Source organism: Seramator thermalis, assembly GCF_004138125.1.
In the GTDB taxonomy this organism is placed as follows: Bacteria; Bacteroidota; Bacteroidia; order Bacteroidales; family Dysgonomonadaceae; genus Seramator; species Seramator thermalis.
The window spans coordinates 57,672-115,342 of record NZ_RXHS01000001.1 but is presented as its reverse complement, the minus strand read 5'-3'; the positions used below and the strand labels follow the sequence as shown (position 1 = coordinate 115,342).

Annotated in this window: 55 protein-coding genes (2 of these 55 cut by a window edge); 35 read left to right on the top strand and 20 right to left on the bottom strand. The window is 42.0% G+C overall.

Translation table 11 applies throughout. From position 1 onward, the window contains the following. Positions 1-946, top strand: partial view of a nicotinate phosphoribosyltransferase gene (gene pncB / locus EJN84_RS00520; RefSeq protein ID WP_129593592.1) — the 3' portion only. It extends 230 nt beyond the left edge of the window; only the last 946 of its 1,176 coding nucleotides appear in the window; its start codon lies off the left edge, out of view; the stop codon is at positions 944-946. Between the two features lie 23 nt (positions 947-969). On the opposite strand, the gene hemW is transcribed toward pncB, so the two are convergent. Genes hemW through EJN84_RS00505 form a run of 3 tightly spaced genes read right to left on the bottom strand, consistent with a single transcriptional unit; the run spans position 970 to position 3,286 of the window. Next, positions 970-2,097: a radical SAM family heme chaperone HemW gene (gene hemW / locus EJN84_RS00515; RefSeq protein WP_129593591.1), complete on the bottom strand. Its 1,128-nt coding sequence runs from the start codon at positions 2,095-2,097 to the stop codon at positions 970-972. A gap of 29 nt (positions 2,098-2,126) precedes the next feature. Further along, positions 2,127-2,567, bottom strand: coding sequence for an HD domain-containing protein (locus EJN84_RS00510; RefSeq protein WP_129593590.1), 441 nt, complete (start codon positions 2,565-2,567; stop codon positions 2,127-2,129). After that, positions 2,564-3,286, bottom strand: a complete 723-nt coding sequence (locus EJN84_RS00505) for a glycerophosphodiester phosphodiesterase (protein ID WP_129593589.1) — start codon at positions 3,284-3,286, stop codon at positions 2,564-2,566. The genes EJN84_RS00510 and EJN84_RS00505 overlap by 4 nt, the downstream gene beginning before the upstream one ends. Before the next feature lie 1,063 nt (positions 3,287-4,349). Here EJN84_RS00505 and EJN84_RS00500 point away from each other — a divergent pair. The 5 genes from EJN84_RS00500 to aroC all read left to right on the top strand — a co-directional run bounded on the left by EJN84_RS00500 (position 4,350) and on the right by aroC (position 10,901). Beyond that, positions 4,350-7,046, top strand: coding sequence for a DNA gyrase/topoisomerase IV subunit A (locus tag EJN84_RS00500; protein ID WP_129593588.1), 2,697 nt, complete (start codon positions 4,350-4,352; stop codon positions 7,044-7,046). Positions 7,047-7,049: 3 nt separating this feature from the next. Next, entirely contained in the window at positions 7,050-7,907 is an 858-nt protein-coding gene (locus EJN84_RS00495) for a DUF3316 domain-containing protein (protein ID WP_129593587.1), read from the top strand. 21 nt (positions 7,908-7,928) lie between these two features. Continuing rightward, positions 7,929-9,101: a MalY/PatB family protein gene (locus tag EJN84_RS00490; protein ID WP_129593586.1), complete on the top strand. Its 1,173-nt coding sequence runs from the start codon at positions 7,929-7,931 to the stop codon at positions 9,099-9,101. Positions 9,102-9,170: 69 nt separating this feature from the next. Then, a complete protein-coding gene (locus tag EJN84_RS00485) occupies positions 9,171-9,746 on the top strand; it encodes an FKBP-type peptidyl-prolyl cis-trans isomerase (protein ID WP_129593585.1) in 576 nt (191 codons plus the stop codon). An 81-nt stretch (positions 9,747-9,827) separates the two neighbouring features. After that, positions 9,828-10,901: a chorismate synthase gene (gene aroC / locus EJN84_RS00480; RefSeq protein ID WP_129593584.1), complete on the top strand. Its 1,074-nt coding sequence runs from the start codon at positions 9,828-9,830 to the stop codon at positions 10,899-10,901. A gap of 12 nt (positions 10,902-10,913) precedes the next feature. On the opposite strand, the gene EJN84_RS00475 is transcribed toward aroC, so the two are convergent. Next, positions 10,914-11,741, bottom strand: coding sequence for an outer membrane protein assembly factor BamD (locus EJN84_RS00475; protein ID WP_129593583.1), 828 nt, complete (start codon positions 11,739-11,741; stop codon positions 10,914-10,916). A gap of 124 nt (positions 11,742-11,865) precedes the next feature. On the opposite strand from EJN84_RS00475, the gene EJN84_RS00470 reads away from it, so the two are divergent. The 8 genes from EJN84_RS00470 (at position 11,866) to folK (EJN84_RS00435) (ending at position 18,821) form a co-directional block, all read left to right on the top strand. Further along, positions 11,866-13,299 (top strand): CCA tRNA nucleotidyltransferase, encoded by a 1,434-nt coding sequence (locus tag EJN84_RS00470; RefSeq protein WP_129593582.1) that lies wholly within the window; start codon positions 11,866-11,868, stop codon positions 13,297-13,299. A gap of 34 nt (positions 13,300-13,333) precedes the next feature. Beyond that, complete coding sequence (locus EJN84_RS00465) at positions 13,334-14,314, top strand: TerC family protein (RefSeq protein ID WP_238943878.1); 981 nt, start codon at positions 13,334-13,336, stop codon at positions 14,312-14,314. 155 nt (positions 14,315-14,469) lie between these two features. Then, positions 14,470-15,348 (top strand): cell division protein FtsX, encoded by an 879-nt coding sequence (locus tag EJN84_RS00460; RefSeq protein ID WP_129593581.1) that lies wholly within the window; start codon positions 14,470-14,472, stop codon positions 15,346-15,348. Positions 15,349-15,390: 42 nt separating this feature from the next. After that, on the top strand, positions 15,391-15,651 hold the full coding sequence (locus EJN84_RS00455; protein ID WP_129593580.1) for a DUF3098 domain-containing protein: 261 nt from the start codon (positions 15,391-15,393) through the stop codon (positions 15,649-15,651). A gap of 22 nt (positions 15,652-15,673) precedes the next feature. Then, entirely contained in the window at positions 15,674-16,558 is an 885-nt protein-coding gene (locus EJN84_RS00450) for an undecaprenyl-diphosphate phosphatase (RefSeq protein WP_129593579.1), read from the top strand. Further along, on the top strand, positions 16,558-17,247 hold the full coding sequence (gene truB / locus EJN84_RS00445) for a tRNA pseudouridine(55) synthase TruB (RefSeq protein WP_129593578.1): 690 nt from the start codon (positions 16,558-16,560) through the stop codon (positions 17,245-17,247). Before EJN84_RS00450 ends, truB begins: the two co-directional genes overlap by 1 nt. A gap of 30 nt (positions 17,248-17,277) precedes the next feature. After that, positions 17,278-18,330: a tRNA preQ1(34) S-adenosylmethionine ribosyltransferase-isomerase QueA gene (gene queA, locus EJN84_RS00440; protein ID WP_129593577.1), complete on the top strand. Its 1,053-nt coding sequence runs from the start codon at positions 17,278-17,280 to the stop codon at positions 18,328-18,330. Positions 18,331-18,341: 11 nt separating this feature from the next. Next, positions 18,342-18,821 (top strand): 2-amino-4-hydroxy-6-hydroxymethyldihydropteridine diphosphokinase, encoded by a 480-nt coding sequence (gene folK / locus EJN84_RS00435; protein WP_129593576.1) that lies wholly within the window; start codon positions 18,342-18,344, stop codon positions 18,819-18,821. A 410-nt stretch (positions 18,822-19,231) separates the two neighbouring features. Here the strand turns inward: folK (EJN84_RS00435) and EJN84_RS00430 are convergent, their stop codons facing one another. Further along, the gene (locus EJN84_RS00430; protein WP_129593575.1) at positions 19,232-19,594 is read right to left on the bottom strand and encodes a hypothetical protein; all 363 of its coding nucleotides are present in this window, start codon (positions 19,592-19,594) and stop codon (positions 19,232-19,234) included. 998 nt (positions 19,595-20,592) lie between these two features. On the opposite strand from EJN84_RS00430, the gene EJN84_RS00425 reads away from it, so the two are divergent. From EJN84_RS00425 to EJN84_RS00415, 3 genes are all read left to right on the top strand, one after another. Further along, a complete protein-coding gene (locus EJN84_RS00425; protein ID WP_129593574.1) occupies positions 20,593-21,744 on the top strand; it encodes a COG1470 family protein in 1,152 nt (383 codons plus the stop codon). 3 nt (positions 21,745-21,747) lie between these two features. Continuing rightward, the gene (locus EJN84_RS00420) at positions 21,748-22,506 is read left to right on the top strand and encodes an ABC transporter ATP-binding protein (protein ID WP_129593573.1); all 759 of its coding nucleotides are present in this window, start codon (positions 21,748-21,750) and stop codon (positions 22,504-22,506) included. Between the two features lie 106 nt (positions 22,507-22,612). Then, the gene (locus EJN84_RS00415) at positions 22,613-23,533 is read left to right on the top strand and encodes an ABC transporter permease (protein WP_238943898.1); all 921 of its coding nucleotides are present in this window, start codon (positions 22,613-22,615) and stop codon (positions 23,531-23,533) included. 76 nt (positions 23,534-23,609) lie between these two features. Here EJN84_RS00415 and EJN84_RS12500 read toward each other — a convergent pair whose 3' ends face one another. Then, the gene (locus tag EJN84_RS12500; RefSeq protein WP_394343068.1) at positions 23,610-23,750 is read right to left on the bottom strand and encodes a DUF2905 domain-containing protein; all 141 of its coding nucleotides are present in this window, start codon (positions 23,748-23,750) and stop codon (positions 23,610-23,612) included. A gap of 6 nt (positions 23,751-23,756) precedes the next feature. On the opposite strand from EJN84_RS12500, the gene folK (EJN84_RS00405) reads away from it, so the two are divergent. The 16 genes from folK (EJN84_RS00405) to EJN84_RS00330 all read left to right on the top strand — a co-directional run bounded on the left by folK (EJN84_RS00405) (position 23,757) and on the right by EJN84_RS00330 (position 40,219). Continuing rightward, positions 23,757-24,074 carry a 2-amino-4-hydroxy-6-hydroxymethyldihydropteridine diphosphokinase gene (folK, locus tag EJN84_RS00405; RefSeq protein ID WP_129593571.1) on the top strand — a complete coding sequence of 106 codons (318 nt, stop codon included), beginning with the start codon at positions 23,757-23,759 and terminating at the stop codon, positions 24,072-24,074. A 110-nt stretch (positions 24,075-24,184) separates the two neighbouring features. Next, positions 24,185-25,045: a patatin-like phospholipase family protein gene (locus EJN84_RS00400; protein WP_129593570.1), complete on the top strand. Its 861-nt coding sequence runs from the start codon at positions 24,185-24,187 to the stop codon at positions 25,043-25,045. After that, positions 25,042-26,736 carry an alpha-amylase family protein gene (locus tag EJN84_RS00395; protein WP_129593569.1) on the top strand — a complete coding sequence of 565 codons (1,695 nt, stop codon included), beginning with the start codon at positions 25,042-25,044 and terminating at the stop codon, positions 26,734-26,736. Before EJN84_RS00400 ends, EJN84_RS00395 begins: the two co-directional genes overlap by 4 nt. A 105-nt stretch (positions 26,737-26,841) precedes the next feature. Next, positions 26,842-27,777, top strand: a complete 936-nt coding sequence (locus EJN84_RS00390) for a ribose-phosphate pyrophosphokinase (protein ID WP_129593568.1) — start codon at positions 26,842-26,844, stop codon at positions 27,775-27,777. A 21-nt stretch (positions 27,778-27,798) separates the two neighbouring features. Next, on the top strand, positions 27,799-28,797 hold the full coding sequence (locus EJN84_RS00385) for a metallophosphoesterase family protein (protein WP_129593567.1): 999 nt from the start codon (positions 27,799-27,801) through the stop codon (positions 28,795-28,797). A 544-nt stretch (positions 28,798-29,341) separates the two neighbouring features. Beyond that, positions 29,342-30,667 carry a signal recognition particle protein gene (gene ffh, locus EJN84_RS00380; RefSeq protein WP_129593566.1) on the top strand — a complete coding sequence of 442 codons (1,326 nt, stop codon included), beginning with the start codon at positions 29,342-29,344 and terminating at the stop codon, positions 30,665-30,667. 24 nt (positions 30,668-30,691) lie between these two features. Further along, the gene (gene folD, locus EJN84_RS00375; RefSeq protein ID WP_129593565.1) at positions 30,692-31,573 is read left to right on the top strand and encodes a bifunctional methylenetetrahydrofolate dehydrogenase/methenyltetrahydrofolate cyclohydrolase FolD; all 882 of its coding nucleotides are present in this window, start codon (positions 30,692-30,694) and stop codon (positions 31,571-31,573) included. 184 nt (positions 31,574-31,757) lie between these two features. Beyond that, positions 31,758-33,440, top strand: coding sequence for an energy-dependent translational throttle protein EttA (ettA, locus tag EJN84_RS00370; RefSeq protein WP_129593564.1), 1,683 nt, complete (start codon positions 31,758-31,760; stop codon positions 33,438-33,440). Positions 33,441-33,789: 349 nt separating this feature from the next. After that, entirely contained in the window at positions 33,790-34,443 is a 654-nt protein-coding gene (locus EJN84_RS00365) for a hypothetical protein (protein ID WP_129593563.1), read from the top strand. Between the two features lie 232 nt (positions 34,444-34,675). Further along, complete coding sequence (locus EJN84_RS00360; RefSeq protein WP_101486181.1) at positions 34,676-34,909, top strand: hypothetical protein; 234 nt, start codon at positions 34,676-34,678, stop codon at positions 34,907-34,909. Continuing rightward, the gene (locus tag EJN84_RS00355; RefSeq protein WP_238943877.1) at positions 34,906-35,226 is read left to right on the top strand and encodes a type II toxin-antitoxin system RelE/ParE family toxin; all 321 of its coding nucleotides are present in this window, start codon (positions 34,906-34,908) and stop codon (positions 35,224-35,226) included. Before EJN84_RS00360 ends, EJN84_RS00355 begins: the two co-directional genes overlap by 4 nt. 5 nt (positions 35,227-35,231) lie before the next feature. Further along, a complete protein-coding gene (gene tsaD / locus EJN84_RS00350; RefSeq protein WP_129593561.1) occupies positions 35,232-36,248 on the top strand; it encodes a tRNA (adenosine(37)-N6)-threonylcarbamoyltransferase complex transferase subunit TsaD in 1,017 nt (338 codons plus the stop codon). Between the two features lie 38 nt (positions 36,249-36,286). After that, the gene (locus tag EJN84_RS00345) at positions 36,287-36,589 is read left to right on the top strand and encodes a nucleotidyltransferase family protein (RefSeq protein ID WP_101486178.1); all 303 of its coding nucleotides are present in this window, start codon (positions 36,287-36,289) and stop codon (positions 36,587-36,589) included. Further along, positions 36,582-36,917: a HepT-like ribonuclease domain-containing protein gene (locus EJN84_RS00340; protein WP_129593560.1), complete on the top strand. Its 336-nt coding sequence runs from the start codon at positions 36,582-36,584 to the stop codon at positions 36,915-36,917. The genes EJN84_RS00345 and EJN84_RS00340 overlap by 8 nt, the downstream gene beginning before the upstream one ends. Positions 36,918-36,979: 62 nt before the next feature. After that, entirely contained in the window at positions 36,980-38,683 is a 1,704-nt protein-coding gene (locus tag EJN84_RS00335) for a glutamine--tRNA ligase/YqeY domain fusion protein (RefSeq protein ID WP_129593559.1), read from the top strand. A 102-nt stretch (positions 38,684-38,785) separates the two neighbouring features. Next, on the top strand, positions 38,786-40,219 hold the full coding sequence (locus EJN84_RS00330; protein ID WP_129593558.1) for a tetratricopeptide repeat protein: 1,434 nt from the start codon (positions 38,786-38,788) through the stop codon (positions 40,217-40,219). On the opposite strand, the gene hemH is transcribed toward EJN84_RS00330, so the two are convergent. Genes hemH through EJN84_RS00310 form a run of 4 tightly spaced genes read right to left on the bottom strand, consistent with a single transcriptional unit; the run spans position 40,216 to position 44,675 of the window. Next, a complete protein-coding gene (gene hemH, locus EJN84_RS00325) occupies positions 40,216-41,184 on the bottom strand; it encodes a ferrochelatase (protein ID WP_129593557.1) in 969 nt (322 codons plus the stop codon). The genes EJN84_RS00330 and hemH overlap by 4 nt on opposite strands. 11 nt (positions 41,185-41,195) lie before the next feature. Continuing rightward, complete coding sequence (locus EJN84_RS00320) at positions 41,196-42,170, bottom strand: type I phosphomannose isomerase catalytic subunit (protein WP_129593556.1); 975 nt, start codon at positions 42,168-42,170, stop codon at positions 41,196-41,198. A 24-nt stretch (positions 42,171-42,194) separates the two neighbouring features. Next, on the bottom strand, positions 42,195-44,204 hold the full coding sequence (locus EJN84_RS00315; RefSeq protein WP_129593555.1) for an alpha amylase C-terminal domain-containing protein: 2,010 nt from the start codon (positions 44,202-44,204) through the stop codon (positions 42,195-42,197). Positions 44,205-44,225: 21 nt separating this feature from the next. Then, positions 44,226-44,675, bottom strand: coding sequence for a YhcH/YjgK/YiaL family protein (locus EJN84_RS00310; RefSeq protein WP_129593554.1), 450 nt, complete (start codon positions 44,673-44,675; stop codon positions 44,226-44,228). 174 nt (positions 44,676-44,849) lie between these two features. Here EJN84_RS00310 and EJN84_RS00305 point away from each other — a divergent pair, with 174 nt between their 5' ends. Next, entirely contained in the window at positions 44,850-46,280 is a 1,431-nt protein-coding gene (locus EJN84_RS00305) for a PDZ domain-containing protein (RefSeq protein WP_129593553.1), read from the top strand. A 268-nt stretch (positions 46,281-46,548) separates the two neighbouring features. Next, positions 46,549-48,513: a membrane protein insertase YidC gene (gene yidC / locus EJN84_RS00300; protein WP_129593552.1), complete on the top strand. Its 1,965-nt coding sequence runs from the start codon at positions 46,549-46,551 to the stop codon at positions 48,511-48,513. Between the two features lie 76 nt (positions 48,514-48,589). Here yidC and EJN84_RS00295 read toward each other — a convergent pair whose 3' ends face one another. The 10 genes from EJN84_RS00295 to hisD form a co-directional block, all read right to left on the bottom strand. Continuing rightward, the gene (locus EJN84_RS00295; protein WP_129593551.1) at positions 48,590-50,245 is read right to left on the bottom strand and encodes an AMP-binding protein; all 1,656 of its coding nucleotides are present in this window, start codon (positions 50,243-50,245) and stop codon (positions 48,590-48,592) included. A gap of 105 nt (positions 50,246-50,350) precedes the next feature. After that, on the bottom strand, positions 50,351-50,911 hold the full coding sequence (locus tag EJN84_RS00290; RefSeq protein WP_129593550.1) for a helix-turn-helix domain-containing protein: 561 nt from the start codon (positions 50,909-50,911) through the stop codon (positions 50,351-50,353). A gap of 172 nt (positions 50,912-51,083) precedes the next feature. Next, positions 51,084-51,878, bottom strand: a complete 795-nt coding sequence (locus EJN84_RS00285) for an inositol monophosphatase family protein (protein WP_129593549.1) — start codon at positions 51,876-51,878, stop codon at positions 51,084-51,086. A gap of 87 nt (positions 51,879-51,965) precedes the next feature. After that, complete coding sequence (gene hisIE / locus EJN84_RS00280; protein ID WP_129593548.1) at positions 51,966-52,553, bottom strand: bifunctional phosphoribosyl-AMP cyclohydrolase/phosphoribosyl-ATP diphosphatase HisIE; 588 nt, start codon at positions 52,551-52,553, stop codon at positions 51,966-51,968. Next, a complete protein-coding gene (gene hisF, locus EJN84_RS00275; RefSeq protein WP_129593547.1) occupies positions 52,550-53,302 on the bottom strand; it encodes an imidazole glycerol phosphate synthase subunit HisF in 753 nt (250 codons plus the stop codon). The genes hisIE and hisF overlap by 4 nt, the downstream gene beginning before the upstream one ends. Positions 53,303-53,313: 11 nt before the next feature. Continuing rightward, entirely contained in the window at positions 53,314-54,048 is a 735-nt protein-coding gene (gene hisA / locus EJN84_RS00270) for a 1-(5-phosphoribosyl)-5-[(5-phosphoribosylamino)methylideneamino]imidazole-4-carboxamide isomerase (RefSeq protein WP_238943897.1), read from the bottom strand. Between the two features lie 18 nt (positions 54,049-54,066). After that, entirely contained in the window at positions 54,067-54,645 is a 579-nt protein-coding gene (gene hisH / locus EJN84_RS00265; protein ID WP_129593545.1) for an imidazole glycerol phosphate synthase subunit HisH, read from the bottom strand. 21 nt (positions 54,646-54,666) lie between these two features. Further along, positions 54,667-55,755 (bottom strand): bifunctional histidinol-phosphatase/imidazoleglycerol-phosphate dehydratase HisB, encoded by a 1,089-nt coding sequence (hisB, locus tag EJN84_RS00260; protein ID WP_129593544.1) that lies wholly within the window; start codon positions 55,753-55,755, stop codon positions 54,667-54,669. A 13-nt stretch (positions 55,756-55,768) separates the two neighbouring features. Beyond that, a complete protein-coding gene (gene hisC, locus EJN84_RS00255) occupies positions 55,769-56,788 on the bottom strand; it encodes a histidinol-phosphate transaminase (protein WP_129593543.1) in 1,020 nt (339 codons plus the stop codon). A gap of 7 nt (positions 56,789-56,795) precedes the next feature. Then, positions 56,796-57,671, bottom strand: partial view of a histidinol dehydrogenase gene (gene hisD / locus EJN84_RS00250; protein WP_129593542.1) — the 3' portion only. It continues 417 nt past the right edge of the window; only the last 876 of its 1,293 coding nucleotides appear in the window; its start codon lies beyond the right edge, outside the window; the stop codon is at positions 56,796-56,798.

The window sequence follows — 57,671 nt, the reverse complement described above, 5'->3', positions numbered from 1 at the left end:
TCCACCCACCTATATCGATTTTCTGAAAGGATATCGCTTCGATCCTTCGGAAGTGACGGTTAGGATGGAAAATCATAAGCTTCATATCAACGCTTCTGGATTACTCTATCGCGTTACACTTTGGGAAACTCCGATTTTGGCTACCGTATCGGAGCTTTATTTCCGCACAACGGGTCAGATTCCGGATTTGCGTTACATGGAACAAGCCGCTATCGAAAAAGCACACAAAATGAAAGAAAACGGCATCGTTTTTTCACTTTTCGGAATGAGACGTCGTTTCAGCTTTGATGTGGAAGACCGTGTTACGAAATTGCTCAAGCAGAATGCCGGAAACAGTTTTTTTGGGACGAGCAACGTGTATCTGGCTTTCAAACATAATGTGAATATTTCGGGAACGCATCCCCATGAATGGGTGCAGTTTCACGGGTCGCTATACGGATATAAGATGGCCAATTATATGTCGATGGAAGATTGGATCAACGTTTACGATGGCGATTTGGGAACGGTACTGACGGATACGTACACTACGGACGTGTTCTTACGAAATTTCAGTAAAAAGCATGCTGCTCTTTTCACGAGTCTTCGTCAGGACAGCGGCGACCCTTTTTTGTTTACCGATAAAGTGATCAAGCGATACGAGGAGTTGAAAGTAAATCCAAAACTGAAATATATCGTTTTTTCGGACAGTCTGAACGTTGACAAGGCAATCGAAATCAAAAACTATTGTGGCGATCGGATAGGTGCAACTTTTGGCATTGGCACAAATCTGACTAATGATGTTGGAAACGATATCAAGGGGATGAATATTGTGATGAAACTTTTTCGCTGCAAAATGACCGCCAAAGAACCATGGCAGGAGTGTATCAAATTGTCGGATGTTGATGGAAAACACACCGGCAGCGAAAAGGAAATTCTTTTGGCACAGCAAACTCTGGGATTGATTTGACAATGGTTGCGATGAATTGTATTTCATTTCACCCACATCAAATCGCTCATGATTCCGTCAGAAATGAAAATACCTTTGCGTGTGAGCTTTAAGTTCCCGTTTTCGATTTTCAACAGCTGATTTTCGAGATATTTCCGGGCATTCGTAAGACAGTAATTGTATAATTCTTCGCCAAACTTCGATTTCAACTGTTGGATATCCGCGCCCCATATGGTGCGCAATCGGGTGAGAACAAATTCGTTATATTGGGTATAAATATCGAGATGTTCGATCTCTGAGGGTAGAGTGCCATTATTTATTCCTTCGATATATCGTGTGAGCGAAGCCACGTTCCATGATCGATTTTGTCCGTCGAATGAATGGGCGGCAGGCCCTAATCCGAGATATTTTTCATCGCTCCAATAGGAGGTATTGTGACGAGAGTAAAGGCCGTCCTTTGCAAAATTTGAAATCTCGTAGTGTACAAATCCGTTTTCGGTGAGGTGTTCGATGAGTAGCGAAAACATTTGGTTGCTCAATTCTTCGTCAACAGCATGTACTTTCCCGTTACGTCGAAGTGCTTCGAGGCGGGTGTGCTCCTCGTAAATAAGATGGTAAGCCGAAATGTGCTGTATATCGAGCGTTATGGCTTGTTGAAGATTTTTCTCCCAAATTTCGATAGTTTGGGATGGAAGTCCGTACATCAAATCGATGCTGATATTATCGAATCCGTTTTTTTGGCAGGCAGCAACGGTGTCGATCGCTTGTCTTGCCGAATGTCTTCTGCCCAGAAATTTTAGTTCGCTTTCGTCGAAACTTTGCACCCCCATGCTCAATCGATTGAACGGAAAATCGTGAAGCATTTCGATATAATCGTTCGTTAAATCATCCGGATTGGCTTCCAACGTGATTTCGGCCTCAGGATCGATTGAATATTCGCGAAAAAGTGTTTCGAAAATTTGTTCGAAATGCCTTGCATTCAGCCGCGAAGGCGTACCTCCGCCGAAATAAACGGTGTGAACGGATTCGCCAATTTCTTCTCTTCTCAGTCGTGCTTCGGCGCAAACTGCTTTTACGAAATCGTCCATGCGGGCTTCATTCGTAATGGTGTAGAAATCGCAATATATGCAGCGCGTTTTGCAAAAGGGAATATGGATGTAGATGCCTGCCATTTTGACCTGAAAAGGAAATGGATTTTGATTTATTTTTCCCTTTCGGTCAATTGTTTGTAGGCTTTCAGATATTTTTGCAAACGAGCCAGTTCGTGATAGGGAACCTCGTTCCAACGACGAATATCCATATTGTCGGACAAATCGTTGATTTTTACACGAGTAGCGATGTCATTTTTTTCGACGCGTAATAAATATTCGTCATACGATTCGTTATCGCGACGGCTCATGGCGTCAATTCCTTCCACAATTTCTTCCGAAAAGCCTTCGGCACGCAGCTGTTCAAGAGTCCAGGAAGTGTCTTCGATGACGTCGTGCAATACGCCGACAATTTTTTCCTGCAAAGTCTGCCCGGCATTCATCACGCGGAATGGATGTTCGATATAGGGGCGGCCGTTGTTTGTATCGAGTTGTCCTTCGTGAGCTGAAATGGCTATTTCGATGGCATGATTGAGTTGTTCTTTCAAATTCATAATTCTGCAATTTTTTGTTTTACGGTTTCCGGTTCGTCGGTCGTGATGAAATCCACGCCCAAATCGATTACTTTTTGTATATCTTTGGGTGAATTTACGGTCCACACATTCACTTTCAAACCCTTTTCGTGAGCCTGTTTCACCCATTCCGGATGCTGATAGAGCACATTGTAATGATAGTCTAATCCCGCGGCTCCCATCGTTGATAGTTCCGCGGGAGTGAGATCTCCGTTCAAATAATATATCTTGGCTTCGGGATCAAGCTTACGCACTTGTTCTACAAAGTTTTTTCTGAAGGAAATATATTCGACTTTGCTTTGCAAATGTCGGTTGCGAACCATTTGAATCACTTTGGCAGCCAATTCATCTTCGTGCGCTTTTTCTTTATGCGTTTTAAATTCCACAATGAGTTTTGTATTTTGACATGTAGCGAAAGCGTCAAGATAAGCTTCGAACGTGGGTAATGATTCACCGTTTGCCAGTTTCACCTGTTTTAGGGTATCTGTCGTAGTTTCTTCCACCGTCAACTTTTTGCCATTCAGCACCACTGTCGCATCATGATTCACCACGGGAATGCCGTCTGCCGAAAGCCATATATCTACTTCCGAACCATACACGCCAATGGAATCGGCTTTTAATAAAGATTTTATCGAATTTTGAGCCGAGCCTTCCGTCTTCCAGTAGCCACGATGAGCAATCACTTTTGGTTGGGCATGCATTGAAAAACATATGCACAAACTGATCAAAGTGGCGTTTATAATTCGATAAAATTTTTTTTGTGAGTTCATAACTAATGCTATATAATCAAATTTTGGAAGCAAATGTACATAAAAGTTTATACATATACACAGACCCATAAAAATTAAGGTTTTCAAGTTTCGCAAGTTCGGTTCTATGTGAAATACCGTGAGTAATCGAAATTGAGTTTGACTCACGAATTCCGGATGGCGCACTCTTTTTTGTGTTTCTCCTCCTTATACCGGTGATTGGAAGTTTGAGGCTGGTGAACCGGATATTTAGTCGAAAGTTCATATAGTTATAAAGTTCATAAAGTATTACATTCGACTTTCACTTTCCACTTAATTGTCAATTATCAATTAAATCATTACAACCACCAGGGACAGTGCGGGGGTTATGATATTTCTTCATTTCCGACTTCTTCATTTCTTTTCTTTCTTAATAGCGCAACTTTCAAAACTTGTGCCGGTAATAACTGCAGTTTCCAAACTGCCTGTTGTTTTGCGTCCAAATTACGCTGACGCTAAACTTGAACGAGTTGCGTAATGGCATAGATGAATATCTGCACCGGCAAAAAGTGACAAACAGAATTGCAATTTGTAATTCGCAACTTGTAATTCCAATTTTTCCACTTCAAACTTCATCCATTGTTTGAGTCATACCATCGTCGTATTTGCGTCGTACTTCGCTCTTGTTAACCTTACACAAACTCCCCCAAAAGAGAATCTTTCAAATTTAAAACTAATAAAACAGTAAGTTACTGTCTTCTACCACCTCGACTCCGGATCTAATAGATTTCAGTAACCGGCAATGAACATTTTCTTTTTAGAGATGCCGATATAGGCACGATAATACATATTTTTGCCGGTAATTCAAAAAAAATTAAAAACTGATGAAATCAATGGAGGGAAGAGTTGAAATTTATTTCATGCTAAACTCGATTGACCACTTTCGTCTCTTTTTTGCATTTTATCCGAAAATCCGTACCTTTGATTGTTTTTTGGAATTAGAAAAATACAAGAAAAATTACTTTACCTAAAACATATGTCTTCTGAGGAAATATTGGACGATGAATTAAACGAAAAGGATGAGGCGAATAACGGTGACGAACAGAAAGGACTCGATTCATCGGCGCATTCAAATGCACCTGTCAAATTGGGCAACGACGCTCCGATGAGCTTGCCCAAGATGTATCAGGACTGGTTTCTCGATTATGCTTCATATGTTATTTTGGAACGTGCCGTTCCCCATATCGATGACGGATTGAAACCTGTGCAACGACGCATTCTTCATGCGATGAAACGCATGGATGACGGTCGCTACAACAAGGTGGCCAACATTATCGGAACCACCATGCAATATCATCCGCACGGAGATGCTTCCATAGGCGATGCATTGGTGCAGCTCGGTCAAAAAGAATTGTTGATCGATTGTCAGGGAAACTGGGGCAATGTGCTTACCGGCGATGGCGCCGCTGCACCCCGATATATCGAAGCCCGGCTGTCGAAATTTGCTCTTGAAGTTGCTTTCAATTCTAAAACTACCGAGTGGAAACCTTCGTATGACGGTCGAAACAAAGAACCAATAACCTTGCCGGTGAAATTTCCACTTTTGCTTGCGCAGGGTGCCGAAGGAATTGCCGTTGGATTATCGTCGAAAATTTTGCCGCATAACTTTAACGAATTGTGCGATGCATCGGTAGCTTATCTTGAAGGAAAAGAATTTAAACTTTATCCCGATTTTCAAACCGGTGGACAAATCGACGTCGAAAAATATAACGATGGCGAGCGTGGCGGTTCGGTCAAGGTACGCGCTACAATCGGCAAACTCGATAATAAAACGCTTGTCATTAGAGATATTCCTTTCGGGAGAACTACTTCGAGTGTGGTTGACTCTATCCTGAAAGCCAACGATAAGGGCAAAATCAAAATAAAAAAGGTGGACGATATTACCGCACAAAATGTGGAGATTCAGGTTCAACTGGCTCCCGGCGTTTCGTCCGACAAGACCATCGACGCCCTTTATGCCTTCACCGATTGCGAAATCAGTATTTCGCCCAATTGCTGCGTTATCGATCAGGATAAGCCTCATTTCCTTACGGTGAGCGACGTTTTACGTCGATCGGTCGATCGTACGAAAGATTTGTTGCAAAAGGAGCTGGAAATCGATAAATCGGAGAAAGAGGAAGCGTTGCTTTTCGCTTCTCTCGAAAAAATCTTCATCGAAGAACGTATCTATAAAGACAAGGAATTTGAAAATGCCCAAAATATCGACGTTGCCGTTGCTCATATCGATAAGCGATTGGAACCGTTTAAGCCTCAATTTATAAGAACGATCGTTCGAGACGATATTTTGCGATTGATGGAGATAAAAATGGGGCGCATTCTCAAATTCAATTCCGACAAAGCCGATGAGCAAATTGCGCGATTGCGAGAGGAGATTGAAGAAATTGATCATAATCTCAACAATCTGGTCGATTACACCATCGCTTGGTATCTGTCGTTGAAAGACAAATACGGGAAGAATTTTCCCCGAAAAACCGAAATACGGAATTTCGAAAACATCGAAGCCGTGAAAGTTGCCGAAGCCAACGAAAAACTTTATATCAACCGCGAAGAGGGGTTTATCGGCACCGGTCTGAAGAAGGACGAATTTGTATGTAACTGTTCGGATATCGACGATATCATTATTTTCTTCAAAGACGGAAAATATAAAGTGGTGAAAGTGAGCGAAAAAATGTTCGTGGGAAAAGGAATACTTTATGCAAATGTTTTTAAGAAAAACGATACGCGCACAATCTACAATGTTGTGTATCGCGACGGCAAAACGTCTCCTCACTACATCAAACGTTTTTCGGTAACGGGCGTTACGCGTGATAAGGAATACGACGTTACCCGAGGAACACCGGGTTCACGCATTGCCTATTTCAGTGCAAACCCTAACGGCGAAGCCGAAACGATACGTGTGTATCTGAAGCCGAAGCCGCGCATGCGAATTCTGCAATTCGAAAAAGATTTCAGTGAAGTTGAAATAAAAAATCGACAAGCTATCGGCAATCTGCTCACCAAAGCCGAAGTACACCGCATACAGCTTAAGCAAAAAGGCATTTCGACACTTGGTGGGCGTAAGGTATGGTTCGATCCCGATGTGTTGCGGCTCAATTATGATGGCAGTGGCATCTATCTTGGCGAGTTTCAGGGCGACGACAAGATCTTGGTTGTTACCAAAAATGGGGATTATTCGGTTTGCACTTTCGACTTGAGCAATCATTTCCCTTCGAATTTGTTGAGGATTGAAAAATTTGACGAGCATAAAATCTGGACAGCAGCTCTTTATGATGCCGACCAAGGATTTGCTTATCTGAAACGTTTCACTTTCGAACCAACGGAAAAAACGCTCAATTTCATAGGAGAGAATCCCGAATCGAAACTTTTTTTGCTTACCGATACGGTTTATCCTCGCATTTTAGCTACTTTTGGAGGAAACGACTATTTTCGAGAACCATTGGAAATAGATGCCGAAGAATTTATCGGCGTAAAAAGCTATAAAGCCAAAGGCAAACGAATCTCGAATTTCCGAGTCGAAAAAGTCGAAGAACTTGAGCCAACCCGTTTCCCCGAGCCGACGCCTACAGAAGAAACATCCACTAATGTGGAAATAGAAGAAGACGAAAACAACGAAGCATCCCCATCGGATATATTGGATGAGATTACCGGTCAAATGAAACTTTTTGATGATTAATCAATGCGCACGAAACTTTGTTTTTTAGCTACAATCGTATGGTTTTATACCACTACCTCAATACATTCGCAAGAATGTCGAGGTTCACTTTCGTTAAAATCAACAAACGAAGCAACATTGTTCGGAATTGGCAAGTCATTTCTCACCGATACCTATCTCTCTCCTCTTGAATATGAAGGAATGTCATTTTCATTGCTTCGCGACCGTTTAAACGGAAGCAAACTTTTCAAGGGGAAATTGCTGATGCAACAACAGTTTCAATTGCAAATAGCTACCACAAAAAATCCCACCAAAACTGCGTCATCCTACTATGGAAACATTTACTACGGAATCAACGGTTTTTATCCGTTGGTCCGAAACGACAAATTCAGATTTTTTGCGGGTGGAGGCGCTACGGGTGAATTAGGCGGAATCTACAACGAACGCAATTCCAATAATCCTGGATCACTCAAAGTTTCGGTCAATCTTGATGCAGCTGCAATGGCGATGTATCGCCTGAAGAATGTTACTTTTCGGTGGCAATTATCTACACCATTTTTAGGAATGTTTTTTTCTCCCGAATACGGTCATTCCTATTATGAGATATTTTCTCTTGGCAATGACAAGGGAACCGTTCACTTGGGATCGTTTCATGATCAGCTTGCATTGCGCAACTATTTTACCGTCGATTTTCCGGTCGGAAAGTTCACTGTTCGTACAGGCTATTTGGGGAATTATTATAGAACGGATATTAACGAATTGACAACTAAAATATTATCACACCAATTCGTTATAGGGCTGGCTAATGAATCGCTGAATTTTGGCGGTAGCAAAATTAAAGAAAATCGGCATTGGTTGAAAAGTGTCTATTATGACGAATAGATGCCTTGAATTGTAGAAATAATGAAATATAATTTTGATGAACTGATCGATCGACGCAACACGGCAAGTGTGAAAGTGGATGCCCTCGAGAATTTATTCGGCAATGCCAATCTGATTCCACTTTGGGTTGCCGATATGGATTTTTTGTCGCCGCCTTGCATTACAGAAGCTTTAAAAAAGAGGGTAGAGCATGGCGTTTTCGGTTATACGTATGCAACCGATGAATACTATCAATCGATTATTGGATGGCTTGCCGGACGACATCGCTGGGACGTGCAAAAAGATTGGATTACTTTTGTACCCGGAGTGGTCAAGGGTTTTGCTTTTGCCATTGACAAATTTACCCAAGAAGGAGACAAAATCATCATTCAACCGCCTGTATATCATCCATTCAGATTGGTTAGCAAAGGATTGGACAGACAAATCGTCAACAATCCGCTGCTTTTGCAAGACGGAAAGTATTACATCGATTTCGAAGGACTTGAAAAGTTGGTTTCCGAAAACGATTGTAAAATGCTGATTTTGTCGAATCCTCACAATCCCGGTGGAAGAATGTGGACTTTCGACGAATTAACTAAACTGGCAGATATTTGTTACGAGAATCATGTTCTTGTGATATCGGATGAAATTCACGCCGATTTGGCGTTGTGGAATAATCGACATATTCCTTTTGCCTCGGTTTCGCCCAAAGCTGCTCAAAACTGCATCACGCTGATGGCTCCAAGCAAAACCTTTAATATCGCCGGTATTGTCAGTTCATTTGCAGTGATCGAAAATGAGCATATTCGGAAAAAATATTTGAGTTATCTCGAACCCCGAGAACTCAATCAGGGAACCATTTTTGCATACACCGCAACTCAGGCTGCATACGATGGCGGCGAAGAGTGGTTGAACGAAATGTTGCAATACATCGAAGCCAACATCCTGTATGTTTCCAATTTTATGCACGAAAATATTCCGGCAATAAAAGTTTTAAAGCCGGATGCCTCATTTTTGGTATGGCTCGATTGTCGCGATTTGCACCTTTCGCAAAGCGAACTCGAAAAACTGTTTATCGAAAAAGCTCATTTGGCACTCAATAGTGGAACATTGTTTGGATCCGAAGGCGAAGGGTTTATGAGAATGAACGTAGGAACTGCACGTTCGGTCATCATAAAAGCCCTGAATAATTTAAAAAAAGCTGTAAATGGATAAACATGTAGCAAAAGATTTTGTTATTTTGTATTTGAACAGATAATTCAATAATTGAAAATTAATAGAAGAATGAAAATCGACACAAACAAATACGTCGTATTATCCTACGATTTAAATGTAGGGGAAGAAGGTGAAGAACTCGAATTGATGGAACGTGCCACAGCGGAAAAACCGCTCGAATTTATTTTCGGGACTAATTCGATGCTTCCGGCCTTCGAAAAAAACCTGGAAGGTTTGGATCAAGGCGATAATTTCCAATTCACACTCACTTCCGACGAAGCATACGGCGAGTATGACGAAAATAAAATCATAGAATTGCCTAAAAATATTTTTCAAATCGATGGAAAAATCGATGAAGAAATACTTTTTGAGGGAAATACGGTGCCGATGATGGATTCGGAAGGAAATCGGCTTACGGGGTCCATCGTGAGCATAGGTGATGATATTGTCGTGATGGACTTCAATCATCCTCTGGCTGGAGAAACCATGCATTTCAAGGGAACGGTTTTGAACGTGCGTGATGCTTCGGCAGAAGAAATTGCCGCTCTGTTTTCGGCCGGTAGTTGTTCCTGCGGATCCGATAGTTGCGGATGCGGTGGCGAATCTGAAGGATGCGGATGCGGCTCATCAGGCTGTAACTGCTAAACAAATAATTGAAAACAGGTATGATAAAGGCAAAGAGAATTCTTTGCCTTTATGTGCATACGGCTAACAACAGCTCGACAGATGAATACATTCGGAAATTTATTTAGGTTAACATCATTTGGTGAATCGCACGGCGAAGCCGTTGGCGGGATCCTTGACGGGTGTCCTGCCGGTCTCGAACTTGATATGGATTTTATCCAAAACGAGCTCGATAGGCGCAAACCGGGTCAGTCGCGTATCACAACTCCACGAAAGGAATCGGATACGGTTGTTTTTCTTTCGGGAATTTTCGAGGGGAAAACCACCGGAACGCCCATCGCTTTTATGGTGAAAAACGAAAATCAACATTCGTCGGATTACGACAATCTGAAAGATGTGTTTCGGCCTTCTCATGCCGATTTCACTTATTTTTCGAAATATGGTATTCGGGACTATCGCGGAGGAGGACGCTCTTCGGCACGCGAAACTATTGCTCGCGTTGTGGGTGGGGCTATTGCCAAACTTTTTCTCAAAAAACTAGATATCGATATCAAGGCTTATACATCACAAGTTGGGCACATTGCTCTCGAAAAAGATTATACGCGATATGATCTTTCGAAAATCGAGGATACGGCGGTGCGATGCCCCGATCCTGAAAAAGCCGAAGAGATGATTGCACTGATCAATGAAGTGAAATCGAAAGGCGACACCATCGGAGGCATCATTACATGCGTGGTGAAAGGCACTCCCGTGGGATTGGGAGAACCCGTTTTCGGGAAACTCCATGCAGCGCTTGGATCCGCCATGCTCAGTATAAATGCAGTGAAAGGATTTGAATACGGAATGGGATTCGATGTCAATCATCGTGGTTCGGAAGTTAACGATTCTTTTTTCAACGATCACGGCACAATTAGCACACGTACGAACAATTCGGGCGGCATTCAAGCCGGGATATCCAACGGTCAGGATATTTATTTTCGGGTTGCGTTCAAACCGGTTTCAACCATCCTGATGCAACAAAACACGGTAGATATTCGTGGAAACGAAACCGTTGTCAAAGCCCGGGGACGTCATGATGCATGCGTTTTGCCACGCGCCGTTCCCATTGTAGAGGCTATGGCGGCGTTGGTTATTATGGATTATTATTTACTGGCAAATGCACGAAAAACGCTTTGAATGGCGAAAAAATTATTCTTCTCCGGCTTTTTCCTGCAGGTAACGCAGCAGCGTTTCGCTTTTTTCTTTTTCCATCTTCAAGCGTTCTCTTTCGAGCAAAAGTGACGACAGTTCGCAGGATTGACTGATGGCTTCTTTTTCGTTTTTCGACAACGAAAAAGAAATCGTTTTACGACCAATACATTGAATCGTGATCGGTTCGTTTTTATATACCGAAATAAAATTCGATACTCCATTTTCATCCTTACCTGTATATTTCACAATTTCATATCGCCCTTCGATTGTGTTGAAAGAATAATTCAGGCCGTCAGAAGTTACCGGCAGTGTTTCTGCATAAATTCCATCCGATAGCGAAGCCCTAACTTGTCGATGTCCAATATTTTGTCCTACAACAATACTTTCGAGATAAATCTTTCCATCTTCCGAAACACCCGATCGTAAAGTGTTTCGGGTAAACAATTGCGTTGAAGGCGTTAATTTGGGAATGTAATTGCCTATTTCCTGATATTGTGGATCTTTTTGGAGTGAAAATGCGAGCATCGCTTTCTCGATGGCTGCATTGGTAACCTGCAGCATCGAATCGCAATAAGCGATATTTCGTTGATTTTCTGATGTACGAATTTGTTGCATCAGCATGTGTCCTTCTTTAATTTCATCGAAAGCTTTAGGAAATTTTATTTTTATGCTGTCAATCTGCAATTTAGCCGATTCGTAATTTCCTGATTGATAAAATTCGCGTGCGGCCGAAAGATATGATTTTGCATCTTTTTGTTTTGACGAACATGAGCTACAAAAAAGCAGCGCAATAATCGGGTAAAAAATATAAATTGTTTTGTTCATTGTTTATAAACCCCTATATTTATCTCGTGTATTTCTTGCAAACTTACAAAATATCTTCCTCTCGAAGTCGGAAATAAAGCTCATTTTGCGTATTTTTGTACTTCAAACAGAAATTCAACCGTTTATGGATATGTCTCCCGAAGAGATACGATCACACATCGATAAGGACATTTTCAGATTGATAGCGCAGATTGCCGACGAAATGCGGCTGGAGTGTTATGTGATAGGAGGCTATGTGCGAGATATTTTTCTGTATCGCACTTCAAAAGATATTGATTTTGTGGTTGTTGGAAGTGGTATAATGCTTGCTGAAGCTGTTGCCCAAAAACTCGGAAAACGAAGTAAACTATCAGTTTTTAAAAATTTTGGCACGGCTCAGGTTAAATACAAAGATTTCGAATTGGAATTTGTCGGTGCGCGAAAAGAATCTTACACTCATGATTCTCGAAAACCCGTTGTAGAAAATGGTACTCTTGAAGATGATTTGAAGCGCCGCGATTTCACCATCAACACATTGGCAATTTGCCTAAACGGCAATAGGTTTGGAGAACTATTGGACTATTTTGATGGTTTAAGCGATATTGAGAATCTGATTATCCGCACGCCTCTCGATCCAGACATCACCTTCAGCGACGATCCATTGCGCATGATGCGTGCCATCCGATTCGCATCGCAATTGGGGTTCGATATTTATCCGGATACATTCGATGCCATCACGAAAAATAAAGACCGAATCTCGATTATTTCCAGCGAACGCATTGCAGAAGAGCTCAATAAAATTATGCTTTCACCAAAACCGTCCATAGGTTTTGTTCTACTCGAAAAGACGGGGTTGCTCGATATAATTTTTCCGGAACTAACGGCTCTAAAAGGTGCAGAAACACGTGATGGAGTAGGGCATAAAGACAATTTTTATCACACTCTCGCTGTTCTCGACAATATTTCTCTCCTCAGCGACAATTTGTGGCTACGATGGGCGGCTTTGCTGCATGATATCGGCAAACCGGCGACAAAACGATGGGATAACAAATCGGGTTGGACCTTTCATAACCACAATTACGTGGGTGAAAAAATGATTCCGAAAATTTTTCGAAGACTCAAGCTTCCGTTGAATGAAAAAATGAAATATGTACAGAAAATGGTTTCGATGCACATGCGTCCCATGCAACTTGTAGAAGAAGAAGTTACCGATTCGGCAATTCGCCGACTGCTTTTTGACGCCGGCGACGATATCGACGATTTAATGACATTGTGTGAAGCCGACATTACTTCGAAAAATCCCGAAAAGGTGAAAAGATTTACGGAAAATTTCAAACTAGTTCGTCGTAAACTTAAAGAAATTGAAGAAAAGGATCGAATCCGAAATTTTCAGCCTCCTGTGGACGGAAATGAAATCATGCGGGTTTTCGGACTTGGTGAATGTCGTGAAGTAGGAGTGCTGAAAACTGCCATCAAAGATGCGATTCTCGACGGAAAAATTCCTAACGAACACGATGCGGCTTTCGATTTCATGGTCGAAAAGGCACGCGAAATGGGATTGCAACCTATTATTACTTAACAAAATTGAATAACAAAATGAATGAATCACAACAATGATCGAAGTTAGTGCTACCTTTTGGATCGGTTTTCTCATTCTCGTCCTGTTCCTATTAAGTTTAGACATGTTCGTCTTTCACAAAAAAGGCGAGAGGGTGAAAGTGAAGAAAGCCTTGTGGCTTAGTTTGTTTTGGATATCGCTCGCCTTGATATTTAATGTCGGCATCTATTTTGTTTTCGGAAAAGAAAGCGCGATCGAGTTTTTTACGGCATATCTGATTGAGGAGTCGCTGAGCATCGATAACCTTTTTGTTTTCATCATTATTTTTGCCACATTCAAAATCGATTTGCGATATCAGCACGATGTGCTGTTCTGGGGAATATTGGGAGCCATTTTCTTCAGAGCGATATTCATATTTGCAGGAGTGGCATTGATCGAAAGGTTCGGTTGGATCATGTACATTTTTGGCGCATTTCTGGCATTCACCGGACTAAAAATGGCCATCGATCTCGTACGTGAAAAGGAGGGAAAGCAAATCGAAAAGGTCGATATCTCAAAAAATAAAATTATCCGGTTTTTCATGAAAATTATTCCTACCACCGACGATATTTCCGAAGTCAAATTCTTTAAAAAAATCGACGGAAAACTGGTTGCCACCCCTTTTTTCATCGCCTTGCTGGTAATTGAAATGACCGATATCATCTTTGCTGTCGATTCCATTCCGGCAGTTTTGTCCGTATCAACGAATACCTTTATCGTTTATACTTCCAACATCTTTGCCATTCTCGGACTTCGGTCGTTTTATTTTGCCCTTCGGGGAATCATGGATATTTTTTATTATCTTAAATATACCTTGAGCATTATTCTGATCTTTATTGGCGCCAAAATGATTCTCAATCACTACAGCGAAATCGTCAGAAGTGATTTTCATATCTCCAATGCCACGTCGTTGATTGTCATCTCCTCTCTTCTTGCGATATCGATTGTAGCTTCGATTCTTCGAAGCAAGCATTTGAAAAACAAAACTCATCGATGACGCTGATGCGGAAGTAATGATGAATTGAAAATCTGCCTTCGAATATTTTTGTTTAGATAGGGTTTTCGTGCAATATTTTTAGTTACTTTGCATAATGTTGAGTGAAATAGATTTCTTCCAATAAAACTCAATGGAAGAAAGAATCAATAAAATTCATGAGCAAGAAACAACGTATCAGCAAATCCAGATTCCTGAATGCCAAACTCACGTCCACCATCAGTATTACGTTGGTGCTTGTTTTGTTGGGTTTTACCATTCTGATTTTGTTTGTGGGTAGAGGCTTGTCTAATTATGTCAAAGAAAAAATGAGCATAAACGTAATGCTTTCCGAAGACATTTCCGATGCTCAAATTAACAACTTACGAAAGCAATTGGATGGGATGCCTTTTGTTAAATCTTCCAGGTTTATCAGTAAAGAAGAGGCTAAGGAACAATTGATTAAAGATCTGGGAGAAGATCCCGAAGAATTGCTTGGATACAATCCTGCTCAAGATTGCATCGAAATTTTTCTTAATTCGGAATATGCCAATAGTGACAGTTTACAGATAATCAGCAAAAAACTCAAAGCTACAACCAACATTTCCGATTTGCTGTATCAACAAGACGTTATCGATTTAATCAATAACAACCTTTCGAAAATAACGACCATCTTGTTAATTCTTTCGGCTATCCTGCTCTTTATTTCTATTGCTCTGATAAGGAATACAATACGCTTGAGCATATATTCCAAACGATTTATTATCAACACGATGAAACTCGTTGGAGCTACAGATGGGTTTATTCGCAAACCATTCGTTCGCAGTAATGCTTTGATGGGAATTTTTTCCGGACTTTTAGCGAATGCCATAATTTTTGCCGGTTTATATTATTTCAATAAAGAATTTGGTTCGCTTAGTTCGATACTTAATTGGACGGATTTGTCGATCGTTTTCGGCATCGTTATTGCATTGGGTATTATCATTACATCCACAGCAGCCATTTTTGCCGTAAACAGATATTTAAAAATGAATACTGATAATTTGTTTTACATTTAGATATTGAAAAAATAGACAATTTGAAATTTAAAAATAAAATATATGTCAAGCAATAATTTTGCATTGGGCAAAAAAAATCTTATTATCATCGGCATCGCCGCAGTTATCATCTTGATAGGATTTATCCTGATGTCGGGTCCCGGCACAACGGTTGAAGAGGGCTTCAACCCCGATATATTCAGTCCAAGACGGATTAAGGTTGCACCCATTGTTTGCATGATAGGATTTGTCCTCATGATTTTCGGTATCCTGATACCCTCAAAAAACAAAAAAGAAACAAACGATAGCAATCAAAATCGTTGACTCCCAATTTATAAGTGTCTAAATGAATTTTATCGAAGCTATAGTGATTGCCGTAGTCGAGGGGCTGACGGAATTTCTTCCTGTGTCTTCAACCGGACACATGATCATTACCCAAGCGTTATTGGGAATAGAGAGTACTCCTTTTGTAAAAGCCTTTACCGTTATCATTCAGTTTGGTGCGATACTTTCGGTTGTTGTTCTTTATTGGAAACGCTTTTTTCATCTCAACCAAATCCGAATTTTCGACGGTCAGGCGGTTAAGGGAATGAATATCGCTAAAAGATTAATAACATATACCAAACGATTTTTATTCAAATTCGATTTTTACTGGAAACTTCTCATTGCACTTGTTCCCGCCGGAATTATGGGATTGCTGTTCGGAGATCAGATTGATGCACTCCTCGAGAATGTATTCGTCGTGGCTCTGATGCTTGTGTTGGGCGGCATTGTCATGCTTTTTGTCGATAAATGGTTCAGCAAAACCGACGATAACCAAGACATGTCATGGAAACGAGCACTGAAAATAGGTCTTTTCCAATGTATAGCGATGATTCCCGGAGTTTCCCGATCAATGGCAACAATTGTTGGAGGAATGGCTACCAAACTTAACCGAAAAAATGCAGCGGAATTTTCTTTCTTTCTGGCCGTTCCTACTATGGCTGCCGCAACCGGATATACACTGTACAAAATGATGAAAGATCCCTTGAATGCTATCTTTCTTGGTAATAATTTGATGATGTTGATTGTTGGTAATATTATTGCTTTTATCGTAGCACTTGTTGCCATCAAATTTTTTATCGATTTTCTCACGAAACATGGCTTTAAGGCTTTTGGATATTATCGAATAATTGTAGGCGGTTTATTGTTGATTTTACTTGGAACCGGAATTGTTCAAAATACAATCTGATGGATTTTATAGAAGGCGAAGTTTTGTATATCGACAAACCGTTGCATTGGAGTTCGTTTCGAGTGGTGCGCGTTGTGCGGGCAAAGCTCTGCAGTAGATTAAAAATTAAAAAGCTGAAAGTCGGACATGCCGGAACGCTTGATCCACTGGCAACCGGAGTGATGCTCGTTTGCACCGGGAAAAAGACAAAAGAAATAGATTCTCTTCAGGCTCAAACCAAAGAATATGTTGCTACTATTCGATTAGGAGCAACTACTCCGTCGTTTGACCTTGAAACAGAAATAGATGCCATTTTCCCGACTGATCATGTGACGCGAGAAAAAGTAGAGCGGGCACTGATAAAATTTACCGGAAATATTGAACAAATTCCTCCATCATTTTCGGCGTGCAAAGTCGATGGCAAAAGAGCTTACGAGTTTGCGAGAAAAAACGAAACTATTGAACTAAAACCCAAGTTATTGGTTATAGACAAGATAGAGTTGTTGAGTTGCAATTTACCCAATATAACGATTCGGGTAGTTTGCAGCAAAGGAACTTATATCAGGGCATTAGCAAGAGATATTGGCATCGAACTTCAATCCGGTGCCCATCTTACGTCATTGATCAGAACAAGAGTTGGAAATATCACTCTTGACGAATGCTTAAAGATGGATGAATTGGATGATTTTTTTGACAGAAATATTCACTGACAAATTAATAAAGCGAAAACATAAACAATAATGAAACTTTCTCAGTTTAAATTTAATCTTCCCGAGGAACTTATTGCCAAATATCCGGCAAAGTATCGTGACGAATCCCGATTGATGGTGCTTCATAAGCGTTCGGGAGAAATCGAACATCGCATTTTCAAAGAAATTCTGGAATATTTCAAAGAGAAAGACTTTTTTATCTTCAACGACACAAAGGTTTTTCCGGCTCGATTGTTTGGTAATAAGGAAAAAACCGGTGCTCAAATCGAAGTTTTCCTGTTGCGCGAATTAAATCCAAACCAACATCTATGGGATGTATTGGTAAATCCGGCACGCAAGATCAGAATCGGCAATAAACTTTATTTTGGTGAAAATGAAGAACTCGTGGCCGAAGTTATCGATAATACTACTTCACGAGGCAGAACGTTAAGATTCTTATACGATGGCCCTCACGAAGAATTCAAAAAACTGCTTTTTTCGATTGGCGAGATGCCTATTCCCGAATACATGGGCCGACACGCTGATTCTGACGACGAGTTGAGATATCAGAATATCTTTGCTGTCAACGAAGGTGCCGTAGTTGCTCCGGCTGCCGGCCTTCATTTTAGCCGTGAGCTGATGAAGCGGATGGAAATAAAAGGCATCGATTATGGCTTTTTGACTTTGCATAACGGATTGGGAGCTTATCGCGACATTGACGTCGAAGATTTGACCAAGCATAAAATAGATTCGGAACAATTCAGCATATCGGAGGAACTTTGCGAGCGCGTCAATAAGGCTTTCGACGAAGGGCGCAATATTTGTGCCGTAGGCACATCGGTACTACGTGCTCTTGAAACTACCGTTACTCCCTCAGGACATTTAAAACCCAAAGAGGGATGGACCAACAAGTTTATATTTCCACCTTACGAATTTGTCTTAACCAAATCGCTTGTAACCAATTTTCACATGCCATATTCAACATTGCTAATGATGACAACGGCTTTTGGGGGATATGACCTGGTGATGAATGCTTATCAGGTGGCCATTGACGAAAAATATCGTTTTGGCGCCTACGGTGATGCTATGCTGATAATCGATTAAATTGAGCATTCATGCTAAGACTGTTTCTCGGCTTTGGTTCAAATTTAGGATTTAAACAAGAGAATATACTGAATGCATACTCTGAAATAGAAAAACGGATCGGGAAAATTATTTCCCGATCTGCTTTTTATATTACGAATCCGCAAGGATTCGAATCGGCAAATTATTTCTTAAATTCGGCTTGCGAAGTGGAATGTAGTATGGACGTGTATTCAGCATTCGTAGAGACGCAACTTATAGAAAAACTGATTGGTAGAACTTCCAAAAGCAATAATGGAATGTATTCCGATCGCATTATTGATATCGACATATTGCTTGCCGATGATCTTGTAATCGATACTCCCGAATTAACTATTCCTCATCCACTTCTGCATACGCGAAAATTTGTTTTGGAGCCATTAGCCGAAATTGCTCCCGATTACATTCACCCAATTCTGCATAAAACTATTCTCCAACTTTTGAACGAACTTAATATACAATGTAAAATGTAAAGTTTCACCACGTTGTTGATGTTTTTTTCTTATCGTTTCGTTTCGCTACGCTTCACTTCACAATGAGAAAAAAGAACATCCAAATGAAAACTTGATTAATTTTGAAAATTAAAGAAAGTTCTTTGCCAAATTTTCAATTAGCCCAACTCTTTCATATTTTCCCCACTACCATCAGTAAGTAGAAAAATAGGGAAACGTGTGAAGATAAAAATAGTGAAAATACAAAAGATTTTATGAATCGGCGTTTGAAATTTTTCCCTTTCGAAATCACCCGTGTTTTGACAGATAACGGACGGAATTTACGAATCGGCTTATTAAATCCAAGAAAAGAGAGCTCTGTCAAAAAAACTCTAAGCCGGAAAACTGTTTAAAGGGAATGGACGCTACTTCGTATGTCTTGTAGTTGATCTCTACTTTTTCCCATCGTTGATGTTGAACCGGTACTCTTTCCCGCTTGAAGAGGTTACGATCGTATCTTCGGTTGCCAACCCTTTTAGTTCCCGAAGCAGCGTATCCGGAGCCGCTACCCTGTTCCCCGGTATGCTTTCCGATGTCGATCGTAAATGCTCGTGAACGTCTTCTGCTACTTCTCCTTCGCAAAAGAATATCTCAAACCACGTCCTGAAAAGTTCTCCGTGCCGGTATCCCGAAGTGTCCCTTTTCCCCGGTTGTCGGTCTATGTGTTGCAATAAACCGCAGTTGTTAAATTCTTCGTGAACGAAAGAAATTCCTGCAAATGAGCTCACGGATTGCGAAACTTTTTGTAATTTCATCTTCTGTAAGATTTACTTTTTTATTTTTCACTCATAACAATAGTTCGGTATTTTTTCAGAAAGGTTACTCATAACTAATTGATTATTAGTACTGAATTCGCCTTACAAAATAAAGAATATAATCATCTGATTAACAGAATATTACGTAAAATTTACCGAACTATTGTCATAAAGACAGGTGAAATCTTACACTTGGCAAAGCGTTTGGTAATTTGTTTTTTATCAACGCTTTGCTCTTTTAAATTAAAACCTGTAGTTTTTAAGCAAAATCCCTGCATTTTTTAAAATAAAATTTTATGTGTGCAATCGAATAAAAGTCCGAGTTTCCATAAACAACCTTGTGAAACTTGACAGACAATGTCTAATGGGAAAGAAATGAAAGATAGGAAACTTGGAGAATGAATGCGCCATCCGGAATTCATGAGGCAACCTCAATTCTGATTACTCACGGTATTTCACGTAGAACCATTTTTTTACCAATTAAGATTTCTTAAAAAATATTCCTTGTCAAAATGAAGAAAGGAAAATATATTTGCCGGCGTTATTCACAGTTGATCACACATGAAAAGGTTAGTCTTTATATTTCTTTTTATCAAGAGAAGGTTGGCCACATTCGCCAAGGCCGGTCATGTTGAAATTTCCGGTTTTAAATCGAAGATGGAAATTATAAAAGATTTCGTTTCAAGGTTTTATCTTAAGCTTCAGAGAAATTACCAAGGTGACCATTCTATGGTAATGTACGATGGATGAAGAACGTCTGTTGACATTTCTTTCCAAAAAATTATTCTTCTCTTCTCATTTAAAATTCAGAAAAAACTGAGTGATGATGACCATGCATTCGTGAAGAACGATCGGTATCGTTATCACTAGAATGGAGAAATTGATATGGGATTTGTTAGTTTTAGAAGCTATGCTCATTCTAAAGCGCTAGGAGTGAATCATAACAAATAAAATAAGACAATTGTACCATCATTTTAAAAAAATTTGGAGGAATTTTTATGTCAGTACGAGAGAAACTTATTCATTTGCAAGTTTTTGTTTTGCTGTGTCTCTTAGTATTCAATGCAGCACAAGTTTTTGCCGCGGAGAGAGTAACATTGTATACCCCTTTCACAAAAATTTCGGTTTCGCCCGGAGAAGCCATTGAATATTCTATCGACGTAATTAACGAGAGCGATGAGATATTCGATGGAGACATCAGAGTAACGGGTATTCCCCGCTCGTGGACTTACAGTTTAAAAGGAGGAGCCTATACGGTTAGCAGAGTTGCTGTGCTTCCGGATGAGAAAAAGACCCTATCGTTGCGAGTAGAAGTTCCTTTTCAAGTCAACAAAGGGGCCTATACTTTTCGGGTAATAGCCGGTGATTCGGCGTCATTAGCACTTACGGTTAATGTAACCGAGATGGGATCGAGCGATACGGAATTTACAGCTGATCAGCCTAACATGCAGGGAAATGCCAACGCAACTTTTACCTATAGAGCAACCTTGAAAAATGGAACCGCTGATAAGCAACTCTATGCCTTAATGGGTTATGCACCTCGAGGATGGACCGTTACCTTTAAAGCAGATTACAATGCAGTTACTTCGGTAGAAATAGAACCTAATAGCACTAAAGAGATTACAATAGAAGTTAAACCTCCCAAGGAAGTAAATGCAGGCACCTATAAAATTCCGGTGAGAGCTGTCACGGGTTCCACTTCCGCATCGATGGAACTGGAAGCCGTTGTTACCGGCAATTATGAAATATCGTTGACCACTTCTACAGGCCTGCTTAGTGCAAAACTAACTGCAGGGAAGAAAGAAAAAATTCAATTGGTAGTTCGTAACGCCGGCTCCGCCGACCTGACCGATATCGAGATGAAATCAACTGCACCTTCCAAATGGCAAATAACCTTTGAACCATCAAAAATTGACAAACTAACTGCTGGTAGTCAAACTACCGTTTCTGCTACCATCCAGGCCGACAAGAAAGCCATTCCGGGCGATTATGTCATCGAAATGGAAGCCAGAACGCCGGAAGCAAATTCCCAAATTTCTTTTCGGGTTATGGTAAAAACATCGATGATTTGGGGATGGGTAGGATTATTGGTAATTTTAGCAGCATTAGGCGGGGTTGTTTATCTGTTTCGCAAATACGGGAGGAGATAGATTATGGCCGAAACAATCATCGAATTGGTTAACCTGACCAAAAAATATCGATCGTTTACAGCGGTCGATCACATCGATTTGACGGTTGAAAAAGGAGAAATATTTGGTCTATTAGGCCCTAATGGTGCGGGCAAATCGACAACCATTCTGATGATGCTCGGATTGACCGAACCTACCGAAGGATGGGCCCGAGTATGCGGCATTAATCCTTCACGCAATCCCATCGATGTTAAAAGACGTGTAGGATATCTGCCGGAAGATGTAGGTTTTTATGACGATCGTACCGGATTGGAGAATTTGGTTTATACGGCCATGTTGAACTGTATTCCTGAAACAGAAGCTGCCGAAAAAGCGAAAGTTTTACTTCAACGGGTAGGTTTGGAAAATGTAGACGGCAAGAAAACCGGTAAGTACTCGAAAGGCATGCGTCAACGACTGGGATTGGCCGATGTGTTGATTAAAAATCCCGAAGTCATTATTTTGGATGAGCCAACGTCCGGTATCGATCCTCAGGGGGTCAGGTCTTTTCTCGATTTGATTCTCGAATTGCGTGATGAACACGGACTAACTGTATTATTTTCATCGCATAACTTGCATCAGGTAGAACAGGTTTGTGATCGGATCGGCATTTTTGTCGAAGGAAAAATACGAGCTTTGGGCAATATCCCCGCTCTTTCCCAACAGTTGTTTGGCACTGCCGATCATGGATTAGAAGACATCTATAATTCTTTTTTTGAAGGAGGAACGGAACATCATGAATAAGAAATTACAAGAGAATTTTCGCAATAGAAGGCCGTTTCAGGATGCCGTAACTGAACGTTCGTCAGAATCTTCCAATAAAACCAAAATCAAACATCCTTTTTGGGTTATGGTGGGCAAGGAGATTTCGGATCAAGTACGTAGTTGGCGATTTATCATCATGGGTGTTCTCATAGCCCTGACCTGTTTGGGGTCGTTATACACGGCACTCGCTCAGTTCAGCAAACAATCGGGCAGTGCTGAAGATGCTTTCTTTTTCCTGAATCTATTCACCCTATCCGATGGCACCTTACCCCCGTTTACGGTTTTTATTAGTTTCTTGGGGCCGTTGTTAGGGATAAGTCTCGGTTTCGATGCCATTAATTCGGAACAAAACCGGGGTACACTAAGTCGGCTATTGAGCCAACCTATCTATCGCGATTATGTCATCAATGCCAAATTTGTTGCCGATCTCATCGTGATCAGTTCCTTGTTTTTGACCTTGGGGCTGTTGGTGCTTGGATCGGGATTGATTGCCTTGGGAATTCCTCCTACGGGAGATGAATTGGCACGACTTATTTTTTTTATCCTGGTTAGTATCATTTACGTAGCTTTCTGGCTGAATTTATCCATTTTGTTTTCGGTGGTGTTTCGACAGGCAGCAACCTCGGCCTTATCGGGTATTGCCATTTGGCTTTTCTTCAGCATTTTTTACAACATGATCGTCGATTTGCTGGCTAAAGCGATGGCACCTAAAGGTATGTTGACAGAAGGGCAGGTGGTAGAGTTTCAGAATTTTGTGCTGGGATTGATGCGGTTTAATCCGAGTCAGCTGTTCAGTGAAGCCACCATCACGCTGCTCATGCCATCGGTACGAAGTTTGGGAGCATTAACGATGGAGCAGATCGAAGGAGCTCTTCCCACGCCGCTTCCTATCGGTCAGAGCTTGCTAATGGTATGGCCACAAGTTACGGGATTAGTTGCTGGCTCCATTTTGCTTTTTGGATTAGGGTATTATTTATTTATGCGGCGCGAAGTAAGGTCGAGATAGTGATGTTTTGAGAGGTTGGAGGTTGGGGATTGGGAGAATGACAAGATTTTTCGCCTGTGCGGAGTTGGGAATAGGATCAGGGCTTGAAATATCGGATTAAATTGACGATGAGCGTAAGAACGATGCTGATCACAATCATCGATGTGATGGGGATGTAAATGCAGGTATTTTCTTTTTTCGATGCGAATATCCCCAGGTAAGTGGCTAAACCAGTCAAAAATCGATGGCGTCAGGTACAGTGGAATGTAGTATGGATGTATATTCAGCATTCTTAGAGACGCAATTTATAGAAAAACTGATTGGCAGAACTTCCAAAAGCAATAATGGAATATATTCCGATCGCATTATCGATATCGACATATTGCTTGCCGATGATCTTGTAATCGATACTCCCGAATTAACTATTCCTCATCCACTTCTGCATACGCGAAGATTTGTTTTGGAGCCATTAGCCGAAATTGCTCCCGATTACATTCACCCAATTCTGCATAAAACTATTCTCCAACTTTTGAACGAGCTTAATATACAATGTAAAACATAATTCTTTATTCGAGATTCTTTGTTGTTTTGCATACCGCAACTGAAAATGAATTCGATTGATAAATTCGAAAAAAAGTTGCATTTTTGTATTCGTATTCAAATTTATAGAATATGTCATTATTTGGAACGAATTACAAATTTCACACCGGATACGCATTGAGTGGTGGAGGAGCAAAAGGATTTGCTCATTTAGGTGCGTTGAACGTTCTCGAATCGAAAGGATTAAAACCACATGTAATTGCCGGAACGAGTGCCGGTGCTTTGGCCGGAGTATTTTATGCAGACGGCTTTCACCCCGATGAAATAGCCGATCTTTTTACAGGTAAAGAGTTTCGCGAATTTATAGGTTTTTCTATGCCCAAACAGGGTTTTTTCAAGACCTCGGGGCTATTTCATTTTTTAAAGAAAAATTTAAGAGCCAGAACCTTCGAAGATCTCCAAATTCCGTTTATAAGCGTTGTCACAGATTGGAAGCGTGCCCGCACGGTGAGTTTTTATCAAGGCAATCAATTGATTGAGGCAGTTATTGCTTCTTGCTCAATTCCGGTATTTTTTCAGCCACAATATATCGATGGAATTCCATATGTTGATGGCGGACTATTCAAAAATCTTCCGGTGTCGGTGATCAGAGAACAATGCAAATATGTAATAGCCATCAACGTCAATTCTTTAATGCCTTATTGCGAAGATGCCGGAATAAAAAAAATGGTGGAACGAACATTCAACTTGATGTCAAACTCAAATACATTGATCGATAAAAAATTGTGCGATATTTTGATCGAAATGGAAGGGCTCGACAAATTTACAATATTCGATATCAATAATTTAAAGGAAATTAAAAAAATCGGCTATGAAACGGCGTCATCAAAAATGGATGAGCCCAAAAGCAAACATATTATCCGTCGTTGTCTTCGTCATAAAGAATTGGAATCGAAAATAAATCGATGGATAAATCAAACCTCACCATTATGAAAAAAAAAATCTTTGTATATCAAATCTTTACACGTCTTTTTGGAAATAAAATAAACACGAACCTAAAAAACGGAGAGATTTGGGAAAATGGTTCGGGAAAATTCAACGACATCAGTGATAATGTATTGAAAAAACTTTCCGATTTCGGATATACACATATTTGGTATATAGGAGTTTTAGCACATTCCACGGCCACTAATTACGAAAAATACGGCATTCCGCATCAATATCCCGAAATTGTGAAAGGCAAAGCCGGTTCACCCTACGCCGTAAGAGATTATTATGATGTAGGTCCCGACTTATCGGTAGATATCGATAAAAGGCTCGATGAATTTGATAGTTTAATAAATCGGACGCATAAAGCCGGCCTAAAAGTTATTATCGATTTCGTTCCGAATCATTTGGCAAGAAATTATCAATCAATCGCAAAACCACCCTCAATTGCCGATTTTGGTGCTGACGACGATAAAAGTTTGGCATTTCATCCCCAAAACAATTTTTATTATATCCCCGATCAAGCCTTAGATCTTAGCCGGATTAAGAGAAAAAATCAACGGATCACTTATACCGAATTTCCCGCAAAAGCTACCGGAAACGATTGTTTTACAAATTCGCCTTCGCTTTACGACTGGTATGAAACCGTGAAACTCAATTATGGCATCGATTACTTGAATGGACGAGCATCATATTTTTCTCCCATTCCCGATACTTGGATAAAGATGCGGGACGTGCTTTTGTTTTGGGCTTCGAGAAAAGTGGACGGATTCAGATGTGACATGGCCGAAATGGTACCGCTGCAATTTTGGAAATGGGTCATTCCTCAAATAAAATCCAAATATTTCAATATCATTTTTATTGCCGAGACCTATAATCCTTCGGAATATCGCAACTATTTGTCGGATAATATTTTCGACTACCTGTATGACAAAGTCGGACTGTACGATGTGCTTCGGGATGTTGCCTGTGGATATCGACCCGCATCCGATATCACTTTTGCCCTCAATCAAGTCGGAGATATTCAACATCACATGATCAATTTCATGGAAAATCATGATGAGCAACGCATCGCTTCCGATTACTTTTTGAAGGACGGCAAAAAAGGGAAAGCGGCCATGATTGTTACATCATGCATCAATGTGAATCCCGTAATGGTATATTTTGGTCAGGAATTGGGAGAACCCGGAATGGATGAAGAGGGTTTTAGCGGACGGAACGGACGTACAAGCATTTATGATTATTGGTCAATCGAAAAAATCAGAAGGTGGAACAATAATGGAAAGTGGAACAGCGAATTACTTACTGAAGAGGAAATCGAACTTCAATCTTTTTATAAAAAACTCGTAGTGTTATGTAATCAACAAAACGCTCTTTCGGAAGGTTTGTTCTACGATCTGATGTCGGCTAATTACGAAAATCAGGGTTTTAATTCGATGAAACAATATGCATTTGCGCGAAGCGACGGTAAAGATTTTTTGATTGTTGTGGCCAATTTTTCTGAGAAGGATGAAACAATTACAGTATATACGCCCGATGACGTATTTCGTTTTTTTGGATTTGACATTCCCGGAAATTGCCAAGCCATGCCCTTATTGGCCGACAATGAAGATAAATTTGTTTTCAACTACTTTTCACCATTCAAAGTGAGGCTTGCTGCCAACGATGGCGAAATCTATAAAATTTCTTTTTTGTAAACAGTTTCTTTTGAATTTACTTTTTGTACTTTTGCATGCGAAAACCATTTCATCCATAAAACAATCTCACTAAAGAGAAAATCTGTTTTTATCAATAACAAAGACATGCAAGAAAGACCATTTAAAATTTTTTCGGGAACCAAATCCCGCTATTTTGCCGAAAAAGTTTGCAACAGCTTAGGTTGTCCACTTGGAAACATGATCATCGAGCATTTTGCCGATGGTGAATTTGCAGTTTCTTACGAAGAATCGATTCGGGGAAAACAAGTTTTTCTTATTCAATCGACATTTCCTAATTCAGACAATTTGATGGAACTTTTGCTAATGATTGACGCCGCAAAGCGAGCTTCGGCAAAATCTATCGTGGCTGTCATCCCTTATTTTGGGTGGGCGCGTCAAGATCGTAAAGATAAGCCTCGTGTCAGCATAGGAGCAAAACTTATTGCCGATGTGCTTAGTGTTGCGGGAATCAGCCGATTGATTACAATGGATTTGCATGCCGATCAAATTCAGGGATTTTTTAATGTTCCGGTTGACCATCTCTATGCTTCAGGCGTGTTTTTAGAATATGTAAAGTCTCTCGACTTGGATAATTTGGTTATAGCCACGCCGGATGTAGGAGGAACCAAGCGAGCAAGTGCTTATGCCAAATTTTTGGGTTGCCCGATGGTGATTTGCTACAAACTCCGTAAAAAAGCCAACGAAATTTCGGATATGCAAGTGATTGGCGAGGTTGAAGGAATGGATATCCTTTTGGTGGATGATATAGTAGATACCGCCGGAACTATCACCAAAGCTGCAAATCTGATGATTGAAAAAGGTGCGCGTTCGGTGAGAGCAATAGCAAGTCACGCCGTGATGTCCGATCCGGCTTCCCTGCGTGTAGATCAATCCCAGTTGACAGAAATTATCTTTACCGACAGTATTCCATATTCGAAAAAATCGGAAAAAGTTAAGATTCTTTCGGTTGCAGATATGTTTGCCGAATCCATACAACGGGTATGCAACAACGAATCTATAAGCTCTTTATATGTAGTGTGAAAACTATTCGGATATTCCGTCATGAATAAATTATTCGGAATTTTCATCTTATTGCTGGCATCATTCATTCATGTTCATGCTCAAAAAATATCTTTCGACCGAGATGGTCTGCTAAAAATAGTTCAGTTTACGGATATACATTACGTTTATAATGATTCCAGAGCAGATACAACGCTGTTAAACATTGAGCGAATTCTTGATGCAGAAAATCCCGATCTAATCGTGTTTACCGGCGATATCGTGACGGGAAAACCCGTCAAGGAAGGGTGGGATGCAATTACTCGTTTTGCAATCGATCGAAAAATTCCATTTGCCGTAACATTAGGTAATCACGATGATGAGCAGGGCACGACTCGAACCGAACTCGAAAACTTGATCACTTCCTATCCTTATAACATAAATGTTGCGTCAAGCTCTTACGTGGATGGAGTATTAAATAACGTAATTCCCGTATATGGAAGCGACAATAATATGAAAATTAAAGCGTTACTCTACACTTTCGACTCGGGAGCATATTCTACGATACAAAAAGTCAACGGTTATGGCTGGATACGTCCCAATATTATTTCATGGTACAGACGGCAAAGCATCCATTATACTATCCAGAATAATTTCCAACCGCTGCCGGCTTTGGCTTTTTTCCATATTCCGCTTCCTGAATACAGATTGGCGTATGATGATGCCGAAAACAAACGAATAGGCGATAAAAACGAAAATGAATGTTCTCCTGCTTTAAACTCGGGGATGTTTTTGGCTATGAAAGAGATGGGAGACATCATGGGAACTTTTGTCGGACACGATCATGTAAATAATTATTTAGTAAACTATTTCGATATTGCTTTGGCGTATGGCCAATTTTCGGGATGGAAAACCACTTATGTTGCACCTGTAAACGGAGCAAGGATCATCGTTTTGAAAGAAAATAAAAGAGAATTCGATACCTGGATTCGAACCATTGATGGTAATATTCAATTTAAAGCTACTTATCCTGTAGATTTTATTCAATCTGCGAAAAAATAATTATTTGATAGTTCGAACGAAGAAGGTGCGTTGGGTCGGATAAACCTACACATGTTAAGTGTATCGGTCGTTTATTTTTCAAAAAACAAGTTGGTTACAAAAAATGGTGGTCTAAAGTAGAAAACAGGTCCGTCGGAGTCAACGCATTTTCTACATTTCTGACGGGGCAATTTTGTTGCCGAATCGATGAATTTTTACTTCAAGTTCACATAATTAGTCCACTGAAACAGACAGATTAATATCCTGCCAAAAGCTCACGGGAAAATATAGTGCAATTTTATTGACAAAACATCACAATTGCGAAAGCGGAAGAATGTGAATGGTTGATGAGGTTGATGATTGAAGATTTTAAAAATCATTTTAGAGTGGGGGGATTTTATCTCCTCTCTTTTTTGTTATGATCGTAGTCGTCAAGATCGAACGAGAACACCCGGCTATGACTGCAAACAAACATATTGCATGATTGGAATATCCATATCAAAAGCTACTTTGTAGGACACGTCTATTTTATTACCTTTGTGCAAAAAATAAAACAACCCAAATCATGTTCGAAAATTTAACAGACAGGCTCGAAAGATCGCTTAAAATACTGAAAGGCGAAGGTCGAATTACTGAAATTAACGTTGCCGAAACACTAAAGGAAGTGCGTCGTGCATTGCTCGACGCCGATGTCAATTACAAAACAGCGAGGGAATTTACCGAAAATGTAAAACAGAAAGCTCTCGGACAGAATGTACTCACTGCGGTGAAGCCCGAACAATTGATGGTGAAAATCGTTCACGATGAACTTGCCGCACTGATGGGCGGTTCGGCGACCGATATCAATATCAAGGGCAATCCGGCAGTCATCTTGATGGCGGGTTTGCAAGGTTCGGGTAAGACTACGTTTTCGGGCAAATTGGCCAATATGCTCAAATCGAAGCGAGGGAAAAACCCGCTTCTGGTTGCCGGCGACGTGTATCGTCCGGCAGCTATCGAACAATTGAAAGTATTGGGCGAACAGATAAATGTATCGGTTTATTCGGAAGAAGAAAACAAAAATCCGGTCAAAATTGCTCAAAACGCCATCCAGTATGCCAAACAGCACGGAAAAGATGTTGTAATCATCGATACTGCCGGTCGCTTGGCGATCGACGAACAGATGATGAACGAGATCGAATCGATCAAGAAAGCCGTCAATCCACAGGAAATATTGTTCGTAGTAGATGCCATGACCGGTCAGGATGCCGTCAATACGGCAAAGGAATTCAACGATCGGCTCGACTTCAACGGTGTTGTCCTCACCAAACTCGATGGTGATACGCGAGGTGGAGCGGCACTTTCCATCCGTTCGGTTGTAAACAAACCTATCAAGTTTGTCGGCACAGGGGAAAAACTGGACGCTATAGATGTTTTTCACCCCGAACGCATGGCCGATCGTATTTTGGGCATGGGCGATATTGTTTCGCTGGTTGAAAAGGCTCAAGAACAATATGACGAAGAAGAAGCTCGACGCCTGCAAAAAAAGATAGCCAAAAATCAATTCGATTTCAACGATTTTATTTCCCAAATACAGCAAATTAAGAAAATGGGAAATTTGAAAGATCTTGCATCGATGATTCCGGGAGTAGGTAAGCAGATAAAAGATCTTGATATTGATGACGATGCTTTTAAAAGCATTGAAGCCATCATTCATTCCATGACGCCCGAAGAACGCTCTCATCCCGAAATTTTGAACGGAAGCCGTCGCGCACGTATTGCCAAAGGAAGCGGAACCAACGTACAGGAGGTGAACAAACTCATCAAACAGTTTGACGAAACCCGCAAGGTGATGCGCATGATGACTACAGGCGGTGTTAAACAGATGAGCAGAAACGTTAAGCGGCGCTAAAATCATATTTAATTTACGTTTATCATGCAGATAATTGATGGAAAAGCTGTTTCGGCTCAAATAAAATTGGAGATTGCCGAAGAAGTGGTTCGACTGAAATCGGAAGGGAAAAAAACACCTCATTTGGCTGCCGTTCTCGTCGGGCACGATGGTGGAAGCGAAACGTATGTAGCCAACAAAGTGAGAGCTTGTGAAGAAGTAGGTTTTAAATCTACTCTGATTCGTTTCGAAGAAAATGTGTCGGAAGACGAACTGCTTTCGTGCGTCGAACGATTGAATAACGACGATGACGTAGACGGGTTTATTGTTCAGTTGCCACTGCCCGAACATATTTCCGAAAACAAGATCACCGAAGCCATCGATTATCGCAAGGATGTGGACGGATTTCATCCCGTCAACGTAGGAAGAATGGCTATCGGATTGCCGTGTTTTCTTTCGGCTACACCTTCAGGTATCGTAGAATTGTTGCGACGTTACAAGATCGAGACTCGGGGCAAACATTGCGTCGTGTTGGGTAGGAGCAACATCGTCGGCAAACCCGTATCCATGCTGATGCTTCAGAAATCTTATCCCGGAGATTGCACGGTAACTGTATGCCATAGTCGAACGAAGAATATTAAAGAAATTTGCGTTCAGGCAGATATCATCATTGCGGCTCTTGGTTCGCCCGAATTTTTGAAAGCAGATATGGTGAAGGAAGGTGCGGTGGTGATCGATGTGGGTACGACTCGGGTGCCAAGCACAAAAACAAAATCGGGGTTCAAACTCACCGGCGATGTGGCTTTCGACGAAGTAGCTCCCAAATGTTCTTTCATTACGCCCGTTCCGGGTGGAGTAGGGCCGATGACCATCGTGTCTTTATTGAAAAACACCTTGCTCGCTGCAAAGAAAGAAATTTACAGATGAACCCCTTAAGAATTTATCTGAAAAATAGTGCAAATCGTCGAAAATCCGGCGTTGGAATTTGTATCGAAGATGGTCAACAACTATTTTTTTTGACGATTTGAATGACGACATCAATATCACAGACCGACGCTGCACACATAACGATATCTTTACACATTTAACCAAAAAAATTGACATTTATTCAATGGCCGACGACAAAAAAATTATTTTCTCGATGGTGGGAGTCAGCAAAACGTTTCCGCCTCACAAACAAGTATTGAAAGATATTTACCTCTCGTTTTTTTATGGTGCCAAAATTGGCATTATCGGGCTTAATGGCTCGGGGAAATCTACCTTGTTAAAAATCATTGCCGGCATCGACAAGGAATATCAGGGCGAGGTGGTTTCCGACAAAAGTTTTTCGGTGGGTTATCTGGAACAAGACCCCAAACTCGATCCCGACAAAACGGTGATAGACGTGGTGCGCGAAGGCGTGCAACCGGTAATGGATTTGCTGAAAGAATACGAAGATATCAACTTGAAATTCGGATTGCCCGAATATTACGAAAACGAGGACAAGATGAATCAACTTTTTGCCCGACAAGCCGAATTGCAGGACAAGCTGGATGCCGTAGATGCATGGAATATCGATAATCGTCTCGAACGCGCGATGGATGCATTGCGATGTCCGCCCGAAGATCAGCCCGTAACGCAGCTTTCGGGAGGCGAACGTCGCCGTGTGGCACTGTGTAGGTTGCTGCTGCAGGAGCCCGATGTGCTGTTGCTCGACGAGCCCACCAACCACCTCGATGCCGAGTCTATCGATTGGCTCGAACAACATTTGCAACAATACAAAGGAACAGTCATCTGTATCACGCACGATCGCTATTTTCTCGATCATGTGGCCGGATGGATTCTCGAGCTCGACCGAGGCGAAGGCATTCCGTGGAAAGGAAATTACACATCGTGGCTCGAACAGAAAACGCGTCGAATGGAGCAGGAAGAGAAACAGGCGAGCAAGCGTCGCAAAACGCTCGAACGCGAGCTGGATTGGATTCACATGGCTCCAAAGGCGCGACAGGCAAAGGGCAAAGCCCGTTTGAATTCGTACGAGCAGTTGCTGAATCAGGATCAGAAAGAACGTGAAGAAAAGCTCGAGATATTTATTCCCAATGGTCCGCGATTGGGCAACAAGGTGATTGAAGCGCACGGCGTGGCAAAGGCTTTCGGCGACAAACTATTGTTCGACAATTTGAATTTTGTGCTTCCTCCCAACGGAATTGTCGGTGTGATCGGGCCGAACGGCGCCGGCAAGACTACACTGTTCCGATTGATTCAGGGAATGGAAAAACCCGATGCCGGCACGTTCGAAGTGGGCGAAACAGTGGTTATTGCTTACGTCGATCAGTCGCACGAAGCCATCGATCCGGCCAAAACCGTTTATCAGGTGGTGTCAGGCGGTAGTGAATTTATTCGTGTGGGTGGTCGTGAAATTAATGCTCGGGCTTATCTTTCGCGCTTCAACTTCACCGGAGCCGATCAGGAAAAACTGTGCGGCGTACTTTCGGGTGGTGAACGCAACCGACTGCACCTGGCGCTCACGCTCAAAGCCGGTGCCAATGTGCTGTTGCTCGACGAACCTACCAACGACATCGATGTGAACACGCTTCGTGCATTGGAAGAAGGACTCGAAAATTTTGCCGGCTGTGCCGTGGTCATCTCCCACGACCGGTGGTTTCTGGACCGCATCTGCACACACATCCTTGCATTCGAGGGCAACTCGGAAGTTTTCTTCTTCGAAGGCACATACAGCGAATACGAGGAAAACAAGAAAATGCGTCTCGGCAACGAAGAACCCAAGCGTGTGCGGTATCGAAAGTTGCAATAGCGCGGCATAAAGATGCCGATGGGCAGAAATAGAAATTCGATCATGCGCCGAAACCATGCTTTTGGGGGGAATCTATAGCAAAATGTATAGAAGTTGGGCAAAAAACAGTTGAATGAGTACGAATATCGATGGTGAATAATACATTTTGTCGGTGATTCGTGTGATAATGTCAAGAAGAGGCCCATTTTGAACAGAAGTTATACTATAAACTCCGGAAATGATTGCAAAAAGTCAGGGGAAAGCCATAAAAAAGTAGGGGAAGCGAAAAAAATATGATTTTGCTTGAAAGGTTCATCCATTTTTTTTAGATTTGTGCTATAAATTATAATTTTATCTAAAAATTAATTGTATGAGCACAAGTCTGAAAGATTCACAAGCCAATTTTATCCTCAAATCGCGAGTAGCATTAACTAACGTTGAAACCCAGCCCGAGATTGCTGCAGAGATGGCCGAACTGGGATACGACGCAGCCAAAATTACCGAAGGCAAATCGTTGATAGCAAATGTAGAAGCCGCATTGAATTTGCAGCAAGACGAAAAAGGAGAAGAAAGCGCAGCTTCAGCCGCTTTTAAAGAGATCAGATCGAAGGTTAGCGCACTTTTCAGAGCACATCGCAAGAAAGCACTCTTTGCTTTTCTCGATGATCCGGATGCTGTCAAGGATTTGGGCATCAATGTCAGTCCCGCAACCGTTTATGCAGATTGGCGAAACGAGGTTGGCCATTTTTATGACACACTTCTGACTAACGAAGCATATCTGCAGTCGGTGAATCAAGTAAAGTTGACGACTGAAGAACTGACCGCCGCCAAGGAACTGTTGCCTTCGATGGATGCCGCATACAGCGAATATTATCGGGAGACAGGCGAATCGCAGGAAGCTACCCGCAAAAAAGACGAGGCATTGCATGCTCTCGAAACCTATATGCGCCGTTTTTGGCGTGCGGCCGACATCGCCCTTGAGGATAAGCCTCAACTCAAAGAAGCGTTGATGAAAGGCGTTTGAAGTCGGAAAAATTTTTGAATGATTTTGCATCGGATGTTTCCAATTTTGAAGCGTATGAATAACTCTGTTCATCATACGCTTTTTTTGTGTTATCTTTGCATATTTATTGAAGCATAGTAATTCGCCAAGCGTCGCTAACATCGGTTATTACAGATACCTTTGAGACGAATTTGGCCGAAAAGCCCTGCCTCAGGGTTTCGATTCGAAAAATGGAATTAATAATAAGACGGAAATGATTATATCTACTCGAAAAAAATTGATCGATGCGATTCGTAAATCAGATAATGAGGAATTATTGGAAGAGCTGTTTCAATACGTTTCACATGAGAATGATTTACATCCTTCCTATCGTCTGTCGCAAGATCAAAAAACAGCAATCGATATGGCAAGAGAGCAATACGAAAAGGGCGATTTTTTGTCGGACGAAGATGCAGACAAGGATATCGAATCATGGATAGGAGAGTGATTTGGTCTAAATTAGCCCAAGACGACAGGAAACGAATATTTTCGTATTGGAACAATAGAAACAAATCGAACTTATACAGCAGAAAACTTAATCGTTTGTTCAAGGAGGCGATTCGATTGATAATTGCCTATCCCTACATCGGAAGATCAACGGATATCGAAAACATACGGGTTAAAATAGTATCGGACTATTTAATTATTTACGAAATAAAGGAGTTTGAGATTGTCATTCTAACGATTTGGGATAGTCATCGAAATCCGGACATATTGCACCAAATCATGGGAAAAAATGAATCTTCGACAACCAAAAACGATTGAATGAGATGATCACCATATTAGGTATAGAATCTTCGTGCGATGACACATCGGCAGCTGTCATTCGTGATGGAGTGATTTTGTCGAACGTCATCACCACGCAGGCAGTGCACGAACGTTATGGAGGTGTGGTTCCCGAGCTTGCTTCGCGGGCACACCAGCAGAATATTATTCCCGTAGTGCACGATGCACTGAAACAGGCCGGCGTCGCAAAAAACGAAATTTCGGCCATCGCATTCACCCGCGGACCCGGTTTGTTGGGCTCGCTGCTTGTTGGCACTTCGTTTGCCAAAGGTTTATCGTCGGCGCTCAACGTGCCGATGATCGAGGTCAATCACTTGCAGGCGCATGTGTTGGCACATTTCATCAAGGAAACGCCGGAGGACAGGAATCAACCGAATTTCCCGTTTCTGTGTCTGCTCGTTTCGGGCGGAAATTCGCAAATTGTGCTCGTGAAATCTTACAACGATATGGAAATCATCGGCCAAACCATCGACGATGCTGCCGGCGAAGCTTTCGACAAATGCGCAAAGGTGATGGGACTGGGTTATCCCGGAGGTCCGATTGTGGATAAACTCGCCAAGTCGGGAAACCCCGAACGTTTTACGTTCAGCAAACCTCATGTGGCAGGCTACAACTACAGTTTCAGCGGATTGAAAACCTCGTTTCTCTATTTTTTGCGTGACGAATTGAAAAATGATCCCGATTTCATCGAAAAAAACAAGGAAGACTTGTGTGCCTCGTTACAAAAAACCATTATCGATATTTTGACGGATAAACTCGTGCGTGCTGCCAAAGATTTAAATATCGATGAGGTTGCCGTTGCGGGTGGCGTTTCGGCCAATTCGGGCCTGCGTGGGGCTTTCGAAGAACATAGTCGTCGCTATGGGTGGAAAATTCATATTCCCAAGTTTGCCTACACCACCGATAATGCGGCAATGGTAGCCATCACCGGATATTACAAGTATCTCGACGGCGAATTTTGTGGTAAAGAGGTAGCTCCCTATGCACGGGTTTCGATTTAAAAAGAATGAAATAAAGCACCCAAACAGAAAAAAGAGTAATGAAATCGATTTTACAAGATAATATAGAAAGGATAACGGAGGTTTGCAAAACTTACCATGTGAGGTCTCTTTTTGCTTTTGGTTCTGTATGCACCGACAAGTTTTCCGAATCGAGCGATGTTGATTTGCTAATTGATTTTTATCCGATGGATTACGGCGACTATGCCGACAATTATTTTGTTGTGGCAGACAAAATGGAAGAAATTTTTCAGCGAGATGTCGATCTGATAACGGAAAAATCCTTATCTAACCCGCATTTCATAGAATCTATCAATCGAACCAAAGTGAAACTTTATGGATGAAATGGTCAAAAAATATCTTTTCGATATACAGCAATCGCTGGTTTCAATAGAAACTTTTATCGGAGATAAGAAAGATTTCTCGGCATACATGCAAAACAAGATGCTTCGCCGTGCCGTAGAAAGAGAGTTCGAAATAATGGGTGAAGCGATGAATAAACTGGATAAGGTGGATTCGGCAATTCCTATTTCTTCCAAAAAGCAAATCATTGGACTTCGAAATCGAGTCATTCACGGATACGATAAAATAGATGACGAAATTGTTTGGGGTATCATCGTTCGTCATCTGCCAAAATTAAAGTTGGAGGTCAACAAACTATTAAATGACTAATTTGCGAACTATATCAGCATTTTTTTCAATCAAACAAAACAATCGAGCAAAAAATATAAGTCATGTCAGCAACAGAAAATCTCAACAAGGAAGAATCGAAGCGAAATCTCAATTTCATCGAACAGATTGTGGAAAAAGATTTGCAGGAAGGTAAGAACGGCGGTCGCATACAAACGCGCTTTCCACCCGAACCCAACGGTTATCTTCACATAGGGCACGCCAAGGCAATTTGCCTCGATTTCGGTATTGCCGAAAAGTATAACGGCATCTGCAACCTTCGGTTCGACGATACCAATCCTGTGAAAGAAGATGTAGAATATGTCGATTCCATTATGGAAGATATCCGATGGCTTGGTTTTCACTGGGAAAATGTGTTTTATGCTTCCGATTATTTCGGGCAGCTTTGGGATTTGGCGGTTCGGTTCATCAAGGAAGGTAAGGCTTACGTGGATGAACAAACGGCCGAAGAAATAGCTCGGCAAAAAGGTTCGCCGACGGTTCCCGGCATCAACAGTCCCTACCGCGATCGTCCCGTGGAAGAATCGCTCGAATTGTTTTACAAAATGAACAGTGGCGAAATTCCCGAAGGGAAAATGGTGCTCCGCGCCAAAATCGACATGGCTTCACCCAACATGCACTTCCGCGATCCCATCATGTATCGCGTTATCCATATTCCTCATCATCGCACCGGCACGCAATGGAAAGCCTATCCCATGTATGATTTTGCGCATGGGCAGTCCGACTATTTCGAAGGAGTCACCCATTCGCTCTGCACGTTGGAGTTCGAAGTGCATCGTCCGCTTTACGACTGGTTTCTCGATCAGTTTGCAACCGGCGATTATCGTCCGCGACAGATCGAATTCAACCGGCTGAATATGACCTACACGATGATGAGCAAACGTAAATTGCTGCAACTTGTGCAGGAAAAGCTTGTAGCCGGATGGGACGATCCGCGCATGCCCACCATCTGCGGACTGCGTCGTCGCGGATATACGCCCGAATCGATTCGCAATTTTATCGACGATATCGGCTACACAAAATATGACGGACTGATTGATGTTTCGCTGCTCGAACACAGCATTCGCGAAGATCTCAACAAACGCGCCATGCGTGTTTCGGGAGTGATCGATCCTGTCAAGTTGATTCTGACGAACTATCCCGAAGGGGAGGGCGAAATGGTTGAGGCAATCAATAATCCCGAAGACGAGTCGATGGGAAGCCGTCAGGTGCATTTCGGTCGCGAATTGTGGATCGAACGCGACGACTTCATGGAGGAGGCTCCGAAAAACTATTTTCGTCTCACACCCGGCAACGAAGTAAGGTTGAAAAATGCCTATATCGTGCGTTGCACCGGTTGCAAAAAAGATGAGAACGGTGTCGTTACGGAAGTTTATGCCGAATACGATCCGCTTACACGCAGTGGTATGCCCGAAGCCAACAGAAAGGTGAAAGGAACGATTCACTGGGTGTCGGTTGACCATTGCCTCGATGCCGAAGTGCGACTGTACGACCGATTGTTTTTGGTAGAAAATCCTTCGGAAGAGAAAGATTGCGATTTTCGCGATCTGCTCAATCCCGAGTCACTCGTCATCAAACAGCACTGCAAAGTCGAGGCTTGTTTGAAAGACGTGAAACCGCTCGATAGTTTTCAATTTCAGCGCATCGGTTATTTCAATGTCGATAAGGATTCTACGCCCGACCATTTGGTGTTCAACCGCACGGTTTCGCTGAAGGATTCGTGGAAAAAGCAGCAGACAAAAAATTAACCGGGAATCATATCACTTGCATATAGCATTCGTATATTGGTATTTGCGAATTTTTTCTGTAGCATATATTTACAAACAGAGATTAGTACGGAGAAAAAAAGTATGGACGAGAACGACGATCTTGACATCAATGAGTTGATCGAAAGATATGAACAGATGCGGGCGCTTGGCAAAAGCATGTATCTGGATGCCGACGAGTTTTCGTTGCTGATCGACTATTATGCCGGAATGGGCGATATGGATGAAGCCGAAGCGCTGATAGAGCAGGGGATGAGAATGCATCCCGGCAGTCCCGAAATTATGACGCAATATGCCAAGAAGCTGGTTTTTGCGGAAAGGTATGAAGAGGCCTATTCCTATTTGCACCACATCAGCGACGATGGCAATATCGATCTTGCACTGCTGAAAATAGAAACGCTTTATCATTTGAATCGCGAAGACGAAGCGGAAGCTATTATTGATCAGATTTTGCTGCAAGATATCTCTGAGGAAGATTTGTTTACATTTGTGTCGGAAGTTGGATATATTTTCAACGATCTCGAACTTTTCGACAAAGCGAAGCTTTTTTTGGAACAAGCACTCTTGCTCGATCCGTCGAATGTGGATGTTTTGATTGATTTGGCGTATGCCAACGAAATGGCGGGCGATTTCGACAAAGCCATCGAATATAACAACCGTCTGCTCGACGTAGATCCTTACTCATTCGAAGGTTGGGCAAATATCGGAAAGCTGTATTCGATGAATGAGCAATTCGATAAAGCTATCGATGCATTCGATTTTGCCCTCACGATTAATGAGAATGACGTATCGGTTCTAAAGATGAAAGCATTTTCACTTTATTTGAATGAGAATGTGGAAGAGGCTATACGAGTTTTTGAGGAATGTTTGAGAAAATCGCCCGACGATGAATCGCTCTACGATTCGCTGTTCGAAGGATACGAAGCAATGGAGCAATATGACCGGATGATGGACGTGATTTCGCGTAAAGAAGAAAAATTCGGGTCGAAAGGCATTTTGGTGCGCAAAGCACATGTTTATCTGTTGAAGCAGGATTATGACCAAGCCCTGAAAACTTATGAAAAGATACCCGATGACGAAAGAGACACCTTTGAGTTTTACATGCTCGAGGGCGAACTGATGTTTTACAAGGGAGATTTTGCTGCTTCTGAAACAGCTTATATGAAAGCAGCTCTTTACATGCCCGATAACGAAACGGTAATCGACAGACTGGCAAATGTGAGTGTTGCACGCGATAAGTATGAGCAGGCTGCCGAATATTTGGAGCAGTTGCTCGAAATGGATCCGAGTTACCCGTCAGCCAAATCGAGGCTGGCTTTTATCCGATTCGAAATAGGAGAAAAAGAACCTTTCGACGAAATTGCACAACAACTTTCGGATGAAGATTTGCGTATTTTGCTTACGTTGATTTCGAATGTCGAGAACGATAACATCGTCACACTCACTCGGGACGAACTGCTAAAACGTTTGAATGAATTGCGTGAAAACCGAGTGCTTTTCAAGAATATCAAATACTAATATCCCGAAATAATTTTCCAAAGAGCCTCGATCCACTCGTCACAACTATTTAGTGAAGGGACGAATGTAAACTCTTCGCCACCGGCAGCCATGAAGAGTTGTCTTGCCTGAATATCGATGTCATAGAGTGTTTCCATGTTATCCACCGTGAATCCCGGTGCCATAATTATGATTCGTTTCCAGCCTTGTCGAGGCAAACTGTCGATGTCCGTTGAAAGAAAAGGCTTGAGCCATCCGTTGCCGCGCTGTGAAGAATAGAGCAAAATTTGTTCGTTGACAGAAATTCCCAATTCGTTGGACACAAGTCGGTTCGTTTCTTTTAATTGATATACGTAATCAAATTCTCTGCCCTTTTTCCACGCACTTTCCACCTGTTTGATGGGCAAACTGTGATAGCAAAATACGAATTTATCGAATCCTTTCTCGATATAAGGTTTGGCCCGAGCAGCCAATGCGTGAATGTAAGCCGGATGATTGTAATAGGATTTTACGAATTTCAGCCGAAAGGAGTGTGGACGCTTATAAAACACGCGTCCTATTTCGTCAATTGCGGTTTGAGTGGTTGATTGCGCATATTGAGGATACATTGGGAATACGATTAACTCATGCAGTAACGGACATTTTCTTTCGAGTGAATCAATAGCTTGTGCCACATCAGGCTCGCCGTATCGCATGGCAATTTCAACCGGCAATCCTTTCCGCGATTCGAGTTCGGCTGCGAGCTGCTGCATGTGATATAGCAGCGGAGAGATTTTGGGTTCTTCTTTTCTCCATATCAATTTGTATTTTTCGAGCGATTTGGATGACGAAAGCGGAGCTATGATGTTTTTTGCCAAAAATTTCGACTGCCATTCGGGAAGTCCCGAGACGAGTGGGTCCGAAAGCATATCGCAGATAAATCGCTGAACGTCCTCTTTTTTGCAACTTGCAGGAGTGCCAAGATTAACCAATAATATTCCACGCATTTTTCACCTATTTATATGTATGTTTCGAGCAGCTTGACAGATGCGCTTGGTTTTACGTTCACCGAATTTGTGTCGGCAGGGATGAGTAGCGTTTCTCCCTGTTTCAACACAACCGAATTGCCTTTGTCGTCAGTAATCTGACAGGAGCCGTCTATGCAAATAAAAATGACGAACGAATCCAACAAGCTGTAATCTCGGTTAATTTCCAGACTGAGATCGAGAAGATTCGTCGTGAAGTAATTGCACGAAGCAAGTTGAACCGGATGATTGGGCGTGGGCAGGTATTCTGTTTTGTAAGTTGGATATACCGTATAGTCGATGGCATCTTTTGCCAGGTCGGTGTGCAGTTCACGTGTATTGCCGTCAGCATCTTTGCGATTGTAATCGTAGATGCGATAGGTTATGTCCGATGTTTGCTGTATTTCGGCAACAAAACATCCTGCTCCGATGGCATGAACGCGTCCTGCGGGCAGAAAAAATACATCACCCGGTTTCACGTAATATTTCTGAAGTGTTTCGGTAAAAGTATTGTTCTTTACTCTTTCCACATATTCATCGGGAGTTATGCTTTTTTGAAATCCGGAATAGAGATAAGCATCGGGTGCAGCATTGATGACATACCACATTTCGGTTTTCCCGAAGGAATTATGTCGTTGTTTTGCCAATCGATCATCCGGGTGTACTTGTATGGAAAGATCGTCGCGAGCATCGATAAACTTGATCAGCAAGGGGAATGTATTACCGTATTTTTCATATACTTTTTTCCCCACCAGTTGTTCTTTGCTGCCGAGAAGTAATTCCGAAAGAGACACTCCTTTCAGGTCACCATCCGATATTACCGAAATAGAACCCTTGACACCCGATATTTCCCAACTCTCGCCAATTCCGTTTTTTACGGGTTTTATATTTTTAAATTCGCAGAGTCTTGATCCTCCCCAAATCACAGGTTTTAAAATCGGTTCAAACTTAAATGGATATAATTTCATCGATATGTTCTATTTTGATTTTATTTAATCGACTTTTTTCATGACAAAAGCCGTGCGGGCGGGCAAGTATAGTTTCAACCAACCCTTATTGTCGGAAGCGTAAAGCGGATCGAATTGAGTGAAGTGAGGAATGCTGTCGTCATTCAATCCGAAGCCCCCGAAATCCGGATTGTCTGTGTCGAGAATGACTTTATATTCCCCTTGCGGCACTAAAATGCCGTAATCGCTAAACGATGTAACGGGATGGAAATTGAAGACAAAAAGCAAGTCTTGACGCATATAGGCAAGCACATTATCACCGTCCTTCTCCCAAATTTTAATGATGGGTGTTGCTTGAAAATCAGGTACCGATTTGATGAGTCGGAGCATAGCTTTGTCGAAATCGCCCAAGTAATGATATTTCAAATTGTGATCGTCGGCCAAATGCCATTGACGGCGAGCATATTTGTAGGACCATCCGTTACCTTCGCGAGGGAAATCGATCCATTCGGGATGACCAAACTCATTGCCCATAAAATTGAGATACCCGCCATTAATGGTTGTGGCTGTTACCAGACGAATCATTTTGTGCAGGGCAATGCCACGATCTACCAGATGCGAACTGCTCACCAGTTTGGACATGAACCAATACATGTCGGCGTCGATCAATCGGAAAATAATCGTTTTATCACCCACGAGTGCCTGATCGTGACTTTCGACGTAAGAAATAGTTTTTTCGTCTGCCCGGCGATTGGTTGTTTCCCACCATATAGCTGTTGGATGCCAGTCTTCGTCTTTTCTCTCTTTGATCATCTTAATCCAAAAATCGGGAATGTTCATTGCAAGCCGATAATCGAATCCGTAGCCTCCTGCTTCGGACTTTAGCGCCAATCCGGGCATTCCACTCACTTCCTCGGCAATGGTAACAGCCGAAGGATTCACTTCGTGGATGAGCTTATTGGCTAATGTGAGGTAACAAATAGCGTCGCCATCTTGCCCCAAGTTATAATAATCGGCATAGGATGTGAATGCTTCTCCCAATCCGTGACTGAGGTAAATCATGGAAGTAACCCCGTCGAAGCGAAAGCCATCGAACTTGAATTCTTCGATCCAGTATTTGCAATTCGACAAAAGAAAATGTAAAACTTCGTTTTTCCCATAATCGAAACAAAGAGAGTCCCATGCCGAATGGTTCCGGCGCGATGGATCGGAATGAAAATAAAGGTCGTAGGATCCATCGATACGGGCAATGCCTTCGGCTTCGTTTTTTACGGCATGCGAATGCACGATATCCATGATGACGGCCAACCCCATTTGGTGTGCGGCATCGATGAGGTGCTTTAGCTCATCGGGAGTTCCAAAACGAGACGATGGTGCAAAGAAATTGGAAACATGATAGCCGAACGATCCATAGTAGGGATGCTCTTGTATGGCCATGATTTGAATGGCATTGTACCCGTTGTCTTTGATTCGGGGTAGAATTTTTTCGCGAAATTCATTATAAGTCCCCACTTTTTCCTCTTCGGTTGCCATTCCGATATGGCATTCGTAGATGAGTAATGGGGAAGTGTCCGGTTTGAATCGGTCGATATCGAATTGATAAGGTGTTGGAGGATTCCACACTTGGGCGCTGAAGATATGAGTAGCCGGATCCTGTACCACATATTGAGACCAAGCCGGGATTCGTTCGCCTGATCCACCTTCCCAACCAACCAGCATTTTATAATAGTCGAGGTGATGAATTTGGTCGAGAGGAACACGTACTTCCCAAACGCCATTTTCAATTCGTTTAAATCTATAAGATTCTTGCCTTTGCCAATTATTGAATGATCCGATCAAATAAATTTCGACGGCATTGGGTGCCCATTCGCGCAAAATCCATTCGCTTTCCGTTTTGTGAAGCCCGAAATACAAATATCCGTTAGCGAAATCCGATAAAGTGATGTTTCCGTTTTGCGTGAGATCTTTTTCACGTTTCACGACGTAGTCGTATCGGCCTTGTATAGCCTGTTCGAAGGGTTCGAGCCACGGATCGTTTTTGATGATGTCGAGCATATTGGTTTTTTTTATAAATGGTTATGATACGGCTACTTTCACGACTATTTTTTTTATTATTCCGTTACCGACTAACGGTGCATGTCCATCGCTGGGAAAGAAAATGGCAAATTCACCGGCTTGTACGGTGATATAGGTTGTGGGTTCATCGTCAAAAAATTCGATATCCCTTTCTTCATCATAACCGCCGATACTTTTTTTCAGTGTATCGAGCGAACGCCAGCCAAAGGTCTCCGATTTTGTCACAGGAATCTGAATATCGATGAATTTTTGATGCACTTCGAGTTTCGCTTCGTCTTGACTTTTCATGTCGGATTCAGAAGCAATAACTTTTAGTTGTTGTCCGTCCAACTCGGTTACTCCGATAGGAAGATTATTCCAATTGAGCGAATTAATATACGAAAAAACCTCTTCGAAACGAGGGTGAAGTGATAAATATTGTTTTGAATTGGATAAGTTATCGATAATCATATTGGTTTTTTTTGATATTTGTTCGAGTGGCACAAAGTTAAAAGAAATTACAAACAAACTTGTTTTATTTTAAGCTAAAAAGCACTCATCATCGGTTTTTTTCGAAAAAATATTACCTTTGCCGTATCTAAAAAATATCGACCGCTACGTGTTTATCTGTAATATTTTTTTTGAATGAAGTATTTTATTTCCTTATTTTTCGGCATCCTGGTTTGTTTGAGTTCATTTGCTCAAAATGCTGCAATAACTTGCAATTTGGGTTTTCGGTTTGAGATCAGCAATAATCCCAATTGGGGCGAGAACGAGCCGGTTGTGGTGGAAGTTACACCCGGATCGCCCGCAGCACGGGCCGGATTAAAATTAAACGATATTATTCTCGAAGTGAATGGCAACGGCACTTTTTTGAAACCCTATTCAACCATTATGTCGTGGTTTGCCGAGAGGAGCGGCGATATGACTCTAAGCATTCGAAATCTGGAAACCACTTTTAAAACAATTTCCTTACTAAAGGATTGTCGGTTTAAGAATGCCATTAACGAAGCGCAACTGTCATCGGTTTTTGCATTCTACAGTCTCGAAGATGTTCAGGACAGACGTTTTGTTATTCCCGTCAAAACCAAAGTCAATCCGAATGCCAAATTGCACCTATATCGCACTTATGATTTTGCCGGAAATAATGATGAGCTTTCGGTTCTCGACAAGCGAATTAACTCCATTTTCGAGAGGATTTTACGCAATCGGGGATTAAGACGTGACACACACGATCCCGATTTTGTTATACAAACATATTATTCTTACGAAAGTAATTCTCTATTCAAACCAAATTCGCCAACTTACGGATCGTATCAAAATGTTTGGCGATTTGATACTCGTAATAACCGGATGATTAAGATTCCGGTCTATTCGCCGTCCGAAGCTGTTCGGGTGGACGATATAATGTTCAATCTCTCATTCGGGTTTCAGTTTTATGACAAAAAATATATCGAACCCGGTGAGATGACCTTAATTTGGGAAAGTGAAGTGAAAGAAAGACTCGGCACAAATTATGGCCTCGAAAATTATTTAGAAATGAATCTCCCCCTCATTCTGCTGAAATATCCGTACCCGGGAAGTCTTAATTTGGCTACTTATCAGGTGAATCACCTCAAATACAATTACACGGGAATCAGTTTCGATTTTAACGACCTGAAAACCATTGTTGCCATTGATGCCGAATCACCGGCTGCAATTGCCGGTCTTCGGCCGGGAGATGTTGTTCTGAAAATCCAAAATCAAAAATTCGATCACAATTCCAAAGCCCTCACACAAGCATATCGACTTTTTATAGCCGAGACAATGCAATACAGAGACCGCAATTCTCGATACACCGATGTAAATGGATTCAATAATTGTATGTTTTGGGATGTTTCGCAATACCACAATGTAGCCAACGCACTGAAAGATAAAAGATATAAACCGGCTTTTGCTTATCTTTTCAATTTTAATCAATATATCGATTGGGGAACGCCCCGATCTATCACGATAGAGGTGGAAAGAGGCGATGAAACATTGTTGTTTGAAGTGTTCCCGAAAATAACGGTTAATTCTACCATTTCGGTGAAATAGGAGATGCATGGAATCTAAATTTGTCGGACAGACAAGTCAAACAAACATATTTGATGTAAGAACTTTTTCCCTTTTTCGGGAAGCCTTCTTTGAGAACACTCGCTTTCGATCGTGAATTTTTCGATACGGACATTCTGTAAATTGAACGATGAAGAATTTAAAGGTTGGTGTTTTTTTTGTACTTTTGCAGTTTTGAAAAATCAATCAAGTAAACAACACAATTTGCTATTTTTTTTGAATCACATCATCATCCGAATAAAGAGTAAAAATGGATAAAAATTCACTTATCGGTTTGTTGTTGATCGGAGCCATTATTGTGGCATTCAGTATCTATAACCGACCCAGTCAGGAACAGTTAGCGGCACAGAAGAGAAAACAGGATTCGATACAACTTGTGGAAGCCGAAAGAGCAAGACTCGAAGTTGCTCAACGAACTACAGACAGTCTCACATCTGTCCCCGAAGAACAAGGCAGCGTGGACAGTTTCTTCAGTGCTTCAAAAAGTGCGATCTCGTCATCGGACAGTATGTCAGTCTCAACGCCGGACTCTGTGTATTCGCTCCCCGAAAAAGAACAGTTGATCGCGTTAGAAAATAATAAGATAAAACTAAAACTGAGCACAAAGGGAGGCGTTATCCATTCTGTGATGTTAAAAGACTTTTTACGCTACAACAAAGATAGTCTATATTTCTGGGAAGGAGACGAAGCCAACTTTAATCTTGAACTCTACAATCGAAACAGTGTGAAGCTTTCGACAGAAAATTTATATTTCACCCCGATAATTTCGTCAGATCAAAATTCGGTTATCATGCGACTCGAAAGTTCGCCGGCGCAATATATCGATTTCGTTTACACTCTTCCGGAAGATGAATATATGATGCGTTTCGAAATCAGGGTAGTGGGGATGAGCGATGGATTGCATCCCGAAAGTCTTCGAAATTTCAAACTCAATTGGCAACAGAAATTGCGACAGCAGGAAAAAGGCGAATCGTTCGAAAGACGTTATGCTCGCATCATGTACAAATATCAAAATCAGGGAGTTGAGAAAATGAATCCCGACAAGAGCGATTCGAAAGAACTCACCGAACCTGTCCAATGGTTTGCCTTTAAAGATCAGTATTTCACTACGGTAGTGATACCCGACAAATCGTTTAATACAACGATTCTTCACTCAGATGACATCCTAACGGGCAATTACCTTAAAAATTACAGGGCGGAAGCGATGGTTCCCGTATCGGTAGATGAAGCCAACAATGCCTATTATGCAGGATTTAGATATTACTTCGGACCCGTGCATTACTATACGCTGAAAGCTTACGATAAAGGAATTGATAATGATTCTGATAAATTGCTGCTTCACGAGCAGGTAGATTTGGGATATCGATGGTTGAGTTGGGTAAACAAATGGTTTGTGCTTCCGATTTTCAATCTGCTTAGAAATCAGGGACTGACAATGGGATTGATTATTCTGATTCTGACGTTATTGGTTAAACTTATCATTTTGCCGCTCACCTATAAATCGTTTACCTCGACGGCCAAAATGCGAGTTTTGCGACCGCAAATTCAGGAAATAGAAAAAAAATATCCCGGTCAAGACCAGGAAATGATGATGAAGCGCCAAAAAGAAACAATGGAATTATATTCGAAAGCCGGTGTAAGCCCAATGAGCGGTTGCCTGCCAATGCTGCTGCAAATGCCGATTCTGCTTGCATTGTTCTTCTTTTTTCCTTCTGCTATTGAATTGCGACAACAAGGATTTCTTTGGGCGGATGATTTGTCAACCTACGATTCTATTATTCAATGGAGTGGAAATATTCCGTTAGTGACTCGCTTCATGGGCAATCATATCAGCCTTTTTTGTTTGCTAATGACTATTGTAAATGTATGGTATTCGACTTACAATATGAAAATGGCAGACACCGGACAGGCGCAAATGGCCGGCATGAAATATATGCCTATCTTCATGGCAGTATTTATGTTCTTCATACTTAATTCGTATCCGGCCGGATTAAATTACTACTATCTGCTTTCGACACTTATTACGATGATTGTCACCTTTGTTTTCCAGAAAACGCTTGACGAAGATAAGCTTCTGGCGCAATTGGAAGAAAACAAAAAGAAGCCCAAAAAGAAATCGGGATTCATGGCACGACTGGAAGAAGCACAGAAAATGCAGGAAAAACAAGCTCGTGAAAGAGCCAAAGAAAACGCTAAAAAGAATTATCGTCGATGAAAAGCTTTCGCCTGATTTGCGATTGTTTCGACGATGAGAAAAAATCAAAAAAAATAGAGGTGCTACGATAGCATCTCTATTTTTTTTCGCGGATCTCTCCGCGTTTTATCTTTCCGCTGATAGTCTTGGGAAGTTCATCTACGAACTCGACAATCCGTGGATATTTATAAGGAGCAGTGATGTTTTTTACATGATTCTGAATTTCTTTCGCCAATTCATCGTTGGCCTTATCTTTGTAGTCATTTGCCAACACGATCGTTGCCTTGATGATCTGTCCGCGTATTTCGTCCGGAACACCCGTTATGGCACATTCAACAACGGCCGGGTGTGTCATCACGGCACTTTCCACTTCGAATGGTCCGATGCGATAACCCGAGCTTTTGATCATATCGTCCGTACGACCAACAAACCAGTAATATCCATCTTCGTCGCGCCAGGCAACGTCGCCCGTATGGTATGTATTGTCGGCATAAACTTGGGCGGTGAGCTCGTCGTCGCGATAGTAACCGCGAAACAATCCGAGAGGTTTGCCTTCTTTCGTGTAAAATACAATTTCGCCTTGTTCGCCGTCTTCAGCAGATCGTCCGTCCGGAGTGAGCAGATCGAGTTTATATAGAGGATTAGGAACACCCATAGATCCGGGTTTGGGGCTCATCCACGGAAAAGTAATGATAGTTGCAACCGTTTCGGTCTGACCAAATGCTTCCATAATTTTAATTCCGGTCTGCTTGTAAAACGTTTCGAAAACCGACGGGTTTAAAGCTTCTCCGGCCGTTGTGCAATACTCGAGCGACGACAAATCGTATTTACCGAGATCCTCCCGGATGAGAAAACGATAAATCGTTGGAGGAGCACAAAACGAAGTAACTTTATAAGTTGAAATAATGCGGAGCATATCTTCAGGAATGAACCTGCCATCGTAGTCGTACACGAAAATACAGGCGCCGACAATCCATTGACCATATAATTTACCCCACATCGCTTTTGCCCAACCGGTATCGGCTACAGTCAAATGGAGACTGTTTTCGTGAAGATTGTGCCAAAACTTGGCAGTAGTGATATGCCCGAGTGGGTAGGTAAAATCGTGAATTACCATCTTGGGTTGACCGGTGGTGCCTGAGGTGAAATACAAAAGCATGCTATCCTCATTCGTATTCACATGTTCGGGTTTGACGAATGGAGATGCTTTTTTTACTCCTTCGTGAAAATCGATCCATCCTTCGGGAATATTGTTTTTGCCAACCAGGATGCGAAATTTTACCGTCGGAGTTTTTGGCATTGCAAGATTGATGTGAGTGACGAGGTTTTCATCGTCCGAAGCTACGATTGCCTTTATTCCTGCGGCATTTGCCCGATACACAATGTCTTTATCGGTGAGCAGGTGAGTGGCGGGAATAGCCACAGCGCCGATTTTGTGCAACGCAACGATCGATTGCCAAAACTCGAGATTACGTTTCAAAATCAGAATTACCATATCGCCTCTGCCAATTCCTAACGATTGGAAAAAAGAAGCAGTTTGATCCGACAATGTTTTGACTTGGGCAAATGTTAAGTCTTGATGTTCACCTTTGTCGTTTGTCCAGCACAATGCCCTTTTGTTTGGGTTGGTGCGTGCCCATTCGTCCACAACGTCGTAGGCAAAATTGAAATTTTCGGGGATCTCTATTCGGTAATTTTTTACGAAATCCTCGTGTGATGCAAATTGTGTTTGTTTTACAAATTTTTCGATCATGATAACCAAAACGGAATATAAATGATTAATAGTGTTTGCTTGAGATTGGCCAAGACAATTTTAAGCTGATTTGTTAACTCCAAAGCTTTTGACTTTTCACTGATTTTATGGATGTAGTATGACGGCCAAAAACTTTACGGCCCGATTGTCAAGGGCTTGCATGCCGTGAGGAAGCGAAGAGTCAAAATAAATACTGTCGCCCTCGTTCAAAATGAGGTCTTTACCGTTGAAACGAATTAACATGCGGCCTTCGAGCACCATGTTGAATTCTTGTCCCGAATGAATATTTTGATAGATATCCTCTTCGAGCGGCTTAGGCTCAACAGTTACGATGAAAATTTCGGCGAGATTATGTGTAAATCCTGCAGTGAGCGATTGATATTTATAGGCTTTCACGCGTTCCACAGTCACACCTTTATCCTTGCGGGTAATGAAATAAGAATTCATGCGTGGTTCGGTACCAAACATCAGCGTTGCCAAATCTACTTTGAATTCGCGTTCCATGCGCAATAAAATCGAAACGGAAATGTCTTTCTCCCCTGATTCGTATTGCAAATATTCTTCAGTTCCGATTTCGAGCAGTCGAGCCATTTCTTCGGGTGAATAATTGAGCGCATCACGTAAACCTTTCATGCGTTCGCCGATTTGTTTTAAATCTGTTGTCATTTTTGTGTTCGTTTTCTTTCAGAAAGAAATTTCAATTTTATCGACCGTAAAGGTATAAATATATTTACAAAAATTTGTTCAACAAGATGAAAAGAATGGCTTAGGAATATTTGCCGAGAAATCGCTATTGCTTTTCGATAATTCTTTTTCCGTGTTTTTTGTTTTGACCAAATTATTGCTTTCGAATAATTTCGTTCATCAGCTCTTGATGCAAATATCCGTTGCTTGCAACTATTTCTTTTCCGAAGATATAATTGTCGCCGTCCGAAAAGTCGGTACAACGTCCCCCTGCACATTTCAGAATAAAAGAGGCAGCAGCCACGTCCCAAGGAGAAAGTGCCGAATGAAAATAGGCATCGCTTCGTCCACAAGCCACATAGCATATTTCGATTGCAGCCGAGCCTTTGATTCTGAAGCTGCACTTTTTGAATTGATGAAGAGCGTTTTGCAAAATCTTTTCACCTTCAGCCGTAAGATTATATGGAATGCCAAATCCGATGTAGCCGTTTTGAAGCATGTTTTTTTCGCTCACCTTTATGGGTTTCTGATTCAAACGTGCATTTTCGTTTTCGACAGCATAGTAAAGTTCGTCTGCAACAGGGTCGAAAACTACGCCTAAAAGTATCTTGCGTTCTTTCATCAAAGCAATACTCACCGAGTAAGGTGTATCCTTATGTACATAATTTGTGGTACCATCCAAAGGATCGATGATCCAGACATATTGTTTTTCTACAAACTCTACTGTGGCTTCTTCGGTCAAAAATCCTGCTTCCGGTAGAAGTTGCGACAATGCTGTGACGAGTTGGCGCTCTGCTTCTTTGTCAACATAAGTTACATAGTTGCGGGCACCTTTCATTTCTATCGACGATGTGTCTATTTTCTGCTGCTGTTCTTTCAAATATTTTCCCGTTGTGATGGCAATGCGGCATACTTCGTCACAAAGGGAGTGAATGGGATAATTCATCATTGTTTATTCGATTTATTTTTCTATTTGTTTAGAAATCAAGCGGTCTCTTTTATTTTGCGCTTGTTGTTTCCTCGAAAAACGTTATTTTCATTTATGTCTTTCCACCAGCACCTCTTCGATATCCTGCAATTTTAGATTTTTTGTTTTCAACAAAATCAGGAAGTGGTATAACAAGTCGGCAGCTTCGTTTTTGAAAAGAACAAGATTATCGTCTTTGGCTTCGATAACAAGTTCCACCGCCTCTTCACCCACTTTTTGGGCAACTTTGTTTACGCCACGACTAAACAAATTGCTGGTGTACGAATTTTCGGGTTTGTCGGCAATTCGCTGTTCGATGACATTTTCGAGTTCGTAGAGAAATCCTTTTGGTAATTTGTTGCCGAAACAAGAGTAAGAGCCCGTATGACAGGTAGGCCCTTGCGGGAAAGCTTTCACCAAAATGGTGTCATTGTCGCAATCGGTCAGTATTTCATCAACAAAAAGAAAATGTCCCGATTCTTCGCCTTTAGTCCATAGTCGTTGTTTGCTGCGGCTGAAGAAAGTAACCTTGCCTTCGGCAATGGTTTTATCGAGCGCTTCACGGTTCATGTATCCGAGCATGAGCACTTGCATTGTGAGCGCGTCTTGAACGATGGCGGGAACTAATCCGCCCGATTTTTCAAAATCAATATTCATCTGATGGGTATTTGTTGAGTTTTTAAATATGCTTTTAATTGAGGAATAGGTATTTCGCCAAAATGGAAAATGCTTGCTGCCAATGCAGCACCGGCCTTTGTTTGTGTAAATACTTCGGCGAAATGTTTCATTGTGCCTGCACCGCCGGAGGCGATTACGGGAATATTCACTGCCTCACTTACGGAGCGAGTGATGTCGATTGCAAAGCCGCTTTTTGTTCCGTCGTTATTCATCGATGTGAGCAATATTTCGCCGGCGCCAAGTTGTTCGCCCGTTTTTGCCCATTCCGTTGTGCGCAGTGGAGTGGGAGTGCGTCCGCCGTGCACATAAACCTTCCATTCTCCGTTTTCGAATTTGGTGTCGATGGCAAGCACCACGCACTGACTGCCAAATTCGCGCGCAATGTCGGTAATGAGTTGCGGATTTTTTACGGCCGATGAATTGATGCTCACTTTGTCGGCTCCTGCCTTGATGATGGATCGAGCATCTTCGAGGCTGTCGATGCCGCCACCTACGGTGAAGGGAATATTGATTTCGCGAGCAATACGATTCACCAGGTCGGTGAGTGTTTTGCGTTTTTCGACTGTGGCGGTGATATCGAGAAAAACCAGCTCGTCGGCTCCTTCCCGGACATATCGTTTTGCCAGCTCAACCGGATCGCCGGCATCGCGAATATCGACGAAATGGACGCCTTTCACTGTGCGTCCCTCACGAATATCGAGGCAGGGAATAATTCTTTTTCGGAGCATGATGAATAAATTTATCGAAAGATGTTTTCCGTCACCGATTTTTCTAATTCTGCAAGTGAAATGCGACCTTCGTAAATGGCTTTACCAATGATGGCTCCGTCGCATCCGATGTTTTGAAGGATTTCCAAATCGTGAATGGACGAAACGCCTCCACTTGCGATAAGTTTTATGTCGATATTGTCGATAATCTGCTTGTATAAATCGATGGAAGGACCTTGCAACATGCCGTCTTTGTCGATATCGGTACAAATCACGTAGCGAACACCTTTACTTGCATAGTCGGAAATGAAATCAACAACATCGATTTCCGACTGTTGCTGCCAACCGTGAGTGGCTATTTTTCGGTCGTTGCTGTCGGCACCCAATATGATTTTTTCGCTGCCGAAATATTCGAGCCATCGTTCAAACATTTCGGGATATTCGGCAGCAACACTTCCGCCGGTAATTTGTGCGGCGCCATTTTCGAAAGCAATTCGTACGTCATCATCCGATTTAATGCCTCCGCCAAAGTCGATTTTAAGCGAGGTATGTGTCGCAATTCGGTATAAAGTTTTGTAATTAACGATATGTTTGGATCGGGCGCCGTCCAAATCAACCAGATGCAAATATTGCATTCCGTGTGCTTCCAATTCCTTTGCCACTTCCAATGGCGAGTCGCGGTATATCTTTTCGGAGTGATAATCGCCTCGCGTGAGTCGCACACATTTTCCGCCGATAATGTCTATAGCAGGGATAATTCTCATAATTTTTGTTGAATCGTTTTTTTACATTGACAAAAAGTTTCGCAGTAACCGTTCACCTACTGCTGCCGATTTTTCGGGATGAAATTGGGTAGCAAAAAAATTATCTTTGTGCATGGCTGCACTGAAAGGCAGAATATAATCGCATTGGGCAATGGTATGTTGAGAAAGTTCGGCATAATAACTGTGAACGAAATACACAGTATCGTCCGTATCGAATCCATCGAAAAGCGTCGTTGAGGTATTGGTCAGATTGTTCCAACCCATGTGAGGAACAATGTCGGTTGGCGGAAATTTTCGGACTTCGGCATCGAATATTCCTAAACAGTCGGTATCTGCTTCTTCGGAATGACGACAAAGAAGTTGTAATCCGAGGCAAATCCCCAATACCGGTTGATCGAGCGAACGGATGACCTCGTCGAGTTTTTTTTCGGAAAGATATTTCATGGCGGAGGAGGCTTCGCCCACGCCCGGAAAAATTACCTTTTCGGCCGAATGTAGCACAATCGGGTCGTCGGTAATGATGCACTCGAAACCAAGTCGTTCGACGGCATTCTTAACCGATGTAATATTTCCCGCGTTATATTTGATAATGGCAATCATATTTTGATTGTATGTTTTAATCTAAATTACGCCTTTGGTGCTTGGTATTCCTTCGTTTTCTCCTTTTTTGACAGCCATTTTCACGGCTTTGGCGAATGCTTTGAATACCGCTTCAGCCTTGTGATGTTCGTTATCGCCTTCGGCTTTGATGTTGAGATTGCATTTGGCATTGTCGCTAAACGATTTGAAGAAATGGAAAAACATTTCGGTAGGCACTTCTCCTATTTTTTCGCGGTTGAATGCAACATTCCAAACAATCCATGGTCGACCTCCAAAGTCGATTGCCACTTGCGCCAGACAGTCGTCCATAGGCAGCAGAAAACCATATCGGGCAATTCCTTTTTTCTTGCCTAATGCATGAAGGAAACATTCACCCAACGCAATGCCCACATCTTCGATGGTATGATGCTCATCGATATGCAAATCGCCCTGAGCTTTCACACTCAGATCGATGCCGCCATGTCGGGCAATTTGATCGAGCATGTGATCGAAAAAACCCAAGCCGGTGGATATGTCACTTTTGCCCGTGCCATCCAGATTTACCGAAACGGAAATTTGGGTTTCGGTAGTGTTTCGAATAACAGTTCCCCGACGAGGTTCCGATTTCAGAAAACGATAAATTTCGCCCCAATCAGAACTGCACAAAACGGCCTCGTCTGCTATAGTATTGCTTAACAGAATGGATTTACACCCCATATTATGAGCGAGTTGAATATCCGTAGTTCTGTCGCCAATCACGAATGAATTTTTTAAATCGTAATTCCCTTTCAGATAATGCGTGAGCATCGCTGTTCCGGGTTTTCGTGTCGGCAGGTTTTCGTGCGGGAACGAACGATCGATGAGTATTTCGCTGAAAACTACCCCTTCGTTGCTAAAAGCCTGAATGATTTTATTTTGCACCGGCCAAAATGTTTCTTCGGGAAACGAAGCCGTGCCAAGCCCGTCCTGATTGGTAACCATCACCAACTCATATTCGAGCTCATTGGCTATTTTCGACAGATTCTGAAAAACTTTTGGATAGAATTCGAGCTTTTCGAGACTATCCACCTGTTCGTCGTCAGGTTCGACGATAAGTGTTCCGTCACGATCTATAAAGAGTACTTTTTTCATTTTTTGGAGCAATTTATATGCTGAACTTTCTTAATTCTTCCAATAATCTGCGATTTTCCTCCGGAGTACCGATAGTAATGCGGACGCAGTTTTCGACTTGCGAATGACGATTGCGAATGATAATTTTTTTGTTCACCAAATGCCGATAGACGGCGTTTGCATCGGCAACCTCAACCAACAAAAAATTGGATTCCGAAGGATAAATTTTCTTTACGACAGGCAGTTTTTCGAGCTCCTCGATCAAATTTTCGCGCTCATTGATAATTGTCCCGATTCGCAGTGAATTTTCGCGACGGTTGGAAAGCGCGCGCAAGGCGGCTTCCTGATTGAGCTTGCTCACGTTGTAGGGAGGTTTTGTTTTGTCCATCAAAGCAACGATTTCCGCACTTGCGAAGGCAATACCCACGCGCGCACCGGCCAATGCCATCGCTTTACTGAAAGTTTGCATTATGATTAAATTGGGATAACTATTCAGCGAAGGGAGCAACGACTTATCGGATCGAAAATCGATATAGGCTTCGTCCACAACAACGATTCCCTTGAATTGTTGAAGAACGGTATCGATGTTTTTAAGCAGATTTCCTGTCGGATTATTGGGTGAACAGAGAAAAATAAGTTTGGCTTCCTGCTTAAGGATGTTATTTATATCGAGTTGGAAATTGTCTAACAGCGGTATTTCGATGACATGAATATCGTTGATGTTGGCAGCCACTTCGTACATTCCATAGGTTGGTGGACACACAATTACGCTATCCTTGCCGGGAATGGCGAAGATACGATAGATAATGTCGATAACCTCGTCACTGCCGTTGCCGATGAATATTTGTTCGACAGGAATATCCTTTGCTTCCGATAGTGCCGCCTTCAGCGCTTTTTGGTGCGGATCGGGATAGCGATTGAGCATGCCGAAAGGATTTTCGTTGGCATCGAGAAAGATTCCCTCCTCGCCCTGAAATTCGTCTCGGGCGCTCGAATAGGGTTTCAGTGACCAGATATTGGGACGTACAAGTGATTTTAAGTCGAAGGGTTTCATTATATGTTTACGATTTTGATAGTGTTTCCTTTAATCGAAGGGTTACGGCATTTTTGTGGGCTAAAAGTTGTTCGGCTTCAGCCATTGTTTCTACTGCAGGCCCTATTTCGCAAATGCCTTGTTCGGTTACATGCTGAAAGGTTATTTTCTTGACAAAACTGTCAAGCGAAACGCCGCTATATGCTTTTGCAAAACCACTTGTAGGTAATGTGTGATTGGTGCCGCTGGCATAATCGCCCAAACTTTCGCAGCTATATCTTCCTAAAAAGACCGATCCGGCATTTATCACTTTTTTTGCCCATTCGGCAGAATTTTCAATTGCTAAAATCAGATGCTCAGGAGCATATAAATTGCTGAATGCCAAACATTCATCCAAGTTATTCAACAAAATGGCACGACTGTTTTTTAATGCTTGCGCAGCGATGTCCTGTCGGGGGAGCAATGCAATCTGCAAATCGATTTCTTTCAGAATTTCTTTGATTGTTTTTTTGCTGTCGGTTACAAGCATCACCTGACTGTCGGGCCCGTGTTCGGCTTGCGAAAGCAGATCGGCCGCCACAAAAGAAGGATTGCACGATTCGTCGGCAATAACCAACACTTCGCTTGGCCCTGCCGGCATGTCGATGGCAACACCCTGCAGCTGTGCATAACGTTTGGCTGCCATAACATATTGGTTGCCGGGTCCGAAAATTTTATCTGTTTTCGGCACCGATTCCGTGCCAAAAGTCATGGCTCCGATGGCTTGCATGCCGCCGATTGCAAAAATCTTGGTAACCCCCGTTAATTGAGCAGTATATAAAATTGCCGGATGTATGTTGCCGAATTTGTCAGGCGGAGTGCAAAGCACAATTTCGCTGCAACCTGCAATTTTTGCAGGAATAGC

Coding starts and splice junctions, on each gene's coding strand:
- EJN84_RS00485 (WP_129593585.1), top strand. CDS start 9,171: ATGAAAATCGACACAAACAAATACGTCGTATTATCCTACGATTTAAAT.
- hisH (WP_129593545.1), bottom strand. CDS start 54,645: ATGATTGCCATTATCAAATATAACGCGGGAAATATTACATCGGTTAAG.
- EJN84_RS00390 (WP_129593568.1), top strand. CDS start 26,842: ATGCAAGAAAGACCATTTAAAATTTTTTCGGGAACCAAATCCCGCTAT.
- hisF (WP_129593547.1), bottom strand. CDS start 53,302: ATGCTCCGAAAAAGAATTATTCCCTGCCTCGATATTCGTGAGGGACGC.
- EJN84_RS00415 (WP_238943898.1), top strand. CDS start 22,613: ATGGTGGGCAAGGAGATTTCGGATCAAGTACGTAGTTGGCGATTTATC.
- hisB (WP_129593544.1), bottom strand. CDS start 55,755: ATGAAAAAAGTACTCTTTATAGATCGTGACGGAACACTTATCGTCGAA.
- EJN84_RS00475 (WP_129593583.1), bottom strand. CDS start 11,741: ATGAACAAAACAATTTATATTTTTTACCCGATTATTGCGCTGCTTTTT.
- EJN84_RS00510 (WP_129593590.1), bottom strand. CDS start 2,567: ATGAATTTGAAAGAACAACTCAATCATGCCATCGAAATAGCCATTTCA.
- EJN84_RS00450 (WP_129593579.1), top strand. CDS start 15,674: ATGAATTTTATCGAAGCTATAGTGATTGCCGTAGTCGAGGGGCTGACG.
- hemH (WP_129593557.1), bottom strand. CDS start 41,184: ATGCGTGGAATATTATTGGTTAATCTTGGCACTCCTGCAAGTTGCAAA.
- EJN84_RS00385 (WP_129593567.1), top strand. CDS start 27,799: ATGAATAAATTATTCGGAATTTTCATCTTATTGCTGGCATCATTCATT.
- EJN84_RS00365 (WP_129593563.1), top strand. CDS start 33,790: ATGAGCACAAGTCTGAAAGATTCACAAGCCAATTTTATCCTCAAATCG.
- EJN84_RS00490 (WP_129593586.1), top strand. CDS start 7,929: ATGAAATATAATTTTGATGAACTGATCGATCGACGCAACACGGCAAGT.
- EJN84_RS00420 (WP_129593573.1), top strand. CDS start 21,748: ATGGCCGAAACAATCATCGAATTGGTTAACCTGACCAAAAAATATCGA.
- EJN84_RS00495 (WP_129593587.1), top strand. CDS start 7,050: ATGCGCACGAAACTTTGTTTTTTAGCTACAATCGTATGGTTTTATACC.
- EJN84_RS00315 (WP_129593555.1), bottom strand. CDS start 44,204: ATGCTCGACATCATCAAAAACGATCCGTGGCTCGAACCCTTCGAACAG.
- yidC (WP_129593552.1), top strand. CDS start 46,549: ATGGATAAAAATTCACTTATCGGTTTGTTGTTGATCGGAGCCATTATT.
- tsaD (WP_129593561.1), top strand. CDS start 35,232: ATGATCACCATATTAGGTATAGAATCTTCGTGCGATGACACATCGGCA.
- aroC (WP_129593584.1), top strand. CDS start 9,828: ATGAATACATTCGGAAATTTATTTAGGTTAACATCATTTGGTGAATCG.
- EJN84_RS00285 (WP_129593549.1), bottom strand. CDS start 51,878: ATGATGAATTATCCCATTCACTCCCTTTGTGACGAAGTATGCCGCATT.
- EJN84_RS00345 (WP_101486178.1), top strand. CDS start 36,287: ATGAAATCGATTTTACAAGATAATATAGAAAGGATAACGGAGGTTTGC.
- EJN84_RS00425 (WP_129593574.1), top strand. CDS start 20,593: ATGTCAGTACGAGAGAAACTTATTCATTTGCAAGTTTTTGTTTTGCTG.
- hemW (WP_129593591.1), bottom strand. CDS start 2,097: ATGGCAGGCATCTACATCCATATTCCCTTTTGCAAAACGCGCTGCATA.
- queA (WP_129593577.1), top strand. CDS start 17,278: ATGAAACTTTCTCAGTTTAAATTTAATCTTCCCGAGGAACTTATTGCC.
- hisC (WP_129593543.1), bottom strand. CDS start 56,788: ATGAAACCCTTCGACTTAAAATCACTTGTACGTCCCAATATCTGGTCA.
- EJN84_RS00460 (WP_129593581.1), top strand. CDS start 14,470: ATGAGCAAGAAACAACGTATCAGCAAATCCAGATTCCTGAATGCCAAA.
- EJN84_RS00310 (WP_129593554.1), bottom strand. CDS start 44,675: ATGATTATCGATAACTTATCCAATTCAAAACAATATTTATCACTTCAC.
- folK (WP_129593576.1), top strand. CDS start 18,342: ATGCTAAGACTGTTTCTCGGCTTTGGTTCAAATTTAGGATTTAAACAA.
- EJN84_RS00320 (WP_129593556.1), bottom strand. CDS start 42,170: ATGAAATTATATCCATTTAAGTTTGAACCGATTTTAAAACCTGTGATT.
- truB (WP_129593578.1), top strand. CDS start 16,558: ATGGATTTTATAGAAGGCGAAGTTTTGTATATCGACAAACCGTTGCAT.
- ettA (WP_129593564.1), top strand. CDS start 31,758: ATGGCCGACGACAAAAAAATTATTTTCTCGATGGTGGGAGTCAGCAAA.
- EJN84_RS00340 (WP_129593560.1), top strand. CDS start 36,582: ATGGATGAAATGGTCAAAAAATATCTTTTCGATATACAGCAATCGCTG.
- EJN84_RS00330 (WP_129593558.1), top strand. CDS start 38,786: ATGGACGAGAACGACGATCTTGACATCAATGAGTTGATCGAAAGATAT.
- folK (WP_129593571.1), top strand. CDS start 23,757: ATGGCGTCAGGTACAGTGGAATGTAGTATGGATGTATATTCAGCATTC.
- EJN84_RS00290 (WP_129593550.1), bottom strand. CDS start 50,911: ATGACAACAGATTTAAAACAAATCGGCGAACGCATGAAAGGTTTACGT.
- folD (WP_129593565.1), top strand. CDS start 30,692: ATGCAGATAATTGATGGAAAAGCTGTTTCGGCTCAAATAAAATTGGAG.
- EJN84_RS00465 (WP_238943878.1), top strand. CDS start 13,334: ATGATCGAAGTTAGTGCTACCTTTTGGATCGGTTTTCTCATTCTCGTC.
- EJN84_RS00400 (WP_129593570.1), top strand. CDS start 24,185: ATGTCATTATTTGGAACGAATTACAAATTTCACACCGGATACGCATTG.
- EJN84_RS00360 (WP_101486181.1), top strand. CDS start 34,676: ATGATTATATCTACTCGAAAAAAATTGATCGATGCGATTCGTAAATCA.
- EJN84_RS00500 (WP_129593588.1), top strand. CDS start 4,350: ATGTCTTCTGAGGAAATATTGGACGATGAATTAAACGAAAAGGATGAG.
- ffh (WP_129593566.1), top strand. CDS start 29,342: ATGTTCGAAAATTTAACAGACAGGCTCGAAAGATCGCTTAAAATACTG.
- EJN84_RS00430 (WP_129593575.1), bottom strand. CDS start 19,594: ATGAAATTACAAAAAGTTTCGCAATCCGTGAGCTCATTTGCAGGAATT.
- hisIE (WP_129593548.1), bottom strand. CDS start 52,553: ATGAATATTGATTTTGAAAAATCGGGCGGATTAGTTCCCGCCATCGTT.
- EJN84_RS00455 (WP_129593580.1), top strand. CDS start 15,391: ATGTCAAGCAATAATTTTGCATTGGGCAAAAAAAATCTTATTATCATC.
- EJN84_RS00505 (WP_129593589.1), bottom strand. CDS start 3,286: ATGCATGCCCAACCAAAAGTGATTGCTCATCGTGGCTACTGGAAGACG.
- EJN84_RS00395 (WP_129593569.1), top strand. CDS start 25,042: ATGAAAAAAAAAATCTTTGTATATCAAATCTTTACACGTCTTTTTGGA.
- EJN84_RS00470 (WP_129593582.1), top strand. CDS start 11,866: ATGGATATGTCTCCCGAAGAGATACGATCACACATCGATAAGGACATT.
- EJN84_RS00305 (WP_129593553.1), top strand. CDS start 44,850: ATGAAGTATTTTATTTCCTTATTTTTCGGCATCCTGGTTTGTTTGAGT.
- EJN84_RS00295 (WP_129593551.1), bottom strand. CDS start 50,245: ATGATCGAAAAATTTGTAAAACAAACACAATTTGCATCACACGAGGAT.
- EJN84_RS00335 (WP_129593559.1), top strand. CDS start 36,980: ATGTCAGCAACAGAAAATCTCAACAAGGAAGAATCGAAGCGAAATCTC.